Source organism: Acidaminococcus sp. AM33-14BH, assembly GCF_003603525.1.
Taxonomy (GTDB): domain Bacteria; phylum Bacillota; class Negativicutes; order Acidaminococcales; family Acidaminococcaceae; genus Acidaminococcus; species Acidaminococcus intestini.
The window spans coordinates 1-57,671 of the sequence record NZ_QTNG01000008.1 but is presented as its reverse complement, the minus strand read 5'-3'; the positions used below and the strand labels follow the sequence as shown (position 1 = coordinate 57,671).

Here is a 57,671-nt window from a genome sequence, read left to right as displayed (position 1 = left end):
GGACGAAAAGGCGAGGGAATCGACGCCGCTTTCAAGGGCGGACATGACTTTTTCCAAACGGGCATGGGTGGGATTGGATTCCCGGGTGTAGTTGAAGCCTGTTGACTCTCCTACATGAGGATGGGAAAAGGTGGACGTACAGTAAATCGCCGGTGAAACGGCACCCGTTGCATCGTTGGGCCCGTCTCCATGGATACAGGTTGTTTGAAACTTCATGGAAACCCCTCCTAAAACATAGAAAATTGATAGGATTAAAAAGCATAAAAGAAATCACATCAATGATTTTCTACTACTTTACGATGAAAAAAAGCGGCTGTCAATAGAAATGCCCATGATTGATTGGAAGACAGCCTCTTCTTTCAGTATAAGAAAATGCGCGAGGCGTTTTTGATCGGGCCTGAGGGAAGTTCTCTGCCGATTGAGTGAGGATAAAGGCGGGGCGGGGGATGTTCACACGTCCTTTCATGTGATATAATCATTAGATGTTAAAAGTATAGACAGGCGGTGAGACCATGAGTATTACAGCGAAAGATGTCAAACATATCGCAACTCTGTCGAGACTCAATGTGCCGGCAGATGAGCTGGAAAAATTCGAGGACCAGTTCAACCAGATCCTCAATTATGCGGAAATCCTGAAACAAGTCGATACGACGGGAATTGAACCTTCTCCTTATGTCCTTCCGACGAGCAATGTCTTCCGTGAAGATGTGCCCCAAGAAGGGCTCTCCCACGAGGACGCCATGAAAAATGCACCGGAAGAACATGATGGCGGCTTTAAGGTACCCCGCGTCATCGAATAAGAGGAGGAAGCACTGTGACGTTATATAATGAAACTGTTCACGATCTCCATGAGAAGCTGACCAAAAAAGAAATCAGCTCCGTGGAACTGACCGAAAAAGTCTTTGACCGCATTGACAAAGTCGAAGACAGTGTCAAGGCATACATTACCTTGGATAAAGAAGGGGCCCTGAAGAAAGCTCGCGAAGTCGACCAGAAGATTGCCGCGGGTGAGGCCATAAAGCCGCTGACGGGGATTCCCGGCGCCATCAAGGACAATATCAGCCTCAAAGGTATGCGCCTGACGTGTGCTTCAAAGATCCTGGAAAACTTCCAGCCCGTCTACGATGCCCACGTCATTGAAAATCTCCGTAGGGATGATACGGTCTTTATCGGTAAGACCAACATGGATGAATTTGCCATGGGTTCCACGACGGAAACAAGTTATTTCAAGGCCACGTCGAACCCTTGGGATCTTACCCGCGTACCGGGCGGTTCTTCCGGCGGCAGTGCCGCTGCTATCGCAGCCGGCGAAGCTATTTGGTCCCTGGGCAGTGATACGGGCGGATCCATCCGTCAGCCTGCTTCCTTTAATGGCTGTGTCGGGATCAAACCGACCTATGGCCGTGTCTCCCGTTATGGCTGCATTGCCTTTGCTTCTTCCCTTGACCAGATTGGGCCCATCACGAAGGATGTGACCGATGCGGCGATTGTCCTCAACACAATCTGCGGCGTAGACGCCCATGATTCGACTAGTGCAAATGTCCCTGTGCCCGACTTCACGAAAGCCTTGAAACAGGACGTAAAGGACATAGTCATCGGCCTTCCGAAGGAGTTTTTTGGCAAGGGGACCGATCCCAAAGTCGCTGAACAGATCAAATTGACGGCGAAAAAATATGAGGAGCTGGGCGCAAAAGTCGTTGAAGTTTCCCTGCCTCATACGGAATATGCCGTCATTACGTACTACATCATCGCACCGGCAGAAGCGTCGGCCAATCTTGGCCGTTTTGACGGTGTTCGTTACGGCTTCCGTGACCTTTCTGCCAAATCGGCCCCGGAAATGATGGCCGCCACCCGTACGGAAGGCTTTGGCGAGGAAGTGCGCCGCCGCATCATGCTTGGGACCTACGTCTTAAGCTCTGGTTATTACGACGCTTACTACAACAAAGCCATGCAGGTCCGTACCCTCATCCGTCAGGACTACCAGAAGGCCTTTGAGACCTGTGACCTCCTGCTTACCCCGACGAGCCCGGTCGTGGCCTACTCACTCGATGCCAAGATGGATCCCCTGACGGTCTATATGCTTGATGTGACGACCATTCCTGTCAACATGGCCGGCCTGCCCGGTATGTCCATCCCCTGCGGATTTGTGGATGGCATGCCCGTTGGTGCCCAGCTCATCGGCAAACCGCTTGGCGAGGAAACCCTGCTGCGCGCCGCTTACACCTTTGAACAGGCTACGGAATTCCACAAAGCCGTGGCGCCCCTGGGAGGTAAGAAATAATGACTGAATATACTACTGTAATTGGTCTTGAAGTCCATGCCGAACTAAAGACGAAGACCAAAGCTTTCTGCTCCTGCTCCACTGCCTTTGGCAGCGAACCGAACACCCATGTCTGCCCTGTCTGCCTTGGTATGCCTGGCGCCCTGCCGGTCATGAACAAGCAAATGGTTGAATTTGCCCTGCGGTTTGCCCTGGCTGTCAATTGTGATATCCAGCACTACAGCAAGTTTGACCGGAAAAACTATTACTATCCAGATCTTGCCAAAGCCTACCAGATTTCCCAGTTCTATCAGCCTATCGCCTTGGGCGGTCATGTTGATGTCAACGTAAATGGTGAAACCAAGCGCATTGGCATTACGAGAATTCATATGGAAGAAGATGCTGGTAAGCTCGTCCATTCCGGTGCCACCATTTCAACGAGCGACTCTTCCGCCGTTGACTATAACCGTGCCGGTGTGCCCCTTATCGAAATCGTTTCCGAACCGGATATGAGAAGTGCGGCAGAAGCCCGTGCTTATATGGAAAAACTCCGTTCCTACCTGCAGTACACGGAAGTCTGCGATGGAAAAATGGAAGAAGGATCCATGCGCTGCGATGCCAATATCTCCATCATGCCTGTAGGCAGCAAGGAATATGGCACCCGTGCAGAAATCAAGAACCTGAACTCCTTCAAAGCCTTGGAACGGGCCATTGAGTATGAAGTCCAGCGTCAGAAAGAGATACTCGAAGACGGCGGGCACGTCGTCCAGGAAACCCGTACGTGGGATGATGCCCAGGGCATGACCTTCTCCATGCGTTCCAAGGAAGAGGCTCATGACTATCGCTATTTCCCGGAACCGGATCTTGCGCCCATCATCATTGATGACGCGTGGATCGAAAAGGCCAAGAGCGAACTGCCTGAACTCCCTGATGCGAAGAAAGACCGCCTCATGAAGGAAAAAGGCCTCGATGAATACAATGCTGAACTCATTGTATCAGACAAGAAATTTGCCGCTTACTTTGATGAAGCCGCTAAATCAACGGAAGACGCCAAGAGTGTCGCCAACTGGATGCTCGGTGACGTATCGGCTTATCTTAATGCCAATAGCGTGACCATTGGCGAATTCCCCGTTTCCCCGACCCATCTTGGGGAAATGGTCAACCTCATCAATAAAGGCGTCCTTTCGAGCAAGCTTGCCAAGAAAGTCTTTGCGGAAATGCTCAAGACCGACAAAGCTCCGGCTGCCCTTGTTAAGGAACTGGGCCTTGAACAGGTGAGCGACGCTGGCGCTATCCAAGCCATGGTCGACGAAGTCCTTGCTGCCAATCCGCAGTCTGTTGCGGATATCAAAGCGGGTAAGGATAAAGCCATTGGCTTCCTTGTAGGACAGATCATGAAAAAATCCCGCGGCAAAGCCAACCCGGGCATGGTCAACCAGATGATCAAGAAGAGCATTCTCGGCTAAGAAAAATGAAAGGAACGGCATCCCAAGCAATTGGGATGCCGTTTTTGTATTTTTGCGATGGACAGTCTCAAATGTATTGCCTTTTGAGAGGTGAAAAAGACCAAACGCACGGCCAGAAACCGTTACTTCTTCGAAGGGTGGGAATCAAACTTAATTTGGCTTCAAACAAGTTTCTCGGACTTCTGTTATCACTCCAAAGGCACCCTTCGAAACTCCGGGCGAATGGTCCCTCACTACCGTTCGTATGAAAATGTCGCTGTGCGTTCTCATCCACTGCCAAGACGGGGAAATGGCAATGGAACGACTTATGGCCCTCCTGCGATACGTCATGAATCCATTGCCTTAGAAGAATCTTTTCTAAAGCAATGGGCTCAAGTTCTACATCAATTCGGAGCGATTCTTGCTTTGAATAAAAATCAACCATGCGTCGTCAGGTATACCCCTACAAAAATCACACTGGCTCCGACAATCTGGAGCGGTCCGATGGGATCTGCAAAAATGAGATACCCGGCAACCATTCCCATGACGGGCGTGAAATTCAAAAAGACGGAACTGACGCTGGGGCCGACATTCTTGACGCCGATGTTCCAAAAGACATTGGCGGCAATCCCGCCGAAAAGGGTGATATAAAGATAGGAAAGAAAGGGAACAGGCGGCAAGGGAGAAAGGACAAGGGTGTTTGAAAAAATCCCATAAATAGCGGTTCCGGCTGTCCCGCAGAGACTGCACCAGCCAAGGGCCGTAAGGACGTCCATGTGGCCTGTCAGCTTTCGTGAGGCCAGGCTGTAAAAGGCCCAGGCAAGCTGGGATGCAATACAGAAAACGTCGCCTACATTGAAGCTTATGGTGCGGATCATGTCAAAATTCCCTTTGGTAATGACTGCAAGGACGCCGCTAAAGGAGAGCAGGATGCCCAGCCACTGCTTCTTGGAAAAGGCTTCGTGAAGGATCAGGTAGGCGCAGACCGACGTAATGGCAGGGGTCGTCGCCGTAATCAGGGGGCTGTTTGTCACCGTCGTGAACTGGAGACCGTGGAACTGGAGCACGGAATTGAGCATCTGTCCATTGATTCCCATAAAAACAATCCACGGCCAATCTGTCTTGCGGGGGAGAAGCTTTGCCATGTCCCGACCGAGACGGAAGTATTGGTAAAAGAGGATCACCATGCCGACGACGAGGAATCGGAAGGTCGTAATGGTTGCTGGCGTCCAATAAGGGAGCAGCCATTTGAGCGTAATGGGCTGGAATCCCCACAAAAGCCCGATGAGGGACAAAAGGATGTATGTTGCATTCGTGCTGATGATCATCGCCCCCTTTAGTATCATAGATGCATTATATCATAGAAGGCGTCAAAAAAACGGATGGGGCCATTTATCTTTTCGCTAAGCTGGCGGCAGCGTGAATCGGTTCCATTCATTGAAAAACATGGAGAGAAAGCCCAAAATGGCTTGACTTTTCCCTTTTCATATAGTAAATTTATAGGGCTGAAGCTAATTTTAGCACTACCGCCCGGAGAGGTTCCGAAAACTCCGGAAGGAGTACCGTATTCGGCGAGTCTTGGAATGAGGGAGGTGCATCTGAATGTACGCTATTATCCGTACTGGTGGTAAACAGTATCGTGTCAGCGAAGGGGATGTCCTGGAAGTTGAAAAACTGAACGTCCAGGAAGGCGACGAAGTCGTTTTCGATGACGTCCTGACCGTTGTAAGCGATGGGGATGTCAAGGTTGGCAAACCGACTGTAGAAGGCGCTAAAGTCACTGCAAAGGTTGCTGCTCAAGGCAAAGCTGATAAGATCTTTGTTTTCAAATACAAAGCAAAGAGCAACTATCGCAAACGCCAGGGTCATCGTCAGCCCTTCACCCGCGTTGAAATTACTTCTATCGAAGCATAAGCCATGATCAAAGTCGATATTTACGAAGATGATCAAGGAAAGATCAGGGAGTACCGTGTAGCCGGTCATGCCGATTCGAATCCCGAGGGATTCGATGAAGTGTGTGCCATGGTTTCCCTCACAACCCAGGTCCCGGTACTTGGGATGGAGCAGGTCCTTTCCCGTACGCTGGATTACAGCGTCGATGAAGAAGACGGATTGCTCTGTGTCAGACTGGTCGATGCGCCCGATGATAAAACCGAAGTCCTCCTGCGGACCATGGTCCTGGGACTGAAGGGCATCCAAAAGGCATATTCCGACTATCTGGCTATCGAGGAACACAGGAGGTGAGTTTAGTGTTCGAATTAATCCTGCAATTACACGCTCATAAAAAAGGTTCTGGTTCCACTCACAACGGTCGTGACTCCAACGCTCAGCGTCTGGGCACGAAAGCTCATGATGGTCAGTTTGTAACGGCTGGTTCCATCATTGTCCGTCAGCGTGGTACCCGTTTCCATATGGGGAAAAACGTTGGGATGGGTAAGGATTACACCATTTTCGCAAAAGTTGACGGTAAAGTCGCTTTTGAAAGATGGGGTAAGGATCGCCGCATCATCAGTATTGTTCCTGTTGAGGCGGAAGCTTAATTCCAAAATAAAAAGACTGCTGCTTAGGCGGCAGTCTTTTTTTATTCTTGGGAATGTTGGGCGCCTGAAGCGGAACACTTGATGAGGGAATACCGATGGCGTCAAAGAAAGTTTCTAGTGTTCCCCATGAAGAAGTGCAGCTGCGGCTTCCTTGTTTCCGGACTTACTGGCACGAGCGTACCAATAACGGGCTATTGAAAGATTCCTTGCCGTGCCTTCTCCCTTTTCATAGAGGCGTCCCAAGGCAAGCTGACTGGGGGCTGAAACATGGTCGCTGCGGTATGCGGACTGCAGGTAAAGGTCCATGGCTTTTTGTATGTCTTGAGGAACGCCTTTGCCTTTTTCGTAAAGCGTACCCAATAGATAAGTAGCAGTCACATCTCCTCTAAGGGAGGCTGCTTGGTACCAATGGGCGGCTAACTGGGCATCAGGAGCCACACCATCTCCATTTTCAAAGCAAAGACCGATATATCGTCCTGCCTTCATGTCGCCTCGGTCAAAGGCAATTTGTAAAATCTTGAGTGCGCTTTCATAATGCCCCTCGGTGTATAAGCGGATTCCATCTTTTAAGAAGAGACGACCTGAAAGGGAATGTGTGGCTGTTTTTTCATAAGCTGGATGAATTATGATTCCTTCCGTTTTCGTCTTAGCCTGAGCTGGAGCAAGAGGCAGTAAGAAAAGGCAGGAAAGCAGAAAGGATCCTGCCATGGCAGCAAATTTCATAGGAATGCCTTCTTTCGTAAATCATTGATTGCGGTCATTATAGCATATAAATCTAGTATGAATCATGAATTTTCGATAAGTTGATTTTACTTTCTACTAATATGACGCGATTCGATGATTTACTAGATATTTATGATATAATATAAAATATAGATAGAGAAATAAAAATAATTAGCATTAAATATACTGATTTACTGGGAAAAGGGGATGCGGAGTTGATGAAACCTACGTATTGTTCTTGCCGGAGCATACTTGCTTTTTTTGTTTTATTGAGCCTTCAGACGGGAATCACCCATGCGGAAACCCATACGTACGGTACCATTGCGGGTCCGGATCATGTCAGCGCGACTGATGATGGTGACATCACGGCCGAAGGTATCAATGGCTGGCATTGGAAATGGACAGATCCCGCGACAGGCGAAGTTTATGAAAATACGTACACAGGAGACTTGCTTGTCGGCAACCGCACGGGAACGGATACGGTTACTATCCAAAAGGGAATCAGTACCCAGCAATCCGACGTGGCCGTCCACGGGAAGAACGTGACCGTTGGGTTTGACATTTCCAGCGGTTCCCGCAACTCCGTCTATTCTGAAAGTAAAAAGATTACCCTCGGCGACGCGGGGGTTACGGAATCCATCACCTTGAACCAGGTTTCACTGACAAAGGGCGCCACATTTGACGCCAAGGCCACTGGCAACATGACGCTAGAAGGACTCGGGGCCTATCCCAATGGCGGCGGTGCGATAAAGGCCACCATCGATGCAGGAACGGTGACGGTCGCGCCGGTCACGGGCGGTCAATCGGCTGTCCAGATTTTTGGGGGTTCATCCGTCAATATCCACGCCAAAGAAGGGATGGACTTCAAGAACCCCAGTGACGGAAGCAGCAATAAGACCATACTCTATGTCCAGGGCGGGAGTGCATCATTTACGACGGACGGCGGCACTGTATCCATGGACGGCTGGACAATCCGACCGCTCGATGGGTATAATTCCGAGACCGGAACAAATTGTCCGTCCCGTGTTGTCATTGACGGCGCGGCCCAGTTTGATGTCAAAAATACAGTTATTTCCACCAAAGACAGCGATGTGACTTTTGGCTCCAAGGCAACGGGCGGCACCATGCAGCTTGACGGCGTCTATACTTTAGGAAAGAGTGATAGCACCATTGGCAGTGCCGCTGTGGAGACCCTTTCCGTTGACATTTTAAATACGGACCAAACTGGTTCGGCACTTACCCTGCGGGCAAAGGACATGACTCTTGGCAAAGAGGGAGAAGAAAGTAAGAGCTACATCGGCGGTTCAGGAAGACTGACCGTGGAAGCAGGCAATGACGTAACTGTCCACGGAACGGTGATGACGAATCAGCCGTCCTATTACAGCAATGCGGCTCGTGTTTCCATTACAGCCGGCGGCGATGTGACCATTGACGCACCGAAATCCGCCTATGGTTCGCAAACCGTCATTTCCGCCAACGGCGGGTCCATCTCCATCGTTTCCGGCGGGAACCTTACGGCATCGGGAGATATTGTAAGCTCCTATGATTCTTCCATGAAATATCAAGGAGCTAACATTTCCGCAGGAGAAGTAAAAGCAGGGAACGCGGATATTGTCATGAAGGCCATTGATCAAGACGGAAACGAAGGAGCAATCAATCTCAAAACAATCAGCACGTATCGCAACACGGCAAGTGACAAGACGACAACCATCCAAATGGAAGGGAAAACAGTCAATGTCCAAAATGCCGCACCGGACAATCCTACTGTCCGGGCCATCATGCTCAATGATGGCAGCAGCCTTTCCGTCAAGGCGGATACCATTACAGCCGAAGGCTATTCTGCAACAGGCGGCTCCAGCGGGGAACTCCTTGCGACGAAAAAAATCGTCATTACGCGGGGCAGCGAGAATAGTATTGACAACTTGGATCAGCGGGCCGCCATCATTGCGGTAGATGGAGCCCATACCTTTGGAACGGAAACGGCGGACGTGAGTGTCGAAGGAGTGACGAAAATCAATGAGAACGCGACGGTGGCCCTTGACGGGAAGAGCGTGACCCTTACGGCAACCGGCGAAGACGCTGCACTTTATTCCCAAGGAAGTACGCGGGTTGGTTCCGATCAAACGGAAAAGACCACGCTTAAAGGACGGGTCGATTCGCTTGGTTCTAACGGAACGGCCGTTTTGGGACAAAAAATCACGATGGAAGATACGGTCAATGCGTACGGAAAAGTCGATGTTGGTTCTGCGGTGACAAGGCTCCTCACTCTTCAAAAAGAAGCAGCTTCCCTCAATGAAGACGCGGTGCTTACCCTTACGGGGGAGACTGTCGATGCGGCAGAAGGCATTGCGGCAAAAAATGGCGGCTTGACCGATGTTAGCGCAAGGAACCTCAAGGGAACCCTGAAGACGGTAGCAGAAGGGACTCTTTCTGCCAGCGTAACGGGCACCTTTACGGGAAAGACGGAAGACGAAGCCGGCACGATGACGGTCACTCTCAACCCGGGCGCTCTTTGGAAGAATACGGGGACGAGCACGGTCGCGACCGTCCATGCCGAGAACGGCATCATTCGTCCTGATGGAGGAGCGGCTCTTACTATTGGCACCTACGACGGGAAGAACGGTGCTCTGGACCTGAAAGACGGCAAAGGCGGCGAGACGGTAACTATTGGGACCTATAGCAATGAGAACGGCACGGTTCTCCTTGATGTGGACCCAACAAAAAATTATGGCGCCGATACGCTCACCGTTACGGAGGGCTTTACCCAAAAGGCCATCATTTCCCTTGAAAAGACAGACCCCAATGTGTACTGGACAAATGCCGTTCAAGGGACGGTCATTGCCCATACGATGGGCGCCAGTCTTTCTTCCGTCAGCTTACTTTCTGATACGGAAGAGCAGCCCCTGCACTTTGTTACGCTTCATTTGGGCGAAAAGGCCACGAATGATGGAAGCGACATCTATATTGATTGGCTAGAGAAAAAGGAAACCATGAATGGGCATCACACGTCGACCGTGGATGGCCTTGCTGGTGCAAGAACGACGGACTATCTGCTGTGGCGAGGGGAAATGGATGCCCTGACGCGCCGATTGGGAGGCGCTGCAGCAGAACCCAAAACCCTTCATGGCATTTGGGCCCGTACGGGCGGAAGCAAGCTCAGCCATGATGGCGAATTTGGGAGTGCTGTCAAAACCAATCGGTATGAAGTGGGCTGTGATATCTACGATCACGAAACGGAGAAGGGCCGCCAGCTGCAGGGCATTGGCTTTTCCTACCTTAAAGGTGATGCGTCCTATGACTACGGCACAAGTGATCTTAAGGGCTATACCTTGGGCCTTTATGATACGGTCCTTAAAAAGGATGGCGAGTATTGGGACTTCAGTTTCAAACTGCAGCGCTTTGCCAATGACTATCGCTACACTGGCCTTGATGCGCATCATACAGGTTCCTATGATGCCACAGGTGCCCTTTTGGGAGCGGAATATGGCGTGAAAAAAGCCTTGGGTAAAGGATTCTTCCTGGCGCCGGAAGTGCAGCTTACTGCAGGCTGGCTGAAACGGGAGTCCTTTACCGATGAAAGCGGTGTCAGTGTCGAGTCTGATACGGTCCGCACGGCTGTGAGCCGTCTCGGGATCCGGACGGGTTATGAAGATGAAAAAATAAGTGCGTACGTGAGGGCTGATTGGTACCATGATTTTGGCGGGGCCTTACAGGATACCTTCGCTTATGGCAGGGACCGCCTCACCATCCATGATGACTACCGTGATACATGGTTTGAATATGGACTTGGCGCCAGCGTCAAAGTGACGGACGCCTTGGACCTTTATGGCGAAGTCACTCGCGGTTCCGGTGCTAGCTTTGATAAGGAATGGAACTGGAACGTGGGCCTACAATATCATTTCTAATGAAGAAAAAGAGACGGAGAGAGGGGAGACCCTTTTTAACCGTCTCTTCCTGTCTTGATAAGACCATAAGACACGGCGCCAAACCTTGTCCTTTGGAGTGGGCGCCGAATTGATTTTTCGATAACACGGTCCTGCGACCGGCTATGGAGCAGGAGCTCCACACGCAGCGGCATGTTTCCGGGCGAATGAAGTTCCACCCCTCCAGTAGGGAGGCTTGGGGCGGCGCACCATGGTCTTTCCTCCATCTTTCACAAAAATATTTTTCTTTAAAACTCCTTGCAATAACCTAAAATACATGGTACAATATCAATCCATGAAATTTTATTTACTAGCAGGATTATAAGGTTTCGCGAGTGCTCAGTGGTTGGACATCGCGTTCCGATCGTTTGGTTGAGAGGAGCACGAAATGCTGACTGAGGGAACTTGGTTTTTACAAGGCTAATCAAAGATTCATTTTGATTGTGGGCCTTGTTTTTTTGTGTTAAAAAACCTGCAGGATGTAAAGGAGTGAGAACCCATATGTTGTTCAAGCCGGTTCATAATGGCAACCGTAAAAGGTACAGCTATGCCAGAATCAAAGAAGTCCTGAAGATGCCGCATCTGATTGACTTGCAGAGAAAATCCTATGAGTGGTTCATCAGGGAAGGACTTCATGACGCGTTCCAGGACGTATCGCCTATCAAGGATGCTACAAACAGCCTGGAACTGAGTTTCGAGAATTTTACCATCGGCGATCCGAAGTATGATATCGAAACTTGCAAGGAAAAAGATGCAACCTATGCGGCTCCTTTGAACGTAGACGTCCGTCTGCTTTATAAAGATACGGGCGAAATCAAGGAATCGACTGTCTTTATGGGCGATTTCCCCCTTATGACCGATACGGGGACCTTCGTCATCAATGGGGCAGAACGTGTCATTGTCAGTCAGCTTGTCCGCAGCCCTGGCGTCTATTATGCCAAGGACATGGATCCAATGGGTAAGTTCCTCTACGGGACCACAGTCATCCCGAACCGCGGGGCCTGGATTGAATATGAGTCCGACCTTAACAGCATCATTTATGCCCGTGTGGACCGGACGCGCAAACTGTCTGCTACGGCCCTCCTGCGTGTCATGGGTCTGCCGACAAATGATGATATCATCAGCGTCTTTGGTGAGCATCCTTACCTGGTTGCTACCCTTGCCAAGGACACAACGAAAAATGAAGATGATGCCCTTCTGGAAATCTATCGGAAGCTGCGTCCGGGTGAACCTGCTAACCTTGAAAACGCTGAACAGCTCATCTATAACCTTTTCTCCGACAATCGCCGCTATGATCTGGCAAATGTCGGTCGTTACAAAATCAATAAGAAATTGGGCTGGCGTCATCGTCTTCATGGCAAGACCCTTGCTGAAGACCTGTGCGCTGAAAACCCCGATGGCACGAAAGGTGCCGTGGTCCTTCCTGCAGGGACGAAGATTGGCGATGCCGAAATCGATACCATCGAAAAGAGCGGTATCTTTGCCGATGAGGGCTATGCCATCGTCTATGTCAAGTTCCAGGAACATGCAGAACGCATGATTGTAACGAAGGATATTGAAGCGTCCGTACGCACCATCACGCCGGCTGATGTCATTGCTTCCTTTGGCTATCTCCTGAATGTCATTGATGGCATGGAAGGCAAGGATGATATCGACCATCTGGGCAACCGTCGTGTCCGCTGCGTTGGCGAACTCCTGCAGAACCAGTTCCGCATTGGACTGTCCCGTATGGAACGCGTCATCCGTGAACGCATGACCATCCAGGATGCTGACGTCATCACCCCGCAGGCCCTTATCAACATTCGTCCGGTCGTAGCGGCTGTGAAGGAATTTTTCGGCAGCAGCCAGCTGTCCCAGTTCATGGACCAAAACAACCCGCTTGCCGAACTGACGCATAAACGCCGTCTGTCCGCCTTGGGACCTGGCGGTCTTTCCCGTGAACGTGCCGGCTATGAAGTCCGTGACGTCCATCCTTCCCATTATGGCCGTATGTGCCCAATTGAGACCCCTGAAGGTCCGAACATCGGGCTCATCGGTTCCCTGGCTGCCTATGGCGTGATCAACCGGTATGGTTTCATTGAGACCCCATATCGCAAGGTCGATAAAGTCAATAAGCGTGTTACCGATGAAATCGTCTATCTGACCGCTGACGAAGAAGATAACTATGTTGTTGCCCAGGCCAACGAACCGCTGACCGAAGACAACCATTTTGTGAATACCCACGTCACCTGCCGCGATAAGAACGAAGTCCTTGCGATTCCGCCGGAACGTGTTGACTTCATGGACGTTTCGCCAAAACAGGTTATGTCCATTGCAGCTGCCCTGATTCCTTTCCTTGAAAACGACGACGCCAACCGTGCCCTCATGGGTGCGAACATGCAGCGTCAGGCTGTACCTCTGCTCAATCCGAAGGCGCCAGTCGTTGGTACGGGGATGGAATATAAGATCGCTGTTGACTCCGGTGTCTGCATCCTGGCTAAGCACGCTGGTACAGTCAAGTATGTCAGTGGTGACAAGATCCTCATCACTCGTGATGATGGAAAAGGCATCGATGAATACAATGTCCTGAAATTCAAACGTTCCAACCAGAGTACCTGTGTCAACCAGCGCCCCATTGTCTTTAAGGGCGATAAGGTCGAAGAAGGTCAGGTCCTTGCTGATGGACCGGCAACAGATCACGGCGAGCTTGCCCTTGGCCGCAACGCCATTGCTGCCTATATGCCTTGGGAAGGCTACAACTACGAAGACGCCGTCCTCCTCAGCGAAGACCTCGTCAAGGAAGATGTCTTTACCTCCATCCATATTGAAGAATATAACTGCGATGCCCGCGATACGAAACTGGGACCGGAAGAGATTACCCGCGATATCCCGAACGTTTCTGAAGATGCCCTGAAGGACCTCGACGAAGACGGAATCATTCGTGTCGGTGCTGAAGTCCGTCCTGGAGATATCCTCGTCGGTAAAGTCACGCCGAAAGGGGAAACGGAACTTTCTGCTGAAGAGCGCCTCATCCGTGCCATCTTTGCTGAAAAGGCACGGGAAGTCCGTGACAGCTCCCTCCGTGTTCCTCATGGGGAATTCGGGATCATTATTTCCGTCAAGGTCTTTACCCGTGAAAACGGCGATGAACTGCCGCCTGGCGTCAATAAGCAGGTTCGTGTCAGCATCGTTCAAAAACGTAAAATCGGCGAAGGCGATAAGATGGCAGGCCGTCACGGGAACAAAGGTGTTGTTTCCCGCATCCTGCCGCGCGAAGATATGCCGTTCCTGCCTAATGGCGAACCGGTCCAGATCGTACTGAACCCCTTGGGCGTACCGAGCCGTATGAATATTGGGCAGATTCTTGAAGCCCATCTGGGCTGGGCGGCAACCGCGCTGGGCATGCGTATTGACAACCATGACCCCAACGTCGAAGCAGACCTGCGCAAAGCGGGCTATGATTTCGATGAACTGGGCATGCCAGAAACGGTGGATGGCGCTGTTCCTGTCGCGGTCCCGGTCTTTGACTCGGCTCGCCAGGATGATATGGCCCGTACCCTCGAAGCGGCTGGCGTCGATCCCAGCGGCAAGACAGTCCTTTATGATGGCCGTACCGGGGAACCGTTTGATAACCCTGTTACCGTTGGCTGCATCTACTACCTCAAGCTTCACCATCTGGTTGCTGATAAGATCCATGCCCGTTCTACCGGTCCGTACTCCCTGGTTACCCAGCAGCCGCTTGGTGGTAAGGCGCAGTTCGGTGGACAGCGTTTCGGTGAAATGGAAGTGTGGGCCCTCGAGGCTTATGGCGCTGCCTATACCCTCCAGGAAATCCTGACCGTGAAGTCTGACGATGTTGTCGGACGTGTAAAGGCTTATGAATCCATCGTCAAGGGTGAAAATATCCCTGAACCGGGTGTCCCTGAATCTTTCAAGGTCCTTGTCAAGGAAATGCAGGCAATCGGTCTTGATGTAAGCGTCCTCGATGAAGATGATGAGGAAATCGATCTTGATGATGAGGATGAAGATATTGGAATGGGCGATATTGCCCGCGAGCTTGACATGGATATGTCCGGCAAGGTCTCCACGGCTGCCAACACCGGGGAACAAGCCCAAAACCGCGCCAATAGCGACGAAGAAGTGAGCCCCGATGAAGACCAGACGGAAGACAGCGATTTTGATGTCATTGCCGATATCGGCAACATGGGAATGGATGATTCCCAAGGCGATGACAACGGCTCTGATGAAGAGTAGGAAGGAGTGAGTGCTCTTGTTGGACGTAAATAAATTTCATTCTATGAGAATCGGCCTGGCTTCCCCGGAAAAGATCCGTTCCTGGTCCCACGGCGAAGTCACGAAGCCGGAAACGATTAACTATAGAACGCTGAAACCAGAACGGGACGGCCTTTTCTGCGAACGCATCTTTGGCCCGACCAAGGACTGGGAATGCCACTGCGGTAAGTACAAACGCATCCGCTATAAAGGTGTGGTCTGCGACAAGTGCGGCGTCGAAGTCACGCGGGCAAAAGTCCGTCGTGACCGCATGGGCTCCATTGAGCTTGCTGCTCCTGTCTCCCACATCTGGTATTTCAAGGGGATTCCCTGCCGCATGGGCGCCATCCTTGATATTGGTCAGCGCGCCCTTGAAAAGGTCCTCTATTTTGCAAGCTACATCGTCCTTGATCCGGGCGATACGAACCTGACAAAAAAGCAGCTCCTCACAGAAGCCGAATACCAGGAAAAACTGGATGAATTCGGGGATACTTTCCGCGTCGGCATTGGTGCCGAAGCCATCAAGGAACTGCTCCACGAAATCAATGTGGAAGAACTGACGAAGGAACTGCGGGCAGCACTCAAGACGGAGACGAGCCTCCAGAAAAAACGCAACATCGTGCGCCGTCTCGATGTCTGTGAAGCCTTCCTCAAGAGCGGCAACAAGCCAGAATGGATGATCATGGATGTCATTCCGGTCATTCCGCCGGATTTGCGTCCGATGGTTCAGCTCGATGGCGGCCGTTTTGCTACAAGCGACCTGAACGACCTCTATCGCCGTGTCATCAACCGTAACAATCGTTTGAAACGCCTTCAGGAACTGCAGGCTCCGGACATCATCGTCCGGAACGAAAAACGGATGCTCCAGGAAGCTGTCGATGCCCTTATCGATAACGGCCGCCGCGGCCGCGCCGTAACGGGCCCTGGCACGCGCCCCTTAAAGAGCCTTTCTGATATGCTCAAAGGGAAGCAGGGCCGTTTCCGTCAGAACCTTTTGGGTAAACGTGTCGACTACTCCGGTCGAAGCGTTATTGTCGTTGGTCCTGAAATGAAGATGCATCAGTGCGGCCTGCCGAAAGAAATGGCCCTTGAACTCTTCAAACCGTTCATCATGAAACGCCTTGTCGAAAACGGTACGGCAACGAACATCAAGAGCGCAAAGAGAATGGTCGAACGCGCGACGGATGCCGTTTGGGATGTCCTGGAAGAAGTCATCAAGGAACACCCTGTCATGCTGAACCGTGCCCCGACGCTGCACCGTCTGGGCATCCAGGCTTTTGAGCCGATTCTGTCCGAAGGCCGCGCCATTAAACTTCATCCGCTCGTCTGCACGCCTTTCAACGCCGACTTCGACGGTGACCAGATGGCTGTTCACCTGCCGCTGTCTGCTGAAGCCCAGGCTGAAGCCCGTGTGCTCATGATGAGTGTCAATAATATCCTGGCTCCAAAAGATGGGAAACCAATCACCGTTCCGACGCAGGATATGGTATTGGGCGCGTATTATCTCACCATTTTCCGCGAAGGGGCCAAAGGAGAAGGCCGTCGCTTCATCAGTTTTGACGAAGCAAGACTGGCATACTTCAATAAGGACATCGCCCTCCAGGCCAAGATCAAGGTTCGTGTCCCCAACTCCGAAATCTATCCTGAACCGTCCGATGTGGGTGAGAGCCTTGTCACGACGAGCATGGGCAATATCATCTACAACTGCGAACTGCCGCTTGAAATGCGCTATTATTCCAAGCAGGAAGATGGAACCTGGCTTCTTGGCAAGCTCATTGATAAGAAGGAACTGGGCCGTCTTGTCGCCAAGGCCCATAAGCTTTACGGGAACTTCGGCACGGCCCGCGTCCTTGATACGGTCAAGAAACTCGGTTATGACAACGCTTGTCTGTCCGGTCTGTCCATTGCCGCGTCGGATATCGAAATTCCGAAGGAAAAGGGCGAAATCCTTGCTGCTGCTGAAAAAGAAGTCGATAAGGTCGAACGCCTCTTCAGCCGTGGGTTGATGAGTGAAGACGAACGCTACCGCAAGGTCATTGATATTTGGAACAAAGCTACGGAAGATGTTGCTGATGCCCTGATGAAGAACACCATGGATCAGTTCAACCCGCTCTTCATGATGGCCAATTCCGGTGCCCGCGGTAACGTACAGCAGATCCGTCAGCTCGCTGGTATGCGTGGATTGATGGCTGACCCGTCGGGCCGTATCATCGACCGTCCGATTAAATCAAACTTCCGTGAAGGGCTGACCGTATTGGAATACTTTATTTCCACGCACGGTGCCCGTAAAGGTCTTGCCGATACGGCCCTTAGAACGGCTGACTCTGGGTATCTGACGCGCCGCCTTGTTGATGTTGCCCAAGATGTCATTGTACGTGAAGATGACTGCGACGTAACGACCATGAATCTCGTCCGCGAACGGGCTCGTTTCTGCAAGAACGTCCTCGGCTCCAGCCAGCGCAAGCTGAAGGAATACGCCGTGGGCCGTACCCTTGCTTCCAGCGTCCTTGCTGACGATGATTCCATCATTGCCGAAGCCGATACGGTGGTTACGGAAGACGTCTTTGACCGTCTTCTTGCTGCCAAGGTCCTGGAAATCCGTCTGTATCCTCTTGATGAAGAAAATGGCGAAGACGCCGAGACCCTTGCCATCAATGTCAGCGAAGATAAGGTCAAGACGGCTTTCCGTGAACATATGACCCATCACTTCCTCGATAAGGAAGTGGCGGAAGATATCCTTGATGGGGAAGGAACCGTCCTTGCCCATAAGGGAGATCATTTCACGGCAGAGCTCATTGAAACCATTCTTGATAATGGCACGGTTAAGGAACTGAGTATCCGCAACAACGAAGTTGACGGTATCTACGTTGAAGCCATTACGGCCGGCAAGAACAAGAGCACGGTCCTGGAATCCCTCCGCGACCGCCTCGTGGGCAGAACCCTTGCCGAAGAAATCGAAGACAAGGATGGCCACGTCCTTTATCACATCAATGACTACATTACGGAAGATATGGCTGATGTCATCGCCAGCCTCCGTGAAAAAGTCAAGATCCGCAGCGTTCTTACCTGCAAATCCCACTTTGGCGTCTGCCGCAAGTGCTATGGACGCAACCTCGCCACGGCCCGCAAGGTCGAAATCGGCGAAGCTGTCGGGACCATTGCCGCCCAGGCCATCGGGGAACCGGGCACCCAGCTCACGATGCGTACGTTCCATACGGGCGGCGTTGCCGGTGCTGACGATATTACCCAGGGTCTTCCTCGTGTCGAAGAGCTCTTTGAAGCACGGAAACCGAAACATCCGGGTATCCTCAGCGAATCGGCAGGAACCGTCAGCGTCCAGGAAAAGGAAGATGGCCGTTTTGTCATCATCACCCGCGAAGATGGCACGGAAGATTCCTACCATATTCCATATGGGGCCAAACTTCATATTGCTGACGGCGATCATGTGGAAGTGGGCGACCGCCTGACCGAAGGGTCCCTCAATCCGCACGATATCCTGCGTATCAGCGGGCCTGCCGCTACGCGTCACTACCTCGTGCAGCAGGTACTCAGTGTCTATAAATCCCAGGGCGTTGAAATCAACGATAAACACGTTGAAGTCATGGTCCGTCAGATGATGCGCAAATACCGCATCGACGATGCTGGAGATACAAAGATGCTGCCGGGCTCCGTTGTGGACATCGCACAATTTGAAGATGAAAACGATGAAGTCATGGCAGAAGGCAAGGAACCGGCACAAGGACATCCGATCCTCCTCGGGATCACCAAAGCTTCCCTGGCAACAGATTCCTTCCTGTCAGCTGCTTCCTTCCAGGAAACGACGAGAAACCTGACCGACGCCGCCATCAAAGGCAAAGTCGATCCGCTCCTTGGTCTTAAGGAAAACGTCATCATTGGTAAGCTGATCCCCGCAGGTACGGGCATGCCTAAATACCGCAATATCCAGCTCAAGCTTCATCGTCCCGATGAAGTTCAAGAGAGCACGGACAGCGAAAATGCTGATGAATAAGCTGTAAATAGAAAGCCGCGAAGAAACCTAGATTTCTTCGCGGCTTTTTGTGTTTGGTGGAGTAAAGAGACTGTACAGGCAGCGACGCTGCCTCCTATATGGGGGCGGTTTGGATCCGTTCCTTTGAGGCTTTTCTCATTATCCGAACATTACTCATTGTTTAGTTTTCCATTGACCACTTTTTATCCTGTTCTTATTCTCTTTTTTCGTCCTTTCTTTTTCAAACAATTCCATAATGATTACATATTGCATACAATATACTTTCAAATTGTCCCTAATATTTCTCCCAATCCCTTGACAATGACACTGCTTGTGTTGTATAAATAGACCAATGCTGATTATGAACGAAATAAATAAAGAGGCATTCAACGTTCATAATATAACAGCCTTTTCCATCAAAAAAGGGAGCCCCGCTCCCTTGTCATTGTGATTCTATTTTTTATCATTCATCTGCAGGTACATAGTGTTTCAGACAGGCACTCTTGAGTCCTTCCGATACCGGTGTCTTTTCTTCCTTCACAATCCTCTGGACTTCTTTTTTCAGCGTCTGCGTCGATGCCAAGTGGGGGAGGACGTCTTCCTCCGTAAAAAACGATGGCTCGGCGTAGTTATCAGCAAAGACGGCGATAGTTTCCACCTTTACGTGGTGGGCACCTTCTTTTGCCAGGGTTTCCTTAAAGACCGCTTCAGATTCCTCAAGGGCCCGTACAGGATTTTTTACAATGAGGCTTGACGCATTATCCGTCACACGCCATGTGGAATCCTGATTATGACCATAGATGCGGTAGCCCTTATGGATGACCCTAAGGAGCAGCGCCTTTCCGGGGAGAAGGGCAATGAGGTCGACGCCTGTAAGGCTGCCTTTTGGGGGCACAAAGAAATAGGTTTTTTTATGGGAACCTTCTCTGATGGCTTTTTTGACACGCTTCATGGCCATTTCCGGTGTGCGGGCTTTTTTCATCTGGAGCCATTTCCAGCGGAACACAACAAGGCCCGTAGCAAGTACGAGGAAAAAAATAAGGATTTCTTTGAAACTATGAAGCTTCCAGATTGTGAAATCAGGAAGGATTTTGATGACAACGTCTTCCATGACAAGACTCCTTTTTGTAGGGAGAAATTTTTACATGCTCCATTATATCAGCCTTTCGTAGTTTTTACTAGGCGAGGCCCCTTTCCAATGATATAATGGATATGTACTAAAATTCTGAAAAAAGATGATTTCCCCATCTGGGGTTTTCATACAGCGCACTCATTCTATTTAAAAGGGGGACCTATTATGGCTGCAACAAATGAAAAGGAACTGTCCCGGGTGGACCGGTTCCTCAACACGATTGAACGTGTCTGCAACAAATTGCCACCGCCTGCCATCCTATTTTGTATCCTGTTTCTTATCGTGGCTTTTGTCGGGATGTTCTTTACCTTCTCTGGTTTTGGCCTCGAAAATCCGGCGACCCATAAGGTCGTCTATTCCCAGAACCTCTTTACCAAAGAAGGTGTCCAGTGGCTTTTGACCAGCATGGTCAAGAACTTCACCGGTTTTGCACCTTTGGGACTTGTCATCACCATGACTATGGCCATTGGCTTCTGTGAAGAATCAGGCATGCTTGTTGCCATGCTCCGCCGCAGTATGAAGAATGTACCGCCTAATATCGTACCGTTTCTCATTGCTTTTCTTGGAACGGTCGGCAACATTGCCTCCGATACGGCCATGGTCGTCATTCCGCCTCTTGCTGCCCTCGTTTACATCGGCGTCAAGAAAAACCCGGTTGTAGGGATGATTGTCGGCTATGCCGGTGCCCAGGCTGGTTTTACGGCAAACCTCATGATTGCTGGTACGGACTCCCTGCTGCAGGGCCTTACGAACCAAGCCATTGATGCGTTTCTCGGTACACCTGGGAAATTTGTTGTTGATGTCACCTGTAACTGGTACTTCATGATTGCTTCTACCTTCCTGTGCTCCCTTGTGATTGGCCTTGTTTCAACTAGGATCGTGGAACCTCGGTTCCCCGTCTATCACAGCAAAGATGAAGACGAGACCATCCAGGAAGTGACCCCCCTTGAAGTAAAAGGACTTCATCGTGCCGGTTTTGCCGTTGTGCTCTATATTGCCATCCTCGCCATCGGTTTCTTTGCAGGCGTTCTTTCCAAAGACGGACATACCCTCGTCGGATCGTTGCTCCTCAAAGGTCTCATCCCGATTCTCTTTTTCCTCTTCAGTATTGCCGGCATCACGTATGGCATCACGACGGGCAGCTTTAAATCTGTCAAGGACGTCAACAAAGCCATGGTCAAGCAAATGAGCGGCATGGGCGCCTACGTTGTTTTCTGCTTTTTCTGCGGCCAGTTCCAAGCTCTTTTCAACTGGACCCATCTGGGCACGCTCATGGCGATTTCCGGTGCTGACTTCCTCAGAGGAATCGGCTTTACGGGCCTTCCCATGTGCATCGCCTTTATCCTCATTACGGCCCTCATCAACATCTTTGTTTCGAGCGGCTCTGCCAAGTGGGCCATCCTCGCTCCGATCTTCGTTCCGATGTTCATGCTCCTTGGCTACCATCCTGGATTTACCCAGCTCATCTATCGCTTGGGCGACTCTCCGGGGAACTGCTTTACCCCGATGTCTCCCTACATTTGGATGATCCTTTCTGTGGCCCAGGAAAAATACATGCCTGACATTGCCATTGGGACCCTCATTTCCAACATGATTCCTATTGCCATCGTCCTTCAGATTGCCTGGATTGTTTTCCTCATCGTTTGGGAAACCTTGGGCCTTCCCATTGGACCGGGCGTCGGCATGCAGCTGCCCCCGGGCATTCTCTGACTAAAACGACTTTCCTTTTAGGGAAAGGTAACCCGTACGCTCTCTAGTTTGAAAAAGCGCTGCGCTTTTTGAACATCCGGCGGGGCTTCGTGCCTTGCCGGATATTTTACTATCTAAGGAAGAAGTTGATTATGATGAAAATACAGAAAGTACCCCAGCAAAAAGGTACCCTTGCCGCTTTCATGAACCTTGTCGAACGGGTCTGCAACAGGCTGCCGCCTCCAGCTATTCTTTTTTGTCTGCTCTTTGTCCTGACCGCCCTGTTGGGCGCCCTCTTTACGGAAATGGGGGTACATCTTGAAAACCCCGCCACCCACCATATCGTCACGGCCCAGAACTTTTTCAGTAAGGCCGGTATCCAGTGGCTCCTCACAAATATGGTGAAGAACTTTACGGGCTTTGCGCCTTTGGGCCTTGTCATTACTATGACCATGGCCATCGGATTTTGTGAGGAATCAGGTCTCTTGGTTTCCCTTTTGAATCGATCCATGCGCCGCGTGCCGCCCGCTCTCGTGCCTTACCTCATCGCCTTTGTCGGGACCTTGGGGAACATTGCTTCTGATACCGCGGCCGTCGTTATCCCGCCCTTGGGTGCCCTTGTTTATCTTGGCGTCAAAAAGCATCCTGTGGCCGGGATGATCGTGGGCTACGCCGGTGCGAACGCTGGTTTTACGGCAAATCTCATGGTCGCTGGTACGGATTCTCTGCTGCAGGGCTTGACAAACGAAGCCATCAAAGGCTTTTTGGGAAATCAGGACTTTGCCGTTGATGTCACCTGCAACTGGTACTTTATGGTTGCCTCCACCTTCCTTGTCGCCCTCGTGATTGGGTGGCTCTCCCAAAAAATTGTAGAACCCCGTTTTGGGACCTATGAAGGGCCCGTGGAAGAGGAGACCGTCGCTGAAATCGGGCCTGCGGAAAAGCGCGGCATAAAAAACGCGGGACTTGTCGTCCTTGTCTTCATCCTCATCGTCGTGGCAGGTTTTTTTACGGGCATCCTTTCCAAAGATGGACATACCCTTGTGGGCTCCCTGCTCCTCAAAGGGCTCATTCCTATCCTCTTTTTTGTCCTCAGTGCGGCAGGCATTGCTTACGGTCTCACCACAGGAAAATTCATGAATCTAAAGGATATCAACAAAGCCATGGTCAAACAAATGAGTGCCATGGGTTCCTACGTTGTTTTCTGCTTTTTCTGCGGCCAGTTCCAGGCCCTTTTTAACTGGACCCATATGGGAACCCTCCTTTCTATCAAAGGGGCGGAGCTGCTCCGGGAAATTGGCTTTACTGGACTTCCCCTCAGCGTGGCCTTTATTCTCATCACGGCGCTCATCAACCTTTTTATGTCAAGTGGTTCTGCCAAATGGGCCATCTTCGCGCCGATCTTTGTCCCGATGTTCATGATGCTCGGGTATCATCCCGCTTATGCCCAGCTCCTTTATCGCCTGGGTGATTCACCGACCAACTGCTTTACTCCCGTCATGCCCTACCTGTGGATGGTCCTTGCCGTAGCCCAGGAAAAATACATGCCCGATATCGCCATCGGAACCCTCGTCTCGAGCCTCGTCCCCCTGGGCCTTGCCCTCCAGGTCATTTGGATCATTTTCCTCATCGCCTGGACCCTCCTGGGAATCCCCATCGGTCCTGGTGTCGGTGCGACGCTGCCGCCAGGAGTCTTGTAAGGGAAAAACAGTCCTAGATGGATTATCGTGTGTACTGCCTTGCGAACATTTTGCAGGGCAGTGTTTTTTTTAAGCCTTTTTCAGCGGTAATGAAAAGGCCCGTGAAAAGGGAATAAAGAAAGAAAAAAGGGGGTTCATAATTTACAGTGGTTACAATTATCGATAAAAGAATTTGGCAAAGCATATAAAATGAAACTATCATATAGTTAATCATGGCTAAATGGATATAAAAAGAAGGTTAGAAAAGACGAATAATTTTTGAGAAGAATTCCTATTATGTCTCTTTGAAATAGACAAATTAATAGAAAAATAAGGAAAATATGATATACAAAAATGAAAATCTGTTATAATAGATACAGAATCAAAAAACGAAATGACCCATCATTTCAGCATCATGCACTTATTTTTTGCAATGCGCAGACAATATGAAAGGTGCTGTCTTTCTTCAACCGACTGATTCGCCCTGTGATCTTGGAATCGCCATCGCGTTATTTCCCTGAACCCTTACCTTATGGATTCTTGTCAATCCAAGGAAATTTCGCCCTGGCCCTTACGGATCCTCCGCCGATGAAGCCATTGCCTGCGGATCCATCAAAGGAGGAACTCAAAAGACATGGAAAAGAAGCTGCAAGAAAAAGCAAGTCTCCTCGATCGTTTTCTGGATACGGTCGAACGGGTGTGCAATAAATTGCCACCTCCTGCCATCTTATTTGGCATTTTATTTGTGATTACGGCGATTGTTGGGGCTCTTTGCACCCAGGCCGGATTTGCACTGGAAAACCCGGCCTCTCACAAACTGGTGGCATCCCAGAACTTCTTTACTAAAGAAGGCATCCAATGGCTTCTCACGACGATGGTGAAGAACTTCACTGGATTTGCCCCCTTGGGCCTTGTTATCACCATGACCCTTGCCATTGGTTTTTGCGAAGAATCAGGCATGCTTTCCGCGCTGCTGCGCCGAAGCATGAAGAACGTACCGCCCTCTCTCGTCCCCTTTATTGTTGCCTTTCTTGGCGTCTGCGGAAACATTGCATCTGATACGGCCATGGTTGTCATTCCGCCCCTTGCGGCTGTTGCCTATATCGGTGTCAAGAAGCACCCTGTTGTTGGGATGATGGTCGGTTTTGCTGGTGCGGAAGCAGGTTTTGGCGCTAACCTCATGATTGCGGGGACCGATTCCCTGCTCCAAGGCCTTACGAACCAAGCCATTGATGGTTTCTTTGGCAAAGCGGGAGTTTTTGCTGTAGACGTGACGTGCAACTGGTACTTCATGTTTGTCTCTACTTTCCTCTGTGCCTTCATGATTGCCCTTGTTTCCATCAAAATCGTAGAGCCGCGCTTTGGCAAATACGAAGGCCCCGGTGCTGATGAGGAACTGGGCGGTGTTTCGGAACTTGAAATCAAAGGACTTAACCGTGCGGGTCTGGTCATTGTCCTTTATATTGCCATCTTGGCTGTTGGCTTTTTCTCGGGCATCCTGTCTAAGGACGGACATACTTTTGTAGGGTCTCCGCTTCTTAAGGGCCTCATTCCCCTTCTCTTTATCATGTTCAGTTTGGCCGGTATTACCTACGGCGTGACAACAAAATCTTTTACCTGCATCAAGGATGTCAACAAAGCGATGGTCCACCAAATGAGCGGGATGGGTGCGTTCGTCGTTTTCTGCTTCTTCTGCGGTCAATTCCAAGCCCTCTTCAGTTGGACCCATCTGGGAACCCTGCTTGCCATTTCAGGGGCTGATTTCCTTGAAACGGTAGGTTTTACGGGGCTTCCCATGTGTGTAGTCTTCATCATCATCACAAGTCTCGTTAATATCTTCATGTCTTCCGGCTCTGCCAAGTGGGCCATTTTCGCACCGATTTTCGTTCCTATGTTCATGCTTTTGGGATATCACCCTGGATTCACTCAATTGCTTTATCGACTGGGCGATTCACCAACAAACTGCTTTACCCCCATGAACCCTTATTTGTGGATGATTCTTTCCGTAGCCCAGGAAAAATATATGCCCAAAGCGGCCATTGGGACCCTTGTATCGAACCTCATTCCGATTGCTGTCTGCCTGCAGATTGCGTGGATTATTTTCCTGATTATTTGGATGACTTTGGGTCTTCCCATTGGACCTGGCGTTACGATGCAGCTGCCTTCTGGCATCCTGTAAGAGTTCGGTTTATTTCTGAGCGCTGGAGCTTTGGCTTCGGCGCTCTTTTCCTGTTGCCTGGAAAAAGTGGGGGAGGAAGGAATCTTTCTTCCTTTTCCCATATTTTTTTATAAAATCCGTTGACAAAAATGCCACTCTTCGATATAATAACGCTTGTGACCGCGTCCTAGGACGCACCAAGATTCCCCGATAGCTCAATGGTAGAGCACTCGACTGTTAATCGAGTTGTTGTAAGTTCGAGTCTTACTCGGGGAGCCAATGGCCGGATGGTCAAGCGGTTAAGACACCGCCCTTTCACGGCGGTATCGGGGGTTCGATTCCCCCTCCGGTCACCATTTTTTTTTGGGCGCTTAGCTCAGCTGGGAGAGCGTCTGCCTTACAAGCAGAATGTCAGCAGTTCGATCCTGTTAGCGCCCACCATCTTGTTGCTGTTTATAACGGGGCGTAGCTCAGTTTGGTAGAGCACCTGCCTTGGGAGCAGGGGGTCGTAGGTTCAAATCCTGTCGCTCCGACCAAATTTTTTTTGCGGGTGTAGCTCAATGGTAGAGCCCTAGCCTTCCAAGCTAGTTACGTGGGTTCGATTCCCATCACCCGCTCCATTTTATTTTGGCCCCGTAGCTCAGCTGGATAGAGCAACGGCCTTCTAAGCCGTGTGTCGAGTGTTCGAATCACTCCGGGGTCACCATGTCGAATCTTTAGCCTTCCTTTCGGGGAAGGCTTTTTTGTTTCACGGTGCGGTTCCTGATAGAAATCGCATTCTTTTTGGGCCCCAATATAATGAAATCAGACCACCACGAAAAAAGGGTCGGAATATGGGGCTTTTTCGATTCGATCAAGGCTGCGGCAGAAGAATGTGCAGTTTAGCAAAAGGCACAGATGCAGCTTAGCCCGGCCCGGGAATTTTTGGGGATGGAACGCTATGCCATTGACTGCTGCGGCGCCAATCTCTATGTTCATGATCATGCCGTTGTCATCGATAAGACGGGCGGCCTTTGGATCGTGGGGGACAACAATTTCAAGGTCATTCCTTTTAAGTCCATTGCTGCTATCCAGGTAAAGCTGCAGTCGACGATCATCAATGGGTACCTTGAATTTAAACCGGCAAACAGCCCCTTTACCATCGGCAGCGGTAAGGCCGAACAGACGCGTGAAAACAGTGTGATCCTAAGCGGAACGGATGAACGCTATGCCGAGGCAAAGGAAGCCCTGCCATACATCTTTGACAAAATCTGCAATCACTGAAAGGATTCTATCATAGCCATGACTAGGTAAGGTCGTGGCTTTTTTTGTTATTTTTGTTGCAAAGAAGGTGAGCATTTCGTATGATAGGAACGTGATAAATACGAAGTAAAATAGGGGAGATTAAAATATGGGTAAAAATCCCAGATCATGGGAAATGGAGAATGGACCGAGGGCGTTTTTTGCCTTTGTGGCAATGACCTCATTTTTTTTGACGGGAAGCACTGCGGCTGCAGCAGACGAGCCTATTCAGGAGATTGTTATTACGGCGACGAAGACCAAAAACGACCGCAAGCTGATTCCTCAATCAGTTGATGTATTGACGCAGAAAGACTTTGCCAAATGGGGAGCCCAGACCGTGGAAGATGTCCTGAAACGGGTGCCGAATCTTGACCTGACGCCGACTTCCATGCAGGGTCAGTCGTCACAAGTGACGCACCAGGTGTCGCTGCGCGGCATGGGCAATAAGGGAACACTGATCCTCGTCGATGGGCGGCGGCTAGCCGGTGAAGACGCACCGGAAACAATCAATGGCTACGAATTGCGGCGCATCAACCTTCATGATGTGGACCGCATTGAAGTGCTCCGCGGGGCAGCCTCCGCCCTTTATGGCAGTGATGCTGTAGGCGGCGTAATCCAGATCTTTATGAAAAAGCCCGAGGGGGCATCGTCTTATGCCGGCGTCACGACGGGGTCCAGCGAAACTTCCTTGTATGGCGGCTTGAATACGGATAAGCTGGGAAAACTGAGCCTTGGCATGAGCTACGACCTCACCAAGGTCCGTAAGGATGAAAGTGAAGGCTGGACCAATATGTTTGGGCCCCGGCGCCATTTTTCTTTTGAAGGAACCTATGAGATGACGGATGAAGATAGTGTCCGCTTTGGAGCGTCTTTTATGCGCGAATCCCTGCGGCAAAGCGTCCAAAGCCGCGGCACCACTTGGTATGACAATAATCGTCAGGACTATCACTTGGCCTATGAAGGGACGCACGGAAAAAATGAGTACGATCTCAAGGTGTACCACAACCGCTTAGGAAAACACTCTTATTTGGGTGCAGGAACTGGGTACAATTTTGACCGGGCCGAGTATGCGACGAGTGCCGTCGAAGGGCGCGTGACGTACCGCGCCGATGAAAGCCATACCTTTACTTACGGGACAGAATACCGTCATCTAGAGGCGGGCAGCACGCGTTATGGCGGAAGCCGTACGGACCGTTTTCAGAGCGAGGGAGGCCTCACCAAGGGATATAGCGAACGGGGCACGGATCAGTATGCTTTTTACGGTGCCGATGAATGGAAAATCGGGAAGAAACTGCTTTTTGTGCCTAGTATCCGCTGGGACCATCATGAAGACTTTGGCAGTGAGTGGTCACCGCGGGCTGGACTGACCTACCTTATGGATGACCATAACCGTTTCAAGGTGAATTATGGCTTTGCCTACCGTGCACCATCCCTTTTTGAACGCTATGGTGATATGGAAGAAACGCCCGTACTCTATATGACGGTCATCGTCTACGGAAACGAGGACCTGCGCCCCGAAAAGACCCGCACTTTTGATGCCGGTTACGAAGGGGAGTGGGGCAAAGCAAAAGGCCGCGTGACCTACTTTTATAATCAGGCAAGAGACCTTATTGTCAGCAAGGTCATAGGCAGGATCCCGGGCCGCGGCCATATGACGCTCATCAACTCCTATGCAAATGTTGACCGCGCCACCATTCAAGGCATCGAAGGTGACTTCCATTATGACTTTGATGACCATTACGGTATCCGGGCCGCCTATACCTATATGGATGGGCGTGACGACGAAACCCATGAACCGCTTTCGGGGATGGCCCGAGCCACGGGGCTAATGGAAGTTTTCTACACGGATGGTAAGAAAGCCCCCTTTACTGTGAGCCTTGCCGCTAGATGGAACGACCGTTACCGCATCGAAAGCGCCAGGACCGGATTAGCAAGCCTTTATAGCTACAGCACGATGGATCTATCGCTTACTAAACAACTGGGTCGCATGATGGTCTTTGCCGGCATCGATAACCTTTTTGATAAAACGTTCGATACGGAAAGCAGCTTTGCCATTCCCGGACGGGTTTGGAAGGTGGGGGCGGAGTGGAAGTTTTAGTTTAGTTTGGTTCGGCGCAAAGATTGCATCAAGTCAAGGTGTTGTGAAAAAACCATAACGCCGACCCTAAACCTAAAGAAAAGAGAGAAAAGCCCCACCTGGACAAAGAGACGCGTTCGGGTGGGAGCTTCAATCTGATTTCTTCTTTCATTCGGAATCAGATGATTCAATAGGTGTTGAAATATTTTCTGCAGATCGAACTGAGCGGAGCGATGTGAAGGCAAAAGCCCGTAAGGCAGGGATAGTACTGGAATGAAACATGGACTTTCTTGCCTTTATATTGCCTTATAACTGCCTTCTTCAGACAAGAAACGCATCCCCGACAACACAATTGGCGCCGGCCTCACAGTTTTTAGCCTGTCGCCATCGGCGGTCTTAGCCAAGCGGAGCGTCTTAGCCAAGGAAGACCCTTTTTCCTATGCTTTCCGCCTCAGCCAGCTGCCGAAGGCAGCCTTAGCGATATAGCATCAAAGCAGGCCTTTTAGCTCGACAGCCAGAGCCGCAGGCTCGTGACAGCCATTTTGGCCAAGCCTGAATAGACAGCTTGACAGCCTTTCTTTTCCCACAGCCTACGGGCCACCCTTGCACGCTGCAATGGTGGCCCGTTCTGCATTTTCTTATAATCTCATTTCCCGCACGCCGTCAAAGAGGACGACGGCTTTATCTTTCTTGAGGTTCTTCATGACATTTTCGTCTTGGCTTTCTGCAAACTTCCCGTCCTTTAAGTCAAGGCGCACAATCTTACTGGGGGCACCGCCGCCGCTTCTCCGGACGATGAGGCTTGTTGGATCTGCCGTAACAATAAGGGGCGTTCTCATGAGGGTGAAGGTCTGCTTTACCTCAAAGGTGCCGTTCCGGAAGGTCCCCCACAGGGCTGAATCACCGCCTGTGCCACTTGTGTAAGGCCCGGAAACAATCGCAAGGACGTCAAGTCCGCCGTCACCGTCAAGGTCAAGGATTTCATAGGCGTATCTTGTATCTTTCCGCTCCGCCTCGTCGATGCCGTAGGTTTTTATGATGGCCCGTTCAAGGGGCGGAAACTTTTTCATGCCGCTTGTTATGCGGCGAATGTCCTCTGGAATCCACTTACCGCCCCATAAAGGCGGTGTAACCGTGTGGCCTCTCTTTTCAGAGGGGGTGACTTCAAGGGCCGACAGTCCATACATTTGGTAGAGCCGAATTCGGGCATTTTCATGGGTCCATTCTGTATAAGTGGCTCCTGCTTCAGACGGAACCGATTGGACCTTTGTCGGAGCACCATAGTACCACGTTAGGACCGGTTCATAGGCAGCGGCCCGGGGATCTTCGAGCTGGACCGTAATGCTCTGCACCTTGCCGTCCCGGTCATAGAGTGTTCCCGCTTCCCGGTTTTCACCAAAGAGGCGGACCGGATAGGTGCGGCCAATTGTAAATGTTCCATCGGCGGAATCAGTGGGCGTGCCGCCACCAAAAAATTCTGCGGCTTCTTTGTCATTTTTTCCTAACAGGGCAAAAAAGTGGGTAAGGGTCCAGCGGGTCCCCGTGTGCCGTAGCGGAGTATAGAGGGCTGCCTCATTTTTTTCAAGTAATGAAGGAAAGGCTTGAGCGGCCCCCATAAACCCCATGGAAAGACAAGTGAGTAGGATAGAGGCAGCAATTTTCTTATTCATAAGATCCTCCTTGTGGAACGAATGAAATGAAGATTCCTGCAGGAACCTATTATTTACGGTGCTTGATACGTATAAACACATAGATAAGGCAGAAGACCCATACCGTATGGGTCCGCGCGTCAGAAGGAAAAAGAAAGGAAGCTCCCAAAATAGCAAGCATGAGATAATCAGATAGATACATAGGCACTCCTTTTGAGGATGGTAAGGACTGGTTTGATAGGTCCATTATAGCATGGGGAAGGAAAGTTTTTGATATAGAGTTGATCATTAAACGATCTCTTGGTCTTTAATATGGGTTTTTACCGGATCCATCGTTTTTGATGAAAGAAAACAAGCGTAAAGTGAAAAATAGGATTAATCCTGAATTTATCATATTTTTAGGGTATAATAACTATTATTATAGGATGCGTAGGGAGGATGGTGGCTATGAAAATCAGCAAATTAACGAAGTTGACTGGATATTCACGTAACACAATACAGTACTATACATGCATAGGACTTCTTATGCCACTTCAAAAAGGTGCAGATCATGATTATACCCAACGTGAAGTCGATGACCTTGCTTACATTGAAAAATTAAAAGCTATGTCCTTTTCTATCAAGGATATCCAAGCAATCATTAGACTTAAAAGACTTTCCAATTGGCATGAGCCAGCAACTCGGGAATCTTTTAAGACACTTCTCGATAGTCAAAAGAATAAAGTGCAAGAAAGAATAATCAATCTTGAAAAAGCATTGCAGTGTATAGAAGAGGAAAAGGAGAATCTTTTAAAGATTCAAGATCGTCCAATAAGGCTAGGAATTCCTATCTCTGCAGTTGGCCTTTTGGCTTGTCCACATTGTCACAATTCTCTGCATCTCAGTAATGCTGAAATTACCTATCCCTATATTTTTAATGGACAGCTATCCTGTGAATGTGGGTATCAAGCGGCCATTATTGATGGAATCATTGATACGGGCAATCGATATGGAGGATTCCATGATTCTCCTGATCTTGACAGGCACTTATACGAAGGAATGCCAGATGAATTCTATAAGTATTTTCACAAGATTGCTGACAGTCATGTTCAAACATTGAATCATATGGATTTATCAGGTAAAGTGGTTATGGAAAATCGAGTGAATGGGTATTTTTTTCTATATAATCACTTCAAGGATCTAAATAATGATTGTACGTACATCATTACAGATAAATACCTAGAAATCATTCAGGCCTACAAGGAAAGAATTGAACGGTTGGGACTGCCTTTGAATATGGTGATGATTGCTGATAACAGTATGAAATTTCCATTGAGGGAAAAGTCCGTTGATGTTATGATCAGTTTTTTTGCTGGAGGGGAACATCAGTTATATGAAGAAAAATCCTTAGCGGAAGAAATGCAGCCCTACTTTAAGAAAATGCATCAAATTCTTGGCGCTGATATTTGTTATGAACGTAATTCCCAATCAATTAAGGCGCTTCACCATAAATATCCGGAAGGGTCATGCCTGACTTTTATCGATGGATATACGGAAAAAAATTTGACTAGTCTCGGTTATAAGGTAAATACACAAAAACTGGGAACTTTGTATGATACTCCAGATGTATTTGCTTTCGAAGCTCATAAAACAGGTGAGCCTCTTTATATGGAGTATTATTTTTCGACAAGAAGCTAACGAGTAAAGAACAGTAAAATGCAGAGTACACTCTACATTTTGCCGTTCTTTTTTTATTTTGGTGTCGTTTTTGGACTGAACTTCTTGAATGAGCAGAAATGAGGGGGAAATATAAAAAACATTCATACTATACATTAAACAAAAGAAAAAACGATTTAAGGCCCTTGACAGTGTCTTTTCTCAACAACATATCATAAAGTCATTCAATGAAATGAGAAGGAGGAATTCATAATGTTAAGGACCATACTTTCTTTTACTGATTGGTTATGGGGGTATCCAATGCTTGTCCTTTTAGGGGGAGGGGGGCTTCTGATGACAATTTTACTCAAGGGATTCCAATTCATCCACCTTCCCTATATTTTGAATCATACAATTATCAAGGCTTTTGCCAAGAAAGGTAAGGATGCAGATAAAATATCCGGGTTTCAGGCTTTGACGACGGCTCTATCAACAACACTTGGAACGGGAAATATTGTTGGCGTCGCATTGGCTGTTGCATATGGGGGGCCTGGTGCTGTTTTCTGGATGTGGATTATAGGTCTTGTTGCCGCTATTATTAAATATAGTGAAGTTGTGACAGCACTGCGGTATCGCTTTAAGAATGAAAAAGGTGAGTGGACCGGCGGACCTATGGTTTATATCCCTAAAATTACAGGCCTTAAATGGATCGGAACGCTGTTTTCCATTGTTGTTGTTTTTGATTTAGCCCTTGCGAATACTGTTCAATTGTCATCCGTTAGTGATACACTCCTAGTTCATGGTATTCCGAAGCTTGCTACCGTTATCGTCATTACAATTTTTGTGGCTACCGTTGTCTACGGCGGATTGAAACGTATTGTTTATGTTACAGAACGGATGATTCCCTTTATGTCCATCCTTTATATGGCATTTGGACTCGTCATCATTTTAATGCATGTTGAAGCACTGCCCGGAATCATCCTTGCAATCTTCAAAAATGCATTTACAAGCACTGCCGCAACGGGAGGATTTGCTGGAGCGACTGTGGCCCTTACGATTCGTTGGGGGATTGCGCGTGGAATTTATTCTAATGATTCTGGGAATGGACTGACCTCTATTGCACATAGTAATGCTGATGTGAAACATCCTGTTCAGCAAGGCCTATGGGGCGTATTTGAAGTCTTTTTTGATACGATTATCGTTTGCTCTGTAACGGCTCTTGTTGTACTCGCTTCTGATGTGTGGAGAACGATGCCTGCTTCAATGGGTGGATCCATGACAGTGACTGCATTTAAACAAAATTTGGGCCAGATTGGCGGGCTTGTCGTTTCTATCAGTCTGATTCTATTCGCTCTTTCAACTGTTATTGTATTTGTTTATTATGCTGAAAAAGCAGCCGAAGTCCTTTGGGGGCCCGTTGGTTCTAAAATTACTCGTTTTTGCTACATTGCAATCTTATTGGTCAGTGGATTCACCTCTTTAGGTGTTCTCATTCAGTTGCTGGATTTTTCAAATGCAGTGATTATTATTCTAAATATGATTGCTATCTTTAAAGCTTTCCCCTATGTCCGGCTCCTTACCAAGGATTATATGGACAATCAGGAGAAATATGAGGATTTGAAGGCGGATTCTAATGTTCCTGTGGAGCTATATATCGATAATAAGGGTTGATCAACGATGATATACCATTGTCTGGTTGGTTGTATCACGGTTTCTTTTGTAGTGGCCCTTATTGATCTTTTTAGGGGAAGTCCTTGGGGAGTCGGTAACGAATTGCAAAGAGGATTTGACATGGCAGGGCCTTTACTCCTTCTGATGACTGGGTATATTTGCCTAGCTCCTGTGTTGGCTGCGGTCTTAAAACCAAGTTTGCTCCCTTTAGCTCATTTATTTGGGGTAGATCCTTCGTTTGCAGCAGGTTTATGTCTGGCTGTTGATTCTGGCGGTGCTCCTCTTGCTATGGAAATGGCAGATTCCCATGTATTAGGGAAATTTAGCGGCTATGTGGTCGGGAGCGTGCTGGGGCCCACCTTAACCTTCACAGTTCCTGTAGCTCTTATGGGAAAGAAACTTAAGGAGTCGATTCCCATCATTAACGGGCTAATGGCAGGAATCATAGCTTCTCCTATCGGTATTTTTGTGGGTGGACTCTTACTTGGTCTTCCCCTTGGTATTCTACTAAAACAGATGGTTCCCCTTGTACTTTTTGTGCTATTTTTAACGGTTCTGCTCCAAAAGTACCCGCATCTAATGGCTGCTTTTCTTGTGCTTCTAGCAAAAGTCAGTCTTATCGTCAGCTATGGTGGGCTTGCTTGTGTTTTGATTCAGAAGGTTCTTTCTTACTCCATTCTCCCAGATCTCCTTCCTTTTGAGGATGCGATCGTTACGATTGGAGGCATTGCATTACTTTTAGGTGGGGCCTACCCTTTTGTGGTCTTTATTCATCGACTCACTGCAAGCTGCTTAGATCCTATCTTAATAAAATTTGGATTTTCTGAGGAAGGGGCAGCTGGCCTCATGATGACGGTCGTCAATAGCATGGCGATGTTTTCACGCTTAGGGAAAATGTCGGAAAATGATGTGGTTCTTAACACGGCGTTTGCTGTATCAGGAGCATGGCTTTTAGGAGATCATTTCTGTTTTGTAGCGCAAGTAGAACCTGGTTTATTGATGCCCGTATTTATTTCAAAACTTGTTGCCAGTTTAGCTTCATTATGCTTTGCGCGTTTCGTTTTATTACGCCAATAATATAAAATGGTTGGGACAGTTAATCAAAAAGGTAGAACTGAATTAATATAATGAAAAGGAGTGCAGAATATGAAACCTTTGATTGGTATTACCTGTAATTTTGATCCGACAGACAGTGCTGGCATGTTGACTCATTTTGGAGTTGCAGGACAGGGTTTCCATATGCTCGCAGAGCATTACATCAAAGCGGTTGAAAAAGCCGGAGGAATTCCTATAATGATTCCCATCTATCAAGATTTTGATAATGCTAAGACCCTTGTTGACCGTATGGATGGAATCCTTATCTCTGGGGGTAATGATGTGGACCCACAGCGCTACGGGGAATTTATATCTAAGGAATGTGGAGGTATTGTTCCTGAACGCGATGAACAGGATATTGCGATTGTAAAATATGTTATAGAAGCGACCTCAAAGCCAATTCTAGGGATTTGTCGAGGCATTCAGGTATTTAACATTGCAATGGGAGGGACCATATATCAAGACTTAGGAAAAGCTGGGTTCCATGATCATTTTATTTCAGCCATGCCTTTAAATCATGCTTCTCATGAGGTCGTGGTTGAAGAAAAATGTCTGCTGTATGATATTTTCGGAGCGAAAAAAGTAGCGGTCAATTCCTTTCATCATCAGGCTGTTAAGAATTTAGGGAACCATTTAGTTACAATTGCTCGTTCGGCTACAGATGGTGTTGTGGAAGCAGTTGAAATACCAGGAAACCGCATGGCTCTTGCTGTTCAGTGGCATCCAGAGATGATGTATGACTCGGACGAGCAGGCAAAGATTTTTACTCGTTTTATAAAAGAAGCGGCTAAATAAAGGTAAACTAAAAAGCACTGTGGCAGAGAAAACTCTGGACCACGGTGCTTTTTAATATGTCTGGAGTTACCAAGCACTGATTTGTTTGTCACGTAAGGCCATCATTTGAATTTCTTTTGATGTAATCAGGTGATGTACCATAGCCTTTTGGGCATCGTTTACTTTATTATCAAGAATATAATCAATCAATTCAATATGTTCCTTTGCAGCCTCAATGTGCCGTTCCCATAGGTTCTTTTCAGAGTAAATCCTAACCCGGATATTTTGGTCAAATACTTTACCCAACATTGTCTTGATAAAGACATTTGGACAGGCTGAAGCAATGACTCGATGAAAGTGATCATCAAGTTTGGCAAACTTAGTTGGATCTGGTGGCGCTATAATCAGTTTTTGAGAAAGGGCTTTAATTTTTAAGAGTTCATGTTTATCAATGAATTTTAGGTAAGTCTCAATGATATAGGGTTCTATGATTGTCCGTACTTCAAAGCCTTGACTGATGTCGCTGACTGTTAAGGGTTTTACTAGAACTCCTTTTTTAGGAAGTACAGAAACAAGGCCTTCCTGTTCCAGTCGGGAAAGTGCTTCGCGAATTGGTGTCCTGCTCACATCCAATTCTTTCATCAATTCACCCTCATTAAGGAAGTCACTGTGACCAATTCGGCCTGTTAAAATTTTATCCTTAATGGCATTGTAAGCTTTGTCTCTAAGATTTATAGCCATGAATTGGTCCCCTTTCGCTATACGGTGAAAAATACATAATGTATACAAGATATATATATTTATTATACGGAATATATCCTTTTGATTCAAGAGAGTAGTAGGCTATAATCAAAGCAAGGAAAATTATTGGAAAATTCAACTATTATGATAAGGGGGCTTTTAACATGAAACTGAAGAAAAAAGCATTGACACTTCTCGCAGCATCAGTTCTCGCTGCACTTTGTGTTGGCTGCGGAACGGATAAAAGTGCAGATCCCACACAAAAGAAGGGCGGAGAAAAAGTCCAGATGGATCTGGCAACAGCTTATTCTGCAGATTCTCCTGCTGGCAAGGCACTCAAGAAATTTGTTGAGGATGTGAAGAAAAAATCGAACGGTAGTATTGAGATCAACCTATTTACGGACGGTACGCTTGGTAATCCGAAAGATAACTATTCTTCGGTTGCCAGCGGGGATCTCGATATGACCATGTCCGGTCTGGAAGGTCTTGATCTTTATGCACCGGAATATACGTTCCTTGATGCACCTTTCCTTATGACTAGTCAGAAACAGCAGCAGGAAATCCTGAAGAGCGGGATTGGTGATAAGCTGAAGGAAATCTACAAGAAGAACGGATTTACGACACTGGGATTCCATAACCGTGATATGCGCGAACTAGCTTCCACGCAGCCCATCAATTCGCCAAGTGAGCTTCAGGGCTTGAAACTCCGTCTTCCTGGGATGAGAGTCTATGTTGATACTTGGAGCAATCTTGGAGTAAGTTCTACGACGGTTGCTATGAACGAACTGTATACGGCACTTCAGACCCATGTTGCTGAAGCTTGTGAAGGTGGCTACGAACAGATGGCAACCTTAAAGCTCTACGAAGTTCAGCCATACATCATGGAAACAGATCATGTATATGAATTCGTAGGATTGTTCATCAACAACAAAGCCTTTGATAAGCTGAGCAAAGACCAGCAAAAAGTGCTGCAAGACTGCGCAACGGAAGCGCTGCAGTATGCGGATAAACTTGCTGCTGAAAGCCGCAATCAGTATAAGAAAGAATGTGAATCCAAGGGTGTAAAGATTGTTAAAGTTGACCGCAATGCATTCCGCAAACAGCTGGAGGATTATTATAAAGAACAATTCAATAGCAAGTGGAAAGCCACGACATACGATGAAGTTATGAAATACGCAAAATAATAGTTTTACTAAGATGTCGTGCAAGTTTTAGCACGGCATCTTTTTTAGAAAGGATAACATTATGGTCAAAAAGATTGTCACGGGCTATTTAAAACTCGTTGAAACCGTTTGTATTACATTACTGTTTCTTATCTTTGTCTTGATGGTAGTCCAGGTTGCCTGCCGGCTTTTATCCATCGGCCAGAATTTTACAGAAGAAATGGCACGAATTGCATTTTGTCTGATGGTATTTTTTGGAGCGCCGCTTGCCCTAGCGGAAGGTGCTGATATCTGTGTCGATATGTTGGTTAATAAGTTGCCTGCAGGCGTTCAGAAAGTAACTAACATCCTGGCCGATGGGCTTACCGCTGTATTTTCTGTTCTTTGCATTAAGAGCCTTTTGGTTTTGATTGATGCAAATGAAGGGGTCTCCGCAGTAGCACTCCCTTGGATTAAAATGAATTGGATTTATACCATTATGCTGGTTAGCTTCGGGTTCCTCTTCTTAGTCGCGGTTGGAAAGGCTATTGCTCTAATCTTGAATAAGAAAGATACGATTGATATTAATGCCGAAGAAAAAGCTTTAGCCCGGAAAGAAGAAAGTGAGATGAACTTAGGCATATGACTACAAATGCAATGATTGTCCTATTACTGATTTCCATGCTCGTCCTTTTTCTCCTTAAGGTCAATATTTACGTCAGCATGGCACTTGCTGGATGCGCTGTCCTTGCCATTAGATTTGGCATGAGATGGAGCCTTCTTGCTCAATACCTATATACGGGCGTTGATTCTTTCACCTTGCTGTCCATCCCGCTTTTTCTTCTGGCGGCAAAGATTATGAATACGGGCAGCATAACTAAAAAGCTATTTTCGTTGTGCATGAAAGTTGTTGGTTGGCTTCCTGGCGGCTTGGGTCATGTCAATGTCCTTTGTTCTGTTATCTTTGCAGGCATGTCCGGTACTGCTGTTTCGGATGCTGGCGGGCTTGGCTCCATTGAAATCAAGGCTATGAATGAAAATGGCTTTGACAATGATTTTTCTTGCTGTGTAACAGCTGCCTCCTCGACCTTAGGTCCTATTATTCCACCGTCCATCCCTTTAGTAGTTTATGCTACTGTTTCTGGTGCTTCCGTAGGTGCACTTTTTATGGCTGGGATTGTGCCTGGGTTGGTCATGGCTGCCTTCATGATGCTTCTTGTTAGTGCTTATGCTATCAAACGCAATTACCCCAGAACACCATTTCCTACAATTGGAGGTGTCTTTAGCGCCCTAAAAGACGGTATCCTTCCCTTGATTGCGCCTGTTATTCTTTTGATTGGAATCTATGGTGGTGTATTTACACCGACTGAAAGTGCAGCTATTGTTGTAATGTACAGTCTTATCCTAGAAGTCCTTATTTACCGTGAGATGACTGTTAAGAAATTTATTTCCATCCTGAAGGAAACGGTTCGAGACTCTATTACAATTGCCTTAATTATTGCTGGAGCAACATTCTTTGGCTATGTTGCAACTCGAGTGAGGATTCCTCAATTAATTCTTCGTGAGATGACGAGTCTTGTATCTGATCAATTTATGCTTCTTGTCATCATCAATATTTTCCTGCTGATTATTGGCTGCTTCCTTGAAACGGCATCTGCAATCACTATTGTCGTCCCTTTGATTCTTCCCCTTTTGAAAGCTTTTCATGTCAATTTGACACAATTCGGCATTGTTATGGTCCTAAACCTTATGATTGGCCTATTGACGCCGCCATTTGGATTGGTTTTATTTGTTGTAAGTAAAGTTGGTCATATATCGGTGGGAAGATTTTCAAGAGCACTTCTTCCATGGTTGGGATGCCTATTGATTGCCCTTCTTATCATCACGTTCTTCCCGCAAGTCAGTCTCTGGTTCCCAACTTTTTTGGGAATGAGTGTATAAGAGAGGGGTCATTATGAAAATTGCGTCGGTTAAAGGAATTAAATTGCGTTGCCCTTGTGCCGAAATCAGTGATGCCCTCGGAACTTCTACTGCACGGCAGGCTTTTTTAATCAAAATAGAAACGGATAATGGCCTAGTTGGAATCGGAGAAGCGTTTACTTATGGAGCTCCATTAGATGCAATGCAAGCTATTCTAGAACAACAAATGATACCAATTTTGTTGGGCGAAGAAGCATCTGATATCGAACGGCTTTGGCAGACCATGTATTGGAGAACGATTGCTAGTGGACGCCGCAGCTTGACCATGGGTGTTATTTCTGGTATTGATACTGCCCTGTGGGACTTATTGGGAAAGGCTTCCAATATGCCAATATCCAAACTCCTGGGAAAACAGTTTGATTGCATTCCCACATATGCCAGCGGTGGGTTTTATGCTCCTGAAAAGACAATTGAAGATCTAGGTAAAGAAATAGCAGGGTATCTAAAAAAGGGGTACCGAGATGCAAAAATCAAGATTGGCAGAACTCTTGATAGAACTGGGGCTCCCTTGCAATATATGGCAAATCAGCGGGGAATGGTTACTATCGAGGAAGATTGGAATCGCATAAAACTGGCTAAAAGTCTCTTAGGAAAGGGCAAACTTATTGTAGATACCAATGCTTCCTGGAGCGCTTCTAAGACAGTCCAGATGGGTCCAGAACTTCTTGATATGGGTGTATCTGTAATCGAAGAACCCATTCCTTTTGAGGACATTCATGGGTATCAGCACATAAAACAGAGCATCCCCAAATTGCTGGTTGCGGGATGTGAAACGCAGCAAGGTCTTCCTTATTTTTCTCATATGATTGAGTCTGATTGCTTGGATATTGTTCAGCCTGACGTTGGATGGGCTGGCGGTATTTCAGAAGTGAAAAAAATTGGAAATGCCGCTCAAGCGGCAGGAAAGTCGATTTCTCTCCATTGCTTCGGTTCAGCTGTCTTATTTGCCGCTAGTTTACAGGTCGCATCAGCAATGGGCAATACTATTGCTATGGAATCGGAAGAAAATCCAAATCCTCTGAAAGAGAAACTGCTTAAAACTAATTTTGAGACGGATCATGCAATGAATTTTAAAGTTCCTGATGATCCTGGGTTGGGAATTGAACTTAATTGGGATGCGGTTGATAGTTTTGTAGTTCGGTAATAAAAAAGACTATGTGGGAGATGATTTCTCCACATAGTCTTTTAAGCTTATGAAATAAACTTATGCGATGATATATAATTATGTATGCCACTGTATAACCGTAAAGAACAAATGCTATTGAAATTACTATTACTGAAAATCTGCCTGACAATAAACGCAGCGCCCGTCTTTAAATGTCATTTGAGGTACGAGAATATGATGGCCGGTGAAAGTATGACCATTGCAATCTTCATAGGGGACTTGTTTTCTTTTATCTTTAAAAATTACAAGATCTGCAGGCGTACCGACCTTCAGCGTTCCTAATTCAGGATGGCCAATGAGATGCGCCGGTTTCTTTGTTGCTGTTAAGAGCACACTTTCTAAACTCATCCCGAAATCTACATATTTTGAGAGAATGCGGGGAAGGGAATGAAGGGGTTGAAGAAACCAACTGGATGCATTGTTATCGGAACTGATGATGTCTGGCACAAATCCTTCTTGGATTGCTTTTTGAGCCACGACGAGATCGAAATTGCTTCTTCCATTACAGGCATCGAAGAGGACGCCGCGCCGGCGTGCTTCCCATAAGCCTTTGAGAACATGGCCATCTTTGTCTAGACAGGTATGTTTACCTTTTCCGTGGAAAATATGGCAGATGACATCGCCAGGACGGAGATACGATGCAAGTTCGTCAAGGGGAATGGGAGAATCGGTGACGTGAACCACAACACGGGTACCAATGCGATCCGCAATTTCAATGGTCTTTTTTAAGGAAATACGAGCCATTTTTGCAGAGAGAATATTTTTTGACAGTCTTGTTTTCAGTCCAACAAGGTTATGACCATACTTCTCGAATAGTGACGTAATCTTTTCTTCATCAAAATATTTGGGGTCTAGATTCTCTGGATATCGGTCATTGGATTGACCACCGGAGGCGACGAGCAGACAACTAAGAATTCGGACGTCGGATATGGAGATAATAGTTTTATAGAAAAGCTCGTAATTACCGGCTCCAGCAGTACCTCCATCAACAGCGGTTGTAATTCCTGTGCAGAAAGAAGATGCATTTGCATTGATACCACTAGAAGACCCACCTTCATAATAATGGGTATGGTAGTCGATTAATCCAGGTGTTATTATGCAATTAGTCGCATCTATGACTTTACAGTTTTTTAAACCGATATCAGATTGCGTTTCTGAAATTTTCCCGTTTATGATAGTAAGGTTTGAGAAAGTCCAGTCTCCTGTTTCTGGATTGAGATAAGATCCATTTTTTATAATAAAATTCATTTTAATTATCCTTTCTAAAAGCCTTGGTGATTATCACCAAGGCTTTTAATGGTTGTTATTTTGCTCTTGTTTTATTTATTGCATCCATGAGCTGATCAACAATTTCGTCTCCTAAATCACTCCTAACCATTTCCTGAACAATGATACCTTTTTTACGGATTTCATCAATTACAGAAGGCTCTAAAGTGATAATCTGAGCTCCGGCATCGATACAGGTCTGCTTGTATTGTTTGATGCTGGCATCAGCTTTTGCATTTCCATAGGCAGTAGCTGCTGCAGCGCATTCATCTACCAGACGTCTTACATCACTTGGAAGAGAATTGTACAAATCATAATTCATGAAGAAAATTATAACATGCCCAATATGGTTTGTTTCAACAATATATTTTTGAACCTCTTGCATGTTGTTTCCAACAATATTCATGTAGGGATTTTCTTCCCCATCGATGGTACCTTGTTGAAGACCCATAAATACTTCTGTAAATTGCATCGGAGTGGCTGCTGCACCCAGAGCGTTCCAGTAAGCAATATGATATTTATCTGTCATTACACGGATTTTTTGTCCTTGCAAATCGGAAAGAGTATGGACCTCCTTGTTAGTGGTTAGTTGTCTGAATCCGGCATCAGAATAACCAAGCATTTGGATACCGCCAGCATTACAATAATGATTTAAGACTTTCGAAAAATCGCCGGAAAGAACTGTTCTCATTTGAGTGACATCATCGAAAAGGTTAGGGATATCAAAGATAGCATATTGCGGTATATAATCCACTAGATTAGTTGTCATACCAGTTCCAATTTCAATAGAGCCACTAAGAACAGCTTCCGTAAATTCGTTCCCCAATTGACCATTTGGATACAAGTCAATCTTTATACGTCCGCCGGATTTAATATCCATAAGATGTGCAAACTCAGCCAACATTTTATAATTGATGGAAGAATCAGCTACAGTCATGGCGGCTCTCCAATGATACTCTGTGGAAAGAGCATTTGGATTAAGTGGTTTAATGTTTGCACCATAAAGATCGGCATCTGCTTCAAGTGTAGGGGTAGTAGCCACAGTTTTTGTCGTTTCTTTTGAGAGAGCACTAACAAGGCCCATGGAGATGCCAGGAATATTGGTAATAAACCCTAAGGAAATCAAGAACGTAACGAGGAAGGGAACAACAGCACGCGCAAGTCTTAAAACAGGAATTTTAGTCATGCCTGAGGCTACAAAGAGGTTAATTCCCATGGGTGGGGTAATCATACCGATGGCGAGGTTACAAGTCATGATAATACCAAAATGGATAGGGTCAACACCGATTGCTGTTGCTACTGGAACCATAATCGGTGTTAGAATCATGATATTTGGAATGTTGTCGATGAACATACCGCATACTAACATGACAATATTCATGATAAGTAGAACAACATATCTGTTATCCGATAGTGTAAGAACGCTTTGACTGATAATTTGAGGATATCTAAGTAGAGTCAGAATTTTTGCAAATGCTGTAGCAGCTGCAATAACAAAAAGGATATTTACATAAGTTTTGGTTCCTTCAACAACTACGGGTGCAATATCTCCAAATTTAATAGATTTGTATACAAAAAGGCAAACAAAGAGACCGTAAAATACACTGATTACTGCTGCTTCGGTAGGACTGCAAATCCCCGAATAAATTGTTCCTAAAATAATAAATGGTGTGAGCAGTGCAAAAAAACTGTCTTTGAAAAGCTTGGGGAGACCAATTTCGTGCAATTTTGTATAGCTTTCTTTTAGTTTAGTTTTGTCTTCACCATGCTTTTTACAATAGATATAGCAATAAATCATAAGAGCAACGCCAATTAAGATGCCAGGGATAATTCCTGCAATAAAAAGTTTCGATGGAGAACAATTTGCAGCAGAAGCGTAAACGATGTAGGATATGGACGGCGGAATAATTACACCAAGGCCACCGGCGACGGTTACAATTGAGGTGGCGAATATTTTATCATATCCCATAGAAACAAGGAATGGAATTGTCATTGCACCCACTGCAGAAACAGTAGCCGGAGAAGAACCGGAAATCGCAGCGTAGAACATACAGGTAACAACAACCGCACAGGGGAACCCAGCTGTCTTATTCCCGATAAAATAACCAAAGAAGTTAAATAACTTTTGTGATATTCCACCTTTTACCATAATCATTCCCGAGACCATAAACATTGGTACAGCGAGTAAAGTAAAACTATTTAATCCGGCAAACATCGCTCTTGCAACGTCGCTTACTCCAAATGAAAAATTTTGATTGAGTAGACTAGGAATAACTGAAAGAAGAGTAAACGTTCCGCCAATTGGTAATGAAATTGCTAAAAATAATATCAATAATATAAAAAATAGTGCCATCGACATAATTCGTCACTCACCTTTCTGTTCTTCTTTTGTGAATTGCCAATAAATTTTTTGAAGATAGCGGAACACGCCCAAAGCGATACCAAACGCCATTATTTTATATAAAAATGCAACCGGAATGCCCAATGCTGGGCTTGCTTGATGGATTAAGGTCGCCTTATCAACAAGATTAAGTGTCCCATAAAATAAGAATCCAAGGATAGAGATCATTATCAGATTACATACAATATCGAGGATTTTGCGAATTCGGATTGGGAAAATATTAGTAAAAGTATCTACTTTAAGAGTTGAATTATTTCGTATAGCACACGGAAGACAGAAAAAAGCTGAAATCGCTAATAGATAACAACAAACTTCATCAGACCATGTTAGTGCTTGGTTGAAAACATATCTTGAAATTACGTTTGCAAAGGACAGCAAACACATTGTACTCAACATTAATGCCAGTACAATGTATTCAAAATTTTTGTCAAGCTTTTGTAAAATTTTCATACTAACATCATCCTTTCTTAGTACAGATGTAATAACGCTGGCTTATTGCAGTCATATTTCCAATTCGGAATGAGATACTGCATGGCCATAGCATCATTGCGGTCATGACTGGGCATGGCGTTGTAGAGTTTATTGGCCTTCATAACCTTATCCATATCGAGTGTAACACCAAGACCTGGTTTATCAGGAACTTCAAGATAGCCATCTTTGATCTGTGGTGTATCTTTAAGGAGATTCTGACCATCCTGCCAGATCCAATGCGTATCGAGAGCCGTTGGATTTCCCGGAGCTGCCGCACCAACTTGGGCAAAGGTTGCAAGTGTAATATCGAAATGATTGTTGGAATGGCTTCCCCAAGTAAGCCCCCAGTCCTTGAGCAGGGCTGCCATGCGCAGACTGCCTTCCATTCCCCAGAAATGCGGATCGGCAAGGACGATATCGACTGCTTTTAAGGCTGCTGCATGGTAGAACTGTCGCCAATTCGTAGCAATCATATTGGTGGCAACCGGAAGATGGACGGCATTTTTGAATTCGGCCATCACTTCACGGCTAGAAAAACCTGCTTGCGGTCCTGTCGGGTCTTCAATATAGCTCAGCACATTTTCCATTGGCTTGCAAAGTGCAATGGCTTCTTCAAGGCTCCAGCAACCATTGGGATCGATGTTGATTCTTGCATCAGGGAAGGCTTTCTTAAGAGCTCGGCACGTATCCATTTCGTAGGCACCATCAAGGACGCCGCCCTTTAGTTTGAAAGCCTTGAATCCATATTTTTCTTGGAGAATCTGAGCCTCTTCCACAATTCGGTCATGGGTCAGGATTTCTTCACGACGATAACGGAACCATGGATCAGTACTCTTTGATTCATCAAGATAGGGGAGATCCGTTTTGTTTTTGTCTGACACGTAGAAAAGATAGCCCAGCATTTCGACCTTGTCACGCTGCTTACCTTCTGCAAGAAGTTCACACATGGGAACGCCCAAGTGCTGCCCCAGCAGGTCGAGGAGGGCGCATTCAAGGGCCCACTCAGCACGGACAACAAATTTTAGCTTGGAAATATCAAGAGTCTGGATGCCCTCTCCATCATCTTCGGATGCCTTTTTGCCTCCGCGATGGATACGGCCGAGAATGGATCTGTACTTCCCGATTTCTTCCCCAACAACAAGGGGAATATAGCTTTCCAAGCATTCCTTGGTATATTCACCACCATGAATTTCTCCAATCCCGGTATGGTTGGCAGAGTCTTTTAAAATGACGATATTGCGGGTGAAAAATGGAGCATGGGCACCGCTTAGCGTCATTTCCATGCTGTCATATCCTGCAACAGGAATGACTTTCATTTCGGTTATTGTGGGTGAAGCAATCATAGATGTATACCTCCAATAAATAGAATTTTCCGAATTACTACACTTCTATATTATAGAATTTGAAATTTTTAGGCCAATATGTAATAATGATTCATAAAATCATTATTACTAATCAATATAATTCTTGAACTTAATAGATATATGTATTTCTTTGAGGAGAGGGGTTATGGATACAAGACACTTAAAGTATTTTATTACAATTGCACAAAAGGGAAATATGACGAAGGCTGCTGATGAACTATACGTGTCACAGTCTTCTCTGAGTCAATATCTTGCAAAATTAGAGCAGGAACTGGGGGTCCCTTTATTTGAACGAACTCATAGTTGTCTTGTTTTGACCCCTGCTGGAAAGTTATATGTTGATGCTGCGAAGAAGATTATAAGAATTAAAGACAACTTATATCAGCAGATTAAGTCAGTGCATAATAGAAGTCATATTAATTTGGGTATTACAAGTCTACTAGGATTGCGTATGTTAACCAAAGTTATCCCAGTTTTTAAAGAACAATATCCAGAAGCAACTATAGAAATTACTGAAGGAAATATTGGCACATTATTGACTATGATTAAAGAGGAGAGCATTGACTGTGCAGTTATGGCAATTGCAGATAAGAATACTCTTACAGATAGTGCAATCCGTGTGTTAGGTGAGGAAGAGATATTACTAGCGGTACCTGATAAACATCCCTTTACAAAATTCTGGAATAAAGAGAATGTTCCATGGAAAGTTATTTTTCAAAATATGGGTAATGATAATTTTTTGCTCAGCAAAAAAGGTTCAACTCTAAGACAGCGTATTGATTCAATTTTTGATGAGTATAATTTTGTGCCCAAGACGATGTTTGAGACAAATAGCATTCAAACAATGAGGGCAATGGTTGCTATGGGTATAGGCATAACTTTCCTTGGTAGTTCTTGCAGGGAATTTATGGGGGGAATCAGATATTATTCCTTTGAACCGAAAGCAACGCGTTACTTTATTTACATGGAAAGGAAGAATTGGAATACTCACGATACTGAAGAATATTTAAAGTCATTAATTTTTTCATACTTTGAAAATCAAGATGTAAAGAAAATGTTGCATAAGTAGAGTCTCAAAACAGTTATAAAAATGATAGATTGGAAATTCTGCTCAAACGGAATGCATTTTACGTTTTAAACGGCATGTGTTTTTCACTAAAACGGCATATATTTTTTAGTGGTATAGTAACTTTTGTAGTCGCAAATTACGAAAGGAGACACTATGTCATCTAAGACTACAATATAATAATCGGCGTCAAAACAATATGCAAAACAAATCCAGCTGCGAAATGATTGCTAATTGATACCAGATCGGTTCAAGTACCTTCCAGCTGTTTTTATATCATATTATGAAAGTGAGAAAATAGCTTACAAGATGAAAAATTACCATTGAACTGCTACAGAGGTGCTCATGGATAGATCAGAAAAAAACTGCCCATTACAGGCAGTTTTAGTGCTGGAAAAAACTGCCTTGTCAACGCTCTCTGTATAACTGCATTACGCCAGTTGCGGATAGTTAGGTATATTCGCACCAATAATTTGTGACTGGAATATGAAAAAAAGAAAAGCAGGACGGACGGGAATATGATGATCGCAAAACCATGACCGCCTATGATTTGCTGGTGATAGATGACATTTGTTTAATGAATCTAAATCTGGAACAGTGCCGCACCTTCTTTGAAATTATTGAAGCTCGGGACTGCCGAAAGTCTATAATGCTGATTTCACAGCTTTCTGTAGCTCAATGATGGAATCTATTCAAGGATAGCACTTATGCAGATGCATGCTTCAGTCGTTTGACATCTTATGCAAACCGTTTGGTTTGCAACGGCAGAGATATGAGGAAAGACTAGACAAAATTAAAGAGCGAAAACGGCGTGAATGTATTTCATGCTGTTTAAGCAGAATCTGCAAATGATAGATGCAATAACTATATTTATATATGCTTTAGCAATTAAGGAGACCATGTAGAAATACGATTTCATTTCTCTCTGGTCTCCTTTAAAATCTAGGGAAGATTCATCAGAAAATCTGAATGATACAAGAATATTCTGTCATCTCTTTATGTTATACTTTGAGGGGAAGGAATGCTTGGGAGGTGTCATGATATGATGGATGCGCTAAAGAAAATGCTTGATGAATACAGGATTCCTCCTGTTATTGAAATCAAAACGAAATTTGATAAAACTCGTCTGCCTAAGGCAGAAGAGGTCCTTTTGGCGCGCCTTCAAGAGAAAAAACTCCCCATACGGCCAGGCATGCGAATCGCTATTACAGGCGGAAGTCGCGGTATTGCGGATTATCCTGCCGTGATGAGGGCTGCGGTCCGTTATATCAAGGCATGTGGGGCTGTCCCCTTTATCGTTCCTGCCATGGGAAGCCATGGCGGGGCCACTGCAGAAGGTCAGGTTGAGGTCTTAAAGCATCTTGGCATTACGGAAGAGACCGTGGGTGCTCCAATCTATTCAAGTATGGATGTCGTTGAGATTGCCCGAACGGAACTGGGACTTCCTGTTTATTTGGACCGGATTGCATCGGAGGCAGATGGCATCCTGCTGCTCAATCGGGTAAAGACTCATACATCCATTTATGGTGCCTATCAGAGTGGTCTTGTCAAGATGATGGCTATTGGACTGGCTAAACACAAAGGAGCAGCGATGACCCACAGCCTTGGTACGGATTATCTGAACGATAACATGGCAAGGGTTGGGCTTCTGGCTCTTAAAACCGCTAAAGTCGTTGGCGGGATTGCGGTCATAGAAAATGGTTATGATGAACTCGCTGATGTCTATGCTCTCAGAAAAGAAGAAATCCCAACAGAAGAACCCAAAATCCTGGAACGGGCCAAGAAAATGGTCCCGCGCATTCCCTTTGACGCGATGGACGTGCTGATTTGCTGTGAGCTAGGAAAAAATATATCAGGGACCGGGATGGACCCTGCAATTGTGGGAAGACCCATCAATAATCGGCCCAATGTTGGACCTGATGTGACGGAGCTGGGGATTCTCTCCATTACGCCTCAATCTGAAGGCAATGGCAATGGAATCGGTATGGGAAACTTTATTTCCCGGCGCGTTCGGGATGAACTTGATGAATCCATGACGGTCATTAATGCTTTGACGGGAATGAAGCCCTTTACGGCTATGATTCCGCCGACGATGGAAACGGACGAACTTGTTTTTAAAGCCTGTATCAAGGCCGCAGGAAGAATTGCCCCGGAAGATCTCCGCATGGCGATTATCCGCAATACAGGGAACCTCGAACGAATCTGGGTATCAAAAGCCCTTGCAAAAGAACTTGAACCAGAGCGAGGATCCTTGGTAGGGGATTATTTCCCTGTTCCTTTTGAAGGTAATGGTGCCCTCAAACATTTTTGGAAATAATAAGAGGGCACTTTACACGAAAGTATTGGATAACAAAAAGATGGAAACAACAGTATGTGAAGTGCTGTTGCTTCCATCTTTTTTGTTGTTACTTTTTTGATTCGCGTACAAATTTTTTCGGTGACATTCCAATTTTATTGGTAAAGGTTCGAATGAAATGCGGATAGCTCTTAAATCCTACCGCAGCTGCTACATCACGTACCATCATGGTATTTTCTTTCAAGAGGACACAAGCTTTTTGCAGACGGAGCATTGTCATATAGTCGCCAATGGAAATCCCCGTATGATCCTTGAAAAACTTGCAGAGACGGGATTTGCTGACATAAAGGTGGGCGGCGATATCGTCAAGATGGATGGACTCCAGGTAATGAGCCGAAATATAGGTGATGGTATCTATCACCGTATGATCAGGCAGATCCTGTAAGGCCGATTTTTCTTCATGATGATGACGCAGGATGGAGGCAAGGGTAAGAAGAAAATTTTCGAGCAAAATTGTCTTCTGGATATCTTCACCAAAGGCACTGCCTACGGGTGCAATGAGTTCTTCCATCATTCCACATAGTTTCATGAGGTCCGGACGGGAAAGAACAATGTGGCGAGGCGCTGTTTTGAAAACGTTTAGCAGATTTGACTGCAGGGTGGAAAGTCTTTCGAGAATCTTGATGGGAAAACGCAAATCATAGCGTTCTGTATGGTCTTTGATTGAACTGAAAACATAATGGATTTCAAAAGGGTGAATGAGGACAAGACTTCCTGTTTCAAGGGGATAGCGTGTGTCCTGAACTAGGAAGTTCCCATTGTGGTTCATGCTGATATAGATTTCCATTTCATCATGAAGCTGGGGAACAGTATAGATGATTTTCGTGCCATAATATGCATAATAGGGGAATGCAGCCATGAGATATTTTCACCTTCGTAAATTTGCATTTCTTCTTTATTTTAATAGGAATATTAACAAAATTAGCCATCATTTTCAATGCAAATTGATTCATTGAAGGATTTATTTTAGAATTAAGATGTAGATATGGAACTTAAAAAATACAGAATAATCAGGAAATAAAAGGTGATTTCTTAGTTTGAGTTTATTTCTAAGCAATGTGAATGGAACCTTGTTTATGTTTATTAGTCCTGATTGGATGTGTACTCAGGAGGAGGGAATTTTAATTATGGAACAATACGATGTCATTGTCATTGGCGCAGGGGTCGTAGGAAGCGCCATTGCAAGGGAACTATCCCGATATGAACTAAAAACAGCCGTTCTTGAAAAGGAACTGGATGTGGCGACAGGAAACTCCAGCCGCAACACGGGCATGCTTCACGGTGGGTTTACGTATAAACTGGGGACGCTGCGGGCCCAGTGTTCCGTAGAAGGCAATCAGGAATTCGATAAAGTGGCTTCCGAACTGGGTGTGCCTTTTAAGAGAACGGGAAAATTGGTTGTTGGATTTACCGAACATGACCGCCAAAATATCCTGCGCTTTAAGGCCAACGGGGAAGCAAACGGCGTCAAAGGTATGCGTATGGTCGATGCTGACGAAATGCATCGCATTGAACCTAACGCAGGCGGCAATTTTGCCATGTATGTTCCTAGTTCCGGAATCTTGGATCCATTCCAGTACACCATTGGACTTGCTGAAAATGCCTGCCATAATGGCGTTCATTTCTACTTCGGATCCCGTGTCACGGGCATTAAGCAGATTGCTAAGGATACACCCGACATGGCTCTTCTTATCAAGCGAAATCCTTCCATATCAGGGAAAGAAGACTTGTATGAGGTAACGACAGAACGGGCCATTTTCCTTGCAAGATGGGTCATTAACAGCGCCGGTGCCTATGCCAACAAGATCGGCCAAATGATGGGCTATCCGCATGTTCCTCAGTATGGATGCAAAGGAGAGTATTACGTCCTTGATAAAAAGGCCGGCCAGTTTCTCAAGATCCCTGTCTATCCAGCTCCAAATGACCAAGGGGGATTCGTGACGCACGCAACGCCTACGGTGGATGGCAATATTCTCGTAGGACCTGATTGGTATGATACGGAAGGCCCCGAGGATTATGCAAACCAGAAGCAGAGTTTGGATAAACTTTTTACTGATGGAAAAAAGATGTTCCCCAAGATGGCGCGCCCTTATTTCATCCGTAATTTTGTGGGAATCCGGTGGCGCAACTGTAATCCGACAACAAAGGAAGCTCTGGATTTCCGGATTGATACAAATGCAGGGATCCCCCATACCATCAGCCTTGTAGGAATCGAGTCTCCTGGTGTCACGGCGGCAACACCGCTGGCTCGCCGCGTGGCAGCCATTCTCCTTGGTACGGAAGAAAATGAAGGAACCCGCATTAAGAAAAAAGCGGCTTTCGATCCAATCCGCAAACCGATTCCGCGTTTTGCTGAAATGACCTTGGAAGAACGGGTGGAAGCGATCAGAGAAGATCCAAACTATGGACAGATCTTTTGCCGCTGTGAAAACGTGACCAAGGCTGAGGTCTTGGCGGCTCTTCATAATCCTTTGGGAGTCCATACAGTGACGGGAATCAAGAACCGGACCCGATCCATGATGGGAAGATGCCAGGGCGGTTATTGCCAGACGCGGATTACGGAACTCATCGAAAAGGAACTGGGGCTTTCTCCGGAAGATCTTCGTTACCAGCGTGAAGGCGGCTGGATCTTTACAGGAACAGTTCGGAATGAAGCCGGGAAATGAGAGGGAGCAGATGGAAATGAAAGCGGAAAAAGCTAAGGTGCTGCATACGGATGTCGTCATTGTCGGCGGCGGCCCAGCTGGTCTTGCAGCGGCGGTCCAGCTCTATGATGAAGGAATTACGGATCTTTTGATCCTTGAAAGGGAACATGCCTTGGGCGGCATACTCAAACAGTGTATCCATGATGGATTTGGCCTCACACGGTTTGGAGAATCGTTAAGCGGTCCTGAATATGCAGCCCGTTTTATCAAGGAAGTGGAAAAACGGAAGATCCCTTATGTGACGGATACGACGGTCATTAACGTGACACCTGATCATGAGGTGCAGGCAGCCCATGAATCGGGCATGATCATTGCTAAAGCAAAAGCGGTTGTCCTCACTATGGGCTGCCGGGAACGGACAAGAGGAGCCCTTGCTATTCCGGGAACCCGCCCGGCTGGTGTCATTACGGCAGGCGTGGCCCAGGCCTATATCAATCTTCAAAACCGGATGCCTGGCAAAGAAGTGGTGATCCTAGGGTCCGGGGATATTGGCCTTATCATGGCTCGCCGCCTTACCCTTGAAGGAGCGCATGTCATCGGCGTCTACGAGATCAACCCTATCCCGAGCGGCCTTCCCCGCAATATTGAGCAGTGTCTCCACGATTATGACATTCCCCTGCACTTGGGATACACCGTATCAGATATCAAGGGAACGGACCGTGTGACGAGCGTTGTCGTATCCAAAGTGGATAAAAAGCTTCAAGTGATTGAAGGAACAGAAGAGGAAATCCCTTGTGACACCCTTGTCCTTTCTGTTGGATTGATCCCGGAAAATGAACTGACCTTGGGTGCAGGCGCTGTTCTTACCCCGGCTACGAGTGGGGCCATTGTCGATGAATACTTTGAAACGACCGTACCGGGAATCTTTGCCGCAGGCAACGTCCTACATGTTCATGACTTGGTTGATTTTGTCTCCCTGGAAGCAGAAGCTATGGCCCGGGGAATCAAGCGCTACCTGGAAGGAAGCCGCTATGAGGCTGTCATTGACGTTAAAACGGGCCGTAATGTGGGACACACGGTTCCTCAAAAGCTTACAGGAAAAGAAGATGTAACCCTTTCCCTTCGTGTACGGGGCCCTCAGAAAAATGCCAAAATTACGGTTCGCCAAGGGAATCATGTTGTTGCCCAAAAGCTTGTAAAAAATGCCCTGCCGGCAAATATGATTGAACTGCCCATTAAGAGTAACCAGATTATTGGAACAGCGTCCTTGGAGGTGAGCGTTGATGAATAAGGAGTTAACCTGTATTGTCTGCCCCAATGGCTGTGACCTGCATATCGCCTATGAAAAAAGCGCAGAAACCATTGAGGTCCTTTCCGTTGAGGGGGCGCTATGTAAGCGGGGGGAAACCTATGCTCGGCAGGAGCTCATTGCCCCCAAACGCAGTATTGCTAGCTCTGTCCTTGTTGAAGGTGGAGAATTGCCGCTCGTGAGTGTAAGAACTAAAGGCGTGATTCCTAAAAACATGATTTTCCCCGTGATGAAAGAAATCCGGAAGACGGTGGTGAAGGCTCCTGTCGAAGAAGGAAGTGTGCTTATTCCAGATGTACTGGGTCTTGGCATTGACGTGATTGCAACTAAGCGGGTGGAAAAGAAGTAGAAATATAAATATTGTGATTTTCTGAAAAAATACAGCGAAATTGTATTTTTTGGAGCTGGCACAGTGTATGTGGTAATTCAAATCGGTGGTAATTTCATTAAAAGTCAGTCAACGACTTTTGGTAATTAGAAAATGTTCGAGATCAATTTTTGGCGATTGAAGGGCGTCATACTTTTCCATTTGAAGTGCTGTTATAGTAATACTTATTGTAAAAGGGAGGTATTTTGGATGAAAACGAAGTTCCTGGCAACAGTCCTTGCTTTAAGTGCGATTGCAATGGGTAGTTTAGGTTGTGGAAGTAAAGGCGGACAACAAGCATATAATAATCAAAACGTAAAATGGCCTACTAAACCTGTCCAGATTATTGTTCCGTATTCAGCAGGTGGAGATACTGACTTCAATGCTCGGGTTATGGCAAAATATTTGGAAAAGAAATTGGGAAAACCGTTTACAGTGACAAATGTTGTCGGCGGTGGGGGATCGATTGCCAACAATAGAGTTAAAAATGCTGCGCCTGATGGAAATACAATTTTGGTAAACCATGTTTCCTTTATTCTGTCGAGAGCTTCCAATGTCATTGATTTTAGTTATAAAGATATGGTGATGGGTGGTGTCTTTGCTCGCCAAGATACGGATGTGGTTTTGGTTAGAGGAGATTCTCCTTGGAACTCTATTAAAGAATTAATCGAAGATAGTAAGAAGAATCCAAATCAATATAAAATTGCCGCAAATACTGGCACATCCTCCCATTATGTCGCAATTTCTTTACAAAATGCAGGCGCAAAATTAAATGTTATAGACTCAGGTGGCTCTTCTGACCGTATTGTTGCTTTGCTGGGCGGCCATGTTGATGTTATTCCCGCTTCATATGCTGGTGTTAAAGATTATTTAAAAACAGGAAAATTTAAAGTGTTGGCGGCATGTGCACCCCAAAGAAGTGCAGTCCTTCCTGACGTTCCTACTCTAAAGGAGTCTGGCGTCGATTGTGCTTATGTCTATCCTTATACCTTCTTCTTCCCGAAAGGGACTAACCCGAAAATTGCGGAAACATTATCAGCAGCGGTAAAAGATATTGTTCAAAATGATAAAAGTTATGCAAATGAAATCGATAAAGCGTATATGCAAAAACCTTACTATGAAAGTATTTCCGATTCCGAAAAATCATGGGGCAAAACTTATGATCAAATTATGAAATTGTCAGATAAACTTCAAGGTAAGGTTCAAAAAGAAACTAAATAAAACTTATTGGTTTGGCTTATGAAACAAAGAGGAGTTATTATGAGTGATAAACGAAAAGAAGTACTGTCATCGATCTTTTTTGCAGTTCTTTCAATCGTTTACTTCTGTGGAACTTTTTCTATTAGAGGTTATAATGCATTTGGAGTCACGGTTTTGACTTCTGCCAGTGTTCCTAGAGCACTGGCAGTGATACTCTTTTTACTTAGTTGCTTACACTGTTATGCAAGTCTGAGAGTAAGAAAAGAAGATGAAGTTGCCTCGAGTTCAAATGATGAAGTTCACGGAGTAAACATAAAAAAAGAACTGGAACAGGCTGAAAAAAATGAATCCGACACGGGTAACGTCTGTACGACTGATGTAGTTCTTACGGTTGTATTTTTAATTCTTTATATTGTTGGATTAGCAAACCTGGGATTCATCATATCTACGATTTTTTATATCTTTATGCAGTCAGAACTTATGACAAAAAAAACAGACCGAAAAAGAAGTATTCCTTGGTGTGTAGTACTATCGATTATTGTAACGATTACTATTTATTATCTTTTTAATAATCTATTAGCTCTAATGCTTCCAGTTGGCCCGTTTGGAATATAGAAGGAAAGGAGGAAATATAAGATGCTTGAAATGTTACTTCAAGGTATCAGTGCTGTTATATCAGATCCGATTAGCATCGTATTAATTTTTTTGTGTACGGGCATAGGAATTATTTTTGGCGCAATTCCAGGGCTCACTGCAACAATCGCCATTGCAATGATGCTACCGATGACCTTTTCAATGCCAACTACCATGGGAATAGCTTCCTTGGTTGCTTTGTATATTGGCGGAATATCAGGAGGCTTAGTATCAGCAATTTTATTAAATATGCCAGGTACTCCTTCTTCGATTGCTACTTGTTTTGATGGACGGCCGTTAGCACTCAAAGGTGAGGGTGGTAAAGCGCTTGGGGTAGGTGTGGTTTTCTCATTTATTGGAACAGTCCTTGGAATTGCAGCTATGATTTTTATAGCTCCGCCTCTGGCTAGCATAACGATTAAATTTGGAGCATGGGAATATTTTACCGTTACCATGTTTTCACTTACTTTAATTGCAAGTTTAGCGGGTAAAAATATTGTCAAAGGAATCATTACTGCAGTTATTGGGATGATGTTTGCTTCCGTTGGATTAGCTCCAATTGACGGAGTTGAGAGATTTACGTTTGGAAGTGTTGAACTAACGTCAGGATTTGCAATGCTTTCTGTTCTCGTAGGTCTATATGCAATTTCTGAAGTTATGAAAACTGCAGGAATGATGCAATCAGACGAAAATTTTGTCGCAACAAAATTTCATATGAAGGGTTTTGGATTTTCTTTGCAAGAATTTTTTAGCCAAATCAAGAATGCCATACGTTCTGCAATTATTGGTATAGGAATTGGAATTTTGCCGGGTATTGGTGGAGGAACGAGTAATATTGTTTCTTATTCCATTGCCAAAAACCAATCTAGGCATCCAGAACGATTTGGTACAGGCATCATTGATGGTGTTGTAGCTTCTGAGACCGCCAATAATGCAACAATTGGTGGCGCCATGATCCCTCTTCTGACGCTAGGAATTCCTGGCGATACGGCAACCGCTATGCTATTGGGAGGCTTCATGATTCATGGAATTCAGCCAGGACCATTGCTTTTTGAAGCTCACGGAGATATCGTTTATGGTGTCTTTACGGCAATGATTTTATCATCGTTTTTCATGTTGATCTGGTCCTTTGGGGCAATGCGACTATTTATTCGTATATTAAAAGTGCCTAAGAATTATTTATTTCCAATTATTGTGGTACTTTGTTCAGTTGGAGCATATGCTCTTGATAATCGGGTGTTTGATGCTGCTTCTATCGTTCTCTTCGGGGTTATTGGGTATTCATTAGAAAAATTAAAGTATCCGTTGCCTCCATTTATTTTAGGGTTTGTTTTAGGTGGCACATTTGAGCAAAACCTTAGAAGAGGACTGCAAATTGGAAATGGAAATATTTTTGATTTGTTTAACTATCCAATTGCTGTTGTATTCTTAGTGGCTACCGTGTTATCGCTATTCTTTTCCTTGCGTCAATTAAAAAAACGTTCGGTATGATTTGATTAAAGGTAATCTTGTTAATTAAAAAGTGTTCTTTGTTAAATTTTTGGGTGCTAAAGTGTCTATGCACTCCTGGAGAGGACATGCACTGAAGACAGTGC

At 46.3% G+C, this 57,671-nt stretch carries 41 protein-coding genes, 6 tRNA genes and 2 pseudogenes (1 of these 49 running past the window's edge); 37 read left to right on the top strand and 12 right to left on the bottom strand.

Annotated elements, in window-relative coordinates; genetic code table 11:
* Positions 1-216: the 5' end (the start) of a PLP-dependent aspartate aminotransferase family protein gene (locus DW817_RS07000; RefSeq protein WP_120111800.1), read on the bottom strand. It extends 921 nt beyond the left edge of the window; only the first 216 of its 1,137 coding nucleotides appear in the window; its start codon is at positions 214-216; the stop codon falls past the left edge of the window.
* Positions 217-512: 296 nt separating this feature from the next.
* Between DW817_RS07000 and gatC the strand changes: the two genes are divergently transcribed.
* Genes gatC through gatB form a run of 3 tightly spaced genes read left to right on the top strand, consistent with a single transcriptional unit; the run spans position 513 to position 3,726 of the window.
* Positions 513-800, top strand: coding sequence for an Asp-tRNA(Asn)/Glu-tRNA(Gln) amidotransferase subunit GatC (gene gatC / locus DW817_RS06995; protein WP_009014970.1), 288 nt, complete (start codon positions 513-515; stop codon positions 798-800).
* A gap of 14 nt (positions 801-814) precedes the next feature.
* Positions 815-2,281 carry an Asp-tRNA(Asn)/Glu-tRNA(Gln) amidotransferase subunit GatA gene (gene gatA / locus DW817_RS06990; RefSeq protein ID WP_120111797.1) on the top strand — a complete coding sequence of 489 codons (1,467 nt, stop codon included), beginning with the start codon at positions 815-817 and terminating at the stop codon, positions 2,279-2,281.
* A complete protein-coding gene (gene gatB / locus DW817_RS06985; RefSeq protein WP_009014968.1) occupies positions 2,281-3,726 on the top strand; it encodes an Asp-tRNA(Asn)/Glu-tRNA(Gln) amidotransferase subunit GatB in 1,446 nt (481 codons plus the stop codon). Before gatA ends, gatB begins: the two co-directional genes overlap by 1 nt.
* A 416-nt stretch (positions 3,727-4,142) precedes the next feature.
* Here gatB and DW817_RS06980 read toward each other — a convergent pair whose 3' ends face one another.
* Entirely contained in the window at positions 4,143-5,033 is an 891-nt protein-coding gene (locus tag DW817_RS06980; protein WP_120111793.1) for a DMT family transporter, read from the bottom strand.
* A 274-nt stretch (positions 5,034-5,307) separates the two neighbouring features.
* Between DW817_RS06980 and rplU the strand changes: the two genes are divergently transcribed.
* Genes rplU through rpmA form a run of 3 tightly spaced genes read left to right on the top strand, consistent with a single transcriptional unit; the run spans position 5,308 to position 6,245 of the window.
* A complete protein-coding gene (gene rplU, locus DW817_RS06975; protein ID WP_009014966.1) occupies positions 5,308-5,619 on the top strand; it encodes a 50S ribosomal protein L21 in 312 nt (103 codons plus the stop codon).
* Positions 5,620-5,622: 3 nt separating this feature from the next.
* Positions 5,623-5,949, top strand: coding sequence for a ribosomal-processing cysteine protease Prp (locus DW817_RS06970; RefSeq protein ID WP_120111790.1), 327 nt, complete (start codon positions 5,623-5,625; stop codon positions 5,947-5,949).
* 5 nt (positions 5,950-5,954) lie between these two features.
* The gene (gene rpmA / locus DW817_RS06965; protein WP_016459987.1) at positions 5,955-6,245 is read left to right on the top strand and encodes a 50S ribosomal protein L27; all 291 of its coding nucleotides are present in this window, start codon (positions 5,955-5,957) and stop codon (positions 6,243-6,245) included.
* 114 nt (positions 6,246-6,359) lie between these two features.
* On the opposite strand, the gene DW817_RS06960 is transcribed toward rpmA, so the two are convergent.
* Positions 6,360-6,968: a tetratricopeptide repeat protein gene (locus DW817_RS06960; protein ID WP_120111787.1), complete on the bottom strand. Its 609-nt coding sequence runs from the start codon at positions 6,966-6,968 to the stop codon at positions 6,360-6,362.
* Between the two features lie 218 nt (positions 6,969-7,186).
* Here DW817_RS06960 and DW817_RS06955 point away from each other — a divergent pair, with 218 nt between their 5' ends.
* From DW817_RS06955 to rpoC, 3 genes are all read left to right on the top strand, one after another.
* Positions 7,187-10,873 carry an autotransporter outer membrane beta-barrel domain-containing protein gene (locus DW817_RS06955; RefSeq protein WP_120111783.1) on the top strand — a complete coding sequence of 1,229 codons (3,687 nt, stop codon included), beginning with the start codon at positions 7,187-7,189 and terminating at the stop codon, positions 10,871-10,873.
* Between the two features lie 519 nt (positions 10,874-11,392).
* Positions 11,393-15,124, top strand: a complete 3,732-nt coding sequence (gene rpoB / locus DW817_RS06950; RefSeq protein WP_120111779.1) for a DNA-directed RNA polymerase subunit beta — start codon at positions 11,393-11,395, stop codon at positions 15,122-15,124.
* Between the two features lie 16 nt (positions 15,125-15,140).
* On the top strand, positions 15,141-19,151 hold the full coding sequence (gene rpoC / locus DW817_RS06945) for a DNA-directed RNA polymerase subunit beta' (protein ID WP_016459990.1): 4,011 nt from the start codon (positions 15,141-15,143) through the stop codon (positions 19,149-19,151).
* 442 nt (positions 19,152-19,593) lie between these two features.
* Here the strand turns inward: rpoC and DW817_RS06940 are convergent, their stop codons facing one another.
* Positions 19,594-20,241, bottom strand: a complete 648-nt coding sequence (locus DW817_RS06940) for an NERD domain-containing protein (protein ID WP_009014959.1) — start codon at positions 20,239-20,241, stop codon at positions 19,594-19,596.
* Between the two features lie 186 nt (positions 20,242-20,427).
* Here DW817_RS06940 and DW817_RS06935 point away from each other — a divergent pair, with 186 nt between their 5' ends.
* From DW817_RS06935 to DW817_RS06885, 11 genes are all read left to right on the top strand, one after another.
* On the top strand, positions 20,428-21,972 hold the full coding sequence (locus DW817_RS06935; protein ID WP_016459991.1) for an AbgT family transporter: 1,545 nt from the start codon (positions 20,428-20,430) through the stop codon (positions 21,970-21,972).
* A 131-nt stretch (positions 21,973-22,103) separates the two neighbouring features.
* Positions 22,104-23,651: an AbgT family transporter gene (locus DW817_RS06930; protein WP_014129053.1), complete on the top strand. Its 1,548-nt coding sequence runs from the start codon at positions 22,104-22,106 to the stop codon at positions 23,649-23,651.
* A gap of 613 nt (positions 23,652-24,264) precedes the next feature.
* Positions 24,265-25,809, top strand: a complete 1,545-nt coding sequence (locus tag DW817_RS06925; RefSeq protein WP_009014956.1) for an AbgT family transporter — start codon at positions 24,265-24,267, stop codon at positions 25,807-25,809.
* A gap of 183 nt (positions 25,810-25,992) precedes the next feature.
* Positions 25,993-26,067 (top strand) — tRNA-Asn (locus DW817_RS06920).
* 2 nt (positions 26,068-26,069) lie between these two features.
* Positions 26,070-26,144 (top strand) — tRNA-Glu (locus DW817_RS06915).
* 9 nt (positions 26,145-26,153) lie between these two features.
* Positions 26,154-26,229, top strand: a tRNA-Val gene (locus tag DW817_RS06910).
* Between the two features lie 18 nt (positions 26,230-26,247).
* Positions 26,248-26,324 (top strand) — tRNA-Pro (locus tag DW817_RS06905).
* A gap of 10 nt (positions 26,325-26,334) precedes the next feature.
* A tRNA-Gly gene (locus DW817_RS06900) sits at positions 26,335-26,408 on the top strand.
* Positions 26,409-26,417: 9 nt separating this feature from the next.
* Positions 26,418-26,494 (top strand) — tRNA-Arg (locus tag DW817_RS06895).
* A gap of 191 nt (positions 26,495-26,685) precedes the next feature.
* Positions 26,686-27,051, top strand: a complete 366-nt coding sequence (locus DW817_RS06890; protein ID WP_120111776.1) for a hypothetical protein — start codon at positions 26,686-26,688, stop codon at positions 27,049-27,051.
* Positions 27,052-27,244: 193 nt separating this feature from the next.
* Positions 27,245-29,167 carry a TonB-dependent siderophore receptor gene (locus DW817_RS06885; RefSeq protein WP_243634092.1) on the top strand — a complete coding sequence of 641 codons (1,923 nt, stop codon included), beginning with the start codon at positions 27,245-27,247 and terminating at the stop codon, positions 29,165-29,167.
* A 617-nt stretch (positions 29,168-29,784) separates the two neighbouring features.
* On the opposite strand, the gene DW817_RS06880 is transcribed toward DW817_RS06885, so the two are convergent.
* Entirely contained in the window at positions 29,785-30,816 is a 1,032-nt protein-coding gene (locus DW817_RS06880) for a hypothetical protein (RefSeq protein WP_120111774.1), read from the bottom strand.
* A gap of 426 nt (positions 30,817-31,242) precedes the next feature.
* Here DW817_RS06880 and DW817_RS06875 point away from each other — a divergent pair, with 426 nt between their 5' ends.
* The 4 genes from DW817_RS06875 to DW817_RS06860 all read left to right on the top strand — a co-directional run bounded on the left by DW817_RS06875 (position 31,243) and on the right by DW817_RS06860 (position 35,991).
* Positions 31,243-32,472 (top strand): MerR family transcriptional regulator, encoded by a 1,230-nt coding sequence (locus tag DW817_RS06875; RefSeq protein WP_165851878.1) that lies wholly within the window; start codon positions 31,243-31,245, stop codon positions 32,470-32,472.
* 231 nt (positions 32,473-32,703) lie between these two features.
* Positions 32,704-34,101 carry a sodium:alanine symporter family protein gene (locus DW817_RS06870; RefSeq protein ID WP_120111768.1) on the top strand — a complete coding sequence of 466 codons (1,398 nt, stop codon included), beginning with the start codon at positions 32,704-32,706 and terminating at the stop codon, positions 34,099-34,101.
* Positions 34,102-34,107: 6 nt separating this feature from the next.
* Positions 34,108-35,178, top strand: a complete 1,071-nt coding sequence (gene eutH, locus DW817_RS06865) for an ethanolamine utilization protein EutH (protein WP_120111766.1) — start codon at positions 34,108-34,110, stop codon at positions 35,176-35,178.
* 69 nt (positions 35,179-35,247) lie between these two features.
* A complete protein-coding gene (locus DW817_RS06860) occupies positions 35,248-35,991 on the top strand; it encodes a gamma-glutamyl-gamma-aminobutyrate hydrolase family protein (protein ID WP_120111763.1) in 744 nt (247 codons plus the stop codon).
* Positions 35,992-36,057: 66 nt separating this feature from the next.
* On the opposite strand, the gene DW817_RS06855 is transcribed toward DW817_RS06860, so the two are convergent.
* Complete coding sequence (locus tag DW817_RS06855; protein ID WP_120111760.1) at positions 36,058-36,711, bottom strand: GntR family transcriptional regulator; 654 nt, start codon at positions 36,709-36,711, stop codon at positions 36,058-36,060.
* 164 nt (positions 36,712-36,875) lie between these two features.
* Here DW817_RS06855 and DW817_RS06850 point away from each other — a divergent pair, with 164 nt between their 5' ends.
* The 4 genes from DW817_RS06850 to DW817_RS06835 all read left to right on the top strand — a co-directional run bounded on the left by DW817_RS06850 (position 36,876) and on the right by DW817_RS06835 (position 40,977).
* Positions 36,876-37,895 carry a TRAP transporter substrate-binding protein gene (locus DW817_RS06850; protein ID WP_120111757.1) on the top strand — a complete coding sequence of 340 codons (1,020 nt, stop codon included), beginning with the start codon at positions 36,876-36,878 and terminating at the stop codon, positions 37,893-37,895.
* A 61-nt stretch (positions 37,896-37,956) separates the two neighbouring features.
* Positions 37,957-38,499, top strand: coding sequence for a TRAP transporter small permease (locus tag DW817_RS06845; RefSeq protein ID WP_120111754.1), 543 nt, complete (start codon positions 37,957-37,959; stop codon positions 38,497-38,499).
* On the top strand, positions 38,496-39,794 hold the full coding sequence (locus DW817_RS06840) for a TRAP transporter large permease (protein WP_120111750.1): 1,299 nt from the start codon (positions 38,496-38,498) through the stop codon (positions 39,792-39,794). Before DW817_RS06845 ends, DW817_RS06840 begins: the two co-directional genes overlap by 4 nt.
* Before the next feature lie 13 nt (positions 39,795-39,807).
* On the top strand, positions 39,808-40,977 hold the full coding sequence (locus tag DW817_RS06835) for a mandelate racemase/muconate lactonizing enzyme family protein (RefSeq protein ID WP_120111746.1): 1,170 nt from the start codon (positions 39,808-39,810) through the stop codon (positions 40,975-40,977).
* A gap of 129 nt (positions 40,978-41,106) precedes the next feature.
* On the opposite strand, the gene DW817_RS06830 is transcribed toward DW817_RS06835, so the two are convergent.
* From DW817_RS06830 to DW817_RS06815, 5 genes and pseudogenes are all read right to left on the bottom strand, one after another.
* Positions 41,107-42,246, bottom strand: coding sequence for a metallo-dependent hydrolase (locus DW817_RS06830; protein WP_120111743.1), 1,140 nt, complete (start codon positions 42,244-42,246; stop codon positions 41,107-41,109).
* Positions 42,247-42,301: 55 nt separating this feature from the next.
* Positions 42,302-43,201 (bottom strand): TRAP transporter substrate-binding protein, encoded by a 900-nt coding sequence (locus DW817_RS11075; RefSeq protein WP_371414504.1) that lies wholly within the window; start codon positions 43,199-43,201, stop codon positions 42,302-42,304.
* A gap of 135 nt (positions 43,202-43,336) precedes the next feature.
* Positions 43,337-44,623, bottom strand: a pseudogene (locus DW817_RS11070) (TRAP transporter large permease); the annotation flags it as partial.
* Between the two features lie 6 nt (positions 44,624-44,629).
* Entirely contained in the window at positions 44,630-45,115 is a 486-nt protein-coding gene (locus DW817_RS06820; RefSeq protein WP_120111736.1) for a TRAP transporter small permease, read from the bottom strand.
* A gap of 17 nt (positions 45,116-45,132) precedes the next feature.
* A complete protein-coding gene (locus DW817_RS06815) occupies positions 45,133-46,479 on the bottom strand; it encodes an enolase C-terminal domain-like protein (RefSeq protein ID WP_120111732.1) in 1,347 nt (448 codons plus the stop codon).
* Between the two features lie 166 nt (positions 46,480-46,645).
* Between DW817_RS06815 and DW817_RS06810 the strand changes: the two genes are divergently transcribed.
* The 3 genes and pseudogenes from DW817_RS06810 (at position 46,646) to DW817_RS06800 (ending at position 49,883) form a co-directional block, all read left to right on the top strand.
* Positions 46,646-47,569: a LysR family transcriptional regulator gene (locus DW817_RS06810; protein ID WP_120111728.1), complete on the top strand. Its 924-nt coding sequence runs from the start codon at positions 46,646-46,648 to the stop codon at positions 47,567-47,569.
* Between the two features lie 499 nt (positions 47,570-48,068).
* Positions 48,069-48,248 (top strand): annotated as a pseudogene (locus tag DW817_RS11065) (ATP-binding protein); the annotation flags it as partial.
* A gap of 360 nt (positions 48,249-48,608) precedes the next feature.
* On the top strand, positions 48,609-49,883 hold the full coding sequence (locus DW817_RS06800; protein ID WP_120111720.1) for a DUF362 domain-containing protein: 1,275 nt from the start codon (positions 48,609-48,611) through the stop codon (positions 49,881-49,883).
* A gap of 88 nt (positions 49,884-49,971) precedes the next feature.
* On the opposite strand, the gene DW817_RS06795 is transcribed toward DW817_RS06800, so the two are convergent.
* Positions 49,972-50,781 carry an AraC family transcriptional regulator gene (locus tag DW817_RS06795; protein ID WP_120111716.1) on the bottom strand — a complete coding sequence of 270 codons (810 nt, stop codon included), beginning with the start codon at positions 50,779-50,781 and terminating at the stop codon, positions 49,972-49,974.
* A 268-nt stretch (positions 50,782-51,049) separates the two neighbouring features.
* Here DW817_RS06795 and DW817_RS06790 point away from each other — a divergent pair, with 268 nt between their 5' ends.
* The 6 genes from DW817_RS06790 (at position 51,050) to DW817_RS06765 (ending at position 57,567) form a co-directional block, all read left to right on the top strand.
* Positions 51,050-52,588 (top strand): NAD(P)/FAD-dependent oxidoreductase, encoded by a 1,539-nt coding sequence (locus DW817_RS06790; RefSeq protein ID WP_009014946.1) that lies wholly within the window; start codon positions 51,050-51,052, stop codon positions 52,586-52,588.
* 10 nt (positions 52,589-52,598) lie between these two features.
* On the top strand, positions 52,599-53,858 hold the full coding sequence (locus DW817_RS06785) for an NAD(P)/FAD-dependent oxidoreductase (protein ID WP_009014945.1): 1,260 nt from the start codon (positions 52,599-52,601) through the stop codon (positions 53,856-53,858).
* Positions 53,851-54,225, top strand: a complete 375-nt coding sequence (locus tag DW817_RS06780) for a DUF1667 domain-containing protein (RefSeq protein WP_120111712.1) — start codon at positions 53,851-53,853, stop codon at positions 54,223-54,225. Before DW817_RS06785 ends, DW817_RS06780 begins: the two co-directional genes overlap by 8 nt.
* A gap of 228 nt (positions 54,226-54,453) precedes the next feature.
* Complete coding sequence (locus tag DW817_RS06775) at positions 54,454-55,464, top strand: tripartite tricarboxylate transporter substrate binding protein (protein WP_165851877.1); 1,011 nt, start codon at positions 54,454-54,456, stop codon at positions 55,462-55,464.
* Between the two features lie 39 nt (positions 55,465-55,503).
* Entirely contained in the window at positions 55,504-56,058 is a 555-nt protein-coding gene (locus DW817_RS06770; protein ID WP_165851876.1) for a tripartite tricarboxylate transporter TctB family protein, read from the top strand.
* Between the two features lie 21 nt (positions 56,059-56,079).
* On the top strand, positions 56,080-57,567 hold the full coding sequence (locus tag DW817_RS06765; RefSeq protein WP_120111703.1) for a tripartite tricarboxylate transporter permease: 1,488 nt from the start codon (positions 56,080-56,082) through the stop codon (positions 57,565-57,567).
* Positions 57,568-57,671 lie beyond the last annotated feature (104 nt).

Bases quoted from the DNA above. Each gene is read 5' to 3' on its own strand.
- gatC (WP_009014970.1), top strand. From the start codon at position 513: ATGAGTATTACAGCGAAAGATGTCAAACATATCGCAACTCTGTCGAGA.
- gatB (WP_009014968.1), top strand. From the start codon at position 2,281: ATGACTGAATATACTACTGTAATTGGTCTTGAAGTCCATGCCGAACTA.
- DW817_RS06980 (WP_120111793.1), bottom strand. From the start codon at position 5,033: ATGATCATCAGCACGAATGCAACATACATCCTTTTGTCCCTCATCGGG.
- rplU (WP_009014966.1), top strand. From the start codon at position 5,308: ATGTACGCTATTATCCGTACTGGTGGTAAACAGTATCGTGTCAGCGAA.
- DW817_RS06970 (WP_120111790.1), top strand. From the start codon at position 5,623: ATGATCAAAGTCGATATTTACGAAGATGATCAAGGAAAGATCAGGGAG.
- DW817_RS06960 (WP_120111787.1), bottom strand. From the start codon at position 6,968: ATGAAATTTGCTGCCATGGCAGGATCCTTTCTGCTTTCCTGCCTTTTC.
- DW817_RS06955 (WP_120111783.1), top strand. From the start codon at position 7,187: ATGAAACCTACGTATTGTTCTTGCCGGAGCATACTTGCTTTTTTTGTT.
- rpoB (WP_120111779.1), top strand. From the start codon at position 11,393: ATGTTGTTCAAGCCGGTTCATAATGGCAACCGTAAAAGGTACAGCTAT.
- DW817_RS06940 (WP_009014959.1), bottom strand. From the start codon at position 20,241: ATGGAAGACGTTGTCATCAAAATCCTTCCTGATTTCACAATCTGGAAG.
- DW817_RS06935 (WP_016459991.1), top strand. From the start codon at position 20,428: ATGGCTGCAACAAATGAAAAGGAACTGTCCCGGGTGGACCGGTTCCTC.
- DW817_RS06930 (WP_014129053.1), top strand. From the start codon at position 22,104: ATGATGAAAATACAGAAAGTACCCCAGCAAAAAGGTACCCTTGCCGCT.
- DW817_RS06925 (WP_009014956.1), top strand. From the start codon at position 24,265: ATGGAAAAGAAGCTGCAAGAAAAAGCAAGTCTCCTCGATCGTTTTCTG.
- DW817_RS06890 (WP_120111776.1), top strand. From the start codon at position 26,686: ATGCAGCTTAGCCCGGCCCGGGAATTTTTGGGGATGGAACGCTATGCC.
- DW817_RS06885 (WP_243634092.1), top strand. From the start codon at position 27,245: ATGACCTCATTTTTTTTGACGGGAAGCACTGCGGCTGCAGCAGACGAG.
- DW817_RS06880 (WP_120111774.1), bottom strand. From the start codon at position 30,816: ATGAATAAGAAAATTGCTGCCTCTATCCTACTCACTTGTCTTTCCATG.
- DW817_RS06875 (WP_165851878.1), top strand. From the start codon at position 31,243: ATGAAAATCAGCAAATTAACGAAGTTGACTGGATATTCACGTAACACA.
- DW817_RS06870 (WP_120111768.1), top strand. From the start codon at position 32,704: ATGTTAAGGACCATACTTTCTTTTACTGATTGGTTATGGGGGTATCCA.
- eutH (WP_120111766.1), top strand. From the start codon at position 34,108: ATGATATACCATTGTCTGGTTGGTTGTATCACGGTTTCTTTTGTAGTG.
- DW817_RS06860 (WP_120111763.1), top strand. From the start codon at position 35,248: ATGAAACCTTTGATTGGTATTACCTGTAATTTTGATCCGACAGACAGT.
- DW817_RS06855 (WP_120111760.1), bottom strand. From the start codon at position 36,711: ATGGCTATAAATCTTAGAGACAAAGCTTACAATGCCATTAAGGATAAA.
- DW817_RS06850 (WP_120111757.1), top strand. From the start codon at position 36,876: ATGAAACTGAAGAAAAAAGCATTGACACTTCTCGCAGCATCAGTTCTC.
- DW817_RS06845 (WP_120111754.1), top strand. From the start codon at position 37,957: ATGGTCAAAAAGATTGTCACGGGCTATTTAAAACTCGTTGAAACCGTT.
- DW817_RS06840 (WP_120111750.1), top strand. From the start codon at position 38,496: ATGACTACAAATGCAATGATTGTCCTATTACTGATTTCCATGCTCGTC.
- DW817_RS06835 (WP_120111746.1), top strand. From the start codon at position 39,808: ATGAAAATTGCGTCGGTTAAAGGAATTAAATTGCGTTGCCCTTGTGCC.
- DW817_RS06830 (WP_120111743.1), bottom strand. From the start codon at position 42,246: ATGAATTTTATTATAAAAAATGGATCTTATCTCAATCCAGAAACAGGA.
- DW817_RS11075 (WP_371414504.1), bottom strand. From the start codon at position 43,201: ATGACTGTAGCTGATTCTTCCATCAATTATAAAATGTTGGCTGAGTTT.
- DW817_RS06820 (WP_120111736.1), bottom strand. From the start codon at position 45,115: ATGAAAATTTTACAAAAGCTTGACAAAAATTTTGAATACATTGTACTG.
- DW817_RS06815 (WP_120111732.1), bottom strand. From the start codon at position 46,479: ATGATTGCTTCACCCACAATAACCGAAATGAAAGTCATTCCTGTTGCA.
- DW817_RS06810 (WP_120111728.1), top strand. From the start codon at position 46,646: ATGGATACAAGACACTTAAAGTATTTTATTACAATTGCACAAAAGGGA.
- DW817_RS06800 (WP_120111720.1), top strand. From the start codon at position 48,609: ATGATGGATGCGCTAAAGAAAATGCTTGATGAATACAGGATTCCTCCT.
- DW817_RS06795 (WP_120111716.1), bottom strand. From the start codon at position 50,781: ATGGCTGCATTCCCCTATTATGCATATTATGGCACGAAAATCATCTAT.
- DW817_RS06790 (WP_009014946.1), top strand. From the start codon at position 51,050: ATGGAACAATACGATGTCATTGTCATTGGCGCAGGGGTCGTAGGAAGC.
- DW817_RS06785 (WP_009014945.1), top strand. From the start codon at position 52,599: ATGGAAATGAAAGCGGAAAAAGCTAAGGTGCTGCATACGGATGTCGTC.
- DW817_RS06780 (WP_120111712.1), top strand. From the start codon at position 53,851: ATGAATAAGGAGTTAACCTGTATTGTCTGCCCCAATGGCTGTGACCTG.
- DW817_RS06775 (WP_165851877.1), top strand. From the start codon at position 54,454: ATGAAAACGAAGTTCCTGGCAACAGTCCTTGCTTTAAGTGCGATTGCA.
- DW817_RS06770 (WP_165851876.1), top strand. From the start codon at position 55,504: ATGAGTGATAAACGAAAAGAAGTACTGTCATCGATCTTTTTTGCAGTT.
- DW817_RS06765 (WP_120111703.1), top strand. From the start codon at position 56,080: ATGCTTGAAATGTTACTTCAAGGTATCAGTGCTGTTATATCAGATCCG.